The sequence below is a fragment of the Aquitalea magnusonii genome, assembly GCF_002217795.2.
Classification (GTDB): domain Bacteria; phylum Pseudomonadota; class Gammaproteobacteria; order Burkholderiales; family Chromobacteriaceae; genus Aquitalea; species Aquitalea magnusonii_B.
The window spans coordinates 2981656-3038832 of record NZ_AP018823.1 but is presented as its reverse complement, the minus strand read 5'-3'; the positions used below and the strand labels follow the sequence as shown (position 1 = coordinate 3038832).

Genomic DNA, 57177 nt, shown 5'->3' with positions numbered 1-57177 from the left:
GCCAGCAGCGGCGCAAGCAGGGCGGTGACATCGGCTGGCTTGGTGTGTTCGTTGAGCGTGCTCATCGCCAGCTCGCGAATGGGCGTGCTGACGCCCAGCGCCTTGAGGTGCTTGCGCGCGGTTTTTTCCGCTTCCACCACAAAGTGGCGGATATGCAGCACCTTGGCCGCTTCGCTGGCAGGCAGCCAGGCAATGCTTTCGTCGCCCAGCGGGGCGGGAATCAGAAACAGGGTGCCGGCCATTACAGAATCTCCACGCCTTCGGCATTCAACATGCTGATAAGTTGGAACAGCGGCACGCCGATCAGGGCGTTCGGGTCGTCCGACTCCACCTTTTCCAGCAGGGCGCCGCCCAGGCCTTCACTCTTGGCGCTGCCCGCGCAGTGCAGGGCGTCCGGCTCGCGCGTCAGGTAATTGCGAATCTGCTGCTCGGTGAGCTGACGCAAGGTCACGCGGGTGATGCCCACGGTTTCCTGCAAACGCCCGCTGGCAGTGTTATACAGCGCCAACGCCGAGTGGAACACCACGGTGCGGCCGCTCATCCACTGCAACATGGCCACGCCGTTTTCAAACGAGCCGGGTTTGCCGATTTGCTGGCCATCGAGCAGGGCAACCTGATCTGAGCCGATGATCAGGGCATTCGGGTAGTCAGCCGCCAGCGACTGGGCCTTGCTGCGCGCCAGGCGCACGGCAGTGTCCAGCGCGCTTTCGCCGGGCAGCGGGGTTTCGTCGCAGACGGGCGGCACGGCGGTGAAGGGCAGCCCGAGGCGGGCGATGATTTCCTGCCGGTAGCGGGAGGTGGAAGCCAGGATGATCTGCATGGTGGTATTGCTTGATTATTTTGACAAATCAGGGAGGCGGATTATATCATGCTGGGTTTATGTCTAACCCGATTTTGATCGACCCGCTCAAGTTCGCCCGTGAGGGCCGCGTTCTGACCGGCAAACTGCCCGTCAGCACCCTGGACGAGCGTGTGCATAGCGACCTGTCCGATACCTCCGGCTTGGTGGAATACACCCTGGAAGGTTTTCGTGATGGCTCGTCCCGCCTTTCCCTGCGCCTGCAGGTGAAAGCCAGTGTTGCGGTAAGCTGCCAGCGTTGTCTGGAAGTGATGCCGTTCGAGGTGAATACCGATTCGGTGGTCACCTTGTTCACCCGGCAGGAAAAGCTGGATGAAGCCTGCGAGCTGGACGAAACGCTGGATGCCATTCTCGCGCCGGAAGAGCTTGATGTGGTGGCAATGATCGAAGACGAAATCATCATGGGCTTGCCGCTTTCGCCGAAACACGACGAATGCGGTTCGGAAGCTCTGACACGTGCCAAGGCTGACAAGCCCAATCCGTTTGCGGTGCTGGCCACGTTGAAGATCTCCAAGTCTTGAGTTATCAATACACGCGATTTTCCTAGGAGTCGAACATGGCTGTTCAACAGAACAAAAAGTCCCCGTCCAAGCGCGGCATGCATCGTGCCCACGATTTTCTGACCGCTCCGTCGCTGGCCAAAGAGCCGACGACCGGTGAAACCCACCTGCGTCACCACATCAGCCCGAACGGCTTCTACCGTGGTCGCAAGGTTGTTGCTACCAAAGGCGAATAATTCGTCCTTTTTCACCCAATACTTACCTTTTGTATAAAAACAGGTAGGTTTCACTACCGTACACGTTGATGACTATCACCGTCGCGGTTGATGCAATGGGCGGTGACGTTGGCCTCAAGGTCACCGTCCCAGCATCGATCCAATTCCTGCAAGACCATCCCAACACCAATCTGATTCTTGTCGGAGACCAGGCAGCCATCGAGGCTGAATTGTCCCGTCATCCGGGTGTTGCGCGTTCGCGCGTCCGTATCCAGCATGCCACGCAAGTGGTGGGCATGGACGAGTCGCCGCAGCTCGCCCTGAAGAACAAGAAAGATTCGTCCATGCGGGTGGCAATCAATCTGGTGAAGGAAGGCGAGGCGCAAGCCGCCGTGTCCGCCGGCAATACCGGCGCACTGATGGCTACCGCACGCTTTGTCCTCAAAACCATTCCGGGCATCGAACGACCGGCCATCGCCAAGATGATGCCGTCCGTCAAGGGCAGCACCTGCATGCTGGACCTGGGCGCCAATGTCGATTGCACGCCAGAACAACTCATGCAGTTCGGCATCATGGGTTCGGAGCTGGTTTCCAGCATTACCGGCAATGCCAATCCGCGCGTCGGGCTGCTCAATATCGGTTCGGAAGACATCAAGGGTAACGACAGCGTCAAGCGCGCCGGCGAATACCTGCGTCAGTCCGAGCTGAACTTCATCGGCAATGTCGAAGGCAACGACGTCTACAAAGGCACGGTAGATGTGGTAGTCTGCGACGGTTTTACCGGCAATGTGGCGCTCAAGTCGGCTGAGGGGCTGGCGCACATGATTGCCTCTTTCCTGCGGCAGGAATTCACCCGCAACTGGTGGACCCGCCTGTGCGCGCTGGCAGCCATGCCGGTGCTCAATCAGTTCCGCAAACGTGTCGACCCCCGTCGCTACAACGGTGCCAGCTTGCTGGGCCTGCGTGGCATCGTGGTGAAAAGTCATGGTGGAACCGATGCCGTAGGATTCCGTTTCGCGCTGGAACAGGCTTGCGAGGAAGCCGGCTCCGACGTGATTGGTCATATTACCGACCGGGTTGCCCACCAATTAAACAATCTCAAGCAAGCCGAGCCGGAAGCGAACTGATTAATACATGGCCCATTCCCGCATTCTAGGCACTGGCAGCTATCTGCCATCCAATGTGCTCACGAATGCGATGCTGGCCGAGCGCGTGGAAACCAGTGACGAGTGGATTGTCTCGCGCACTGGCATCCATGCCCGCCACATCGTGTCCGATGAAGAAACTACCAGCGATCTGGCGCTGAAGGCAGCAGAAGCCGCCATCCAGAGCGCTGGCATCGACAAGGCCGAGATCGATCTGATCATCGTTGCCACCACCACGCCCGACATGATTTTCCCCAGCACTGCCTGCCTGTTGCAGGAAAAGCTGGGCATCCACGGCTGCGCGGCATTTGACGTGCAGGCGGTATGTGCCGGCTTCATGTTTGCCCTCACCACGGCGCACAACTACATCAAGGGCGGCATGGCCAGCAAAGTGCTGGTTGTCGGTGCCGAGGTGATGTCGCGGGTGATGGACTGGGAAGACCGTCGCACCTGCGTGCTGTTTGGCGATGGTGCCGGCGCGGTGATACTGGGTGCCTCGGACGAGCCGGGCATCCTGCATGCCAAGCTGGCCTCCGATGGCCGCTACAAAGACATTCTGAATACCCCGGCGCAGATTTCCGGTGGCAAGATCCAGGGCATTCCCTTCTTGCACATGGACGGCCCGGCGGTGTTCAAGTTTGCCGTCAAGGCACTGTCCGACATCGCCAGCAGCACGCTGGCCGAAGCGGGCGTCGACAAGTCGCAAGTCGACTGGCTGGTGCCGCATCAGGCCAATTTGCGCATCATCGAATCCACGGCCAAGCACCTGGGCATGTCGATGGAGCGGGTGATCGTGACATTGCCGCAACAGGGCAATACTTCGGCGGCATCCATTCCGCTGGCGCTGGACCATGCCGTGCGTGATGGCCGCATCCAGCGCGGTCAGACCATCCTGCTGGAAGGCATTGGCGGTGGTTTTGCCTGGGGTGCCGTGCTGTTGCAGTACTGATTGTTTGCGACGGAGGACTGGCCGGTTTCATGCCGTGCCAAGCAAGTAGATAACGCCCATTTGCATGGGCGTTTGATCTGGGTGCTTGGCAGCAAGGTCTGATTGCCTCATCCTTCCGTCGATTATTATTCCGTCGAAATTGCGGAGACTGTCTATGGCGTTTGCCTTTCTTTTTCCCGGTCAGGGCTCGCAAAGCCTGAAAATGATGGACGGCTTTGCCGATCTGCCGGTCGTCAAGCACACCTTCGAAGAAGCCTCCAGCGCGCTGGGCGTGGATCTGTGGGCCATGTTGCAGGCGGATAGCGCCGAGGCCATCAATGCCACGGTCAATACCCAGCCCATCATGCTGGCTGCCGGTGTAGCTACTTATCTGGCCTGGCAGGATGTCAGTGGTCAGCAGCCGGCGGTGGTTGCCGGTCACAGCCTGGGTGAATACACCGCGCTGGTCGCTGCCGGTGCGCTGCCGTTTGCCGAAGCGGTCAAGCTGGTGCGCCTGCGTGCCGAAGCCATGCAGAACGCCGTACCGGCCGGGCAGGGGGCCATGGCGGCCATCCTGAACCTGTCGGACGATGAAGTGCGCGCTGCCTGCGCCGAAGCGGCCAATGGCGAAGTGGTGGAAGCGGTCAATTTCAACTCGCCCGGTCAGGTGGTGATTGCCGGTAGCAAGGCCGCCGTCGAGCGCGCCATGGAAGCCTGCAAGGCCCGTGGCGCCAAGCGTGCGCTGCCGCTGCCGGTATCGGTGCCTTCGCACTGCGCGCTGATGAAGCCGGCGGGCATGCAACTGGCCGAGGCCCTGTTGCAAGTACATATCAATACCCCGGCCATTCCGGTGCTGCACAATGCCGACGTGGCCAGCTACAGTGACGCTGCCGACATCCGTGATGCACTGGTGCGCCAGCTATACAGCCCGGTGCGCTGGACCGAAACCATCCAGAAGCTGGCTGCCGACGGCATCGTCAGCATGGCCGAGTGCGGCCCTGGCAAGGTGCTGGCGGGTCTGGCCAAGCGCATCGACGGCAACGTCAAGTGCCTGGCACTGACCGACGCTGCCGCACTGCAGGCGGCCAAGGCCGAGCTGCAATGATATTCATCCGTCAGCGCTGCTTGGCCGGTGCTGGCGGATGGTGAAGTACACAACAAGGAGACATCCTCAATGAGTCTGCAAGGCAAAGTAGCCCTGGTTACCGGCGCTTCGCGTGGCATTGGCGCAGCCATTGCTGATGCGCTGCAAGCCGAGGGCGCCATTGTCATCGGTACCGCGACTTCCGAGTCCGGTGCAGCTGCCATTAACCAACGCCTGGCCGCCAATGGTGGTGCTGGTCGCGTGCTCAACGTGACCGAAGACGGTGCCATCGAGGCCCTGGTGGATGCCATCGACAAGGAATTCGGTGCGGTGGCCATTCTGGTCAACAATGCCGGGATTACCCGTGATGGCCTGTTGATGCGCATGAAGGACGACGACTGGGATGCCATCATGGATACCAACCTGAAGTCGGTATTCAAGGCATCCAAGGCCGTACTGCGCGGCATGATGAAGGCCCGCTGGGGGCGCATCATCAACATCGCTTCGGTGGTGGGCGCTACCGGCAATCCCGGTCAAACCAACTACGCCGCGGCCAAAGCCGGTATCATGGGCTTCACCAAGTCCATGGCGCGTGAGGTTGGCAGCCGCAATATCACGGTAAACTGTGTGGCACCGGGCTTTATCGATACCGACATGACCCGTGCCCTGCCGGAAGAACAGCGTACCGCGCTGGTGGGCCAGATTTCCCTGGGCCGCCTGGGCGATGCCAAGGATATTGCTGATGCAACCGCCTTCCTGGCATCGGACCGTGCGGCCTATATCACTGGCCAAACGCTGCATGTTAATGGCGGCATGTTCATGCCTTAACCGGTCCTGTCGAACAAAAGACAAGATTTAGGTGGGCTGCTCTAATTTTTTTTTGTAGAATACACGGGTTTTGTGATCCCGAATCAGAAAGGTCAAGGGTTTAGACAAATGGAAAACATCGAAGCGCGCGTTAAAAAGATCGTTGCCGAACAACTGGGCGTAAACGAAGCTGAAGTCAAGATCGAATCGTCCTTCGTTGATGATCTGGGCGCTGACTCCCTCGACACCGTTGAGCTGGTAATGGCTCTGGAAGAAGAGTTCGAGTGCGAAATCCCGGACGAAGAAGCTGAAAAGATCACCACTGTTCAGCAAGCCGTTGATTACGTTACCGCCCACCTGAACAAGTAATACTTTCAGGCCTGTACAGGACCTCTGCGCGGTGTGGCCTTGGCTCGCCTGCAGAGGTTCTTTTGTTATAGAGGGTTCCAAACGTCCGTTTGACTGTCATCAGCTTCACACGGAAGTTGTGGGATCATCGGGAGACTGCCTCCCCTCTACTCACGGAGATTCTTCGTGTCCAAACGCAGAGTTGTAGTAACCGGTCTGGGACATATTTCCCCGGTCGGCAATGATGTTGCCACTGGCTGGGCCAATCTGTTGGCCGGCAAGAGCGGCATTGGCAAAGTGACCCGTTTTGATGCCAGCGATCTGAATTGCCAGATCGCGGGCGAGGTCAAGGACTTCGACATCAGCGCGTATATTTCCCCCAAGGAAGCGCGTCGTTCCGACCTGTTCATCCACTACGGCATTGCAGCAGCGCTGCAGGCCGTGGCTGATGCCGGCCTGGACGATGTGGCTGATCTGGACAAGACCCGCGTTGGCGTCAACATCGGTTCCGGTATCGGCGGTCTGCCGCTGATCGAGGAAACCGGCGTGGCCGTACAGGAAAACGGCATCCGCAAGATCGGTCCTTTCTTCATCCCCGGTTCGCTGATCAACCTGATCGCCGGTCACGTGTCCATCCTGAAGGGCTATCAGGGCCCGTCGTATGGCATCGTGTCTGCCTGCACCACCGGTGCGCACTGCATCGGCGATGCAGCCCGGATGATTCAGTATGGCGACGCCGACGTGATGGTGGCCGGTGGTGCCGAAGGTGCCATTTCCAAGCTGGGCATGGGCGGTTTTGCCGCCATGAAGGCGCTGTCCACCCGCAATGACGATCCGGAAACCGCGTCCCGTCCGTGGGACAAGGGCCGTGACGGCTTTGTGATGGGCGAAGGTGCCGGTGTGCTGGTGCTGGAAGAATACGAGCACGCGGTCAAGCGCGGCGCGCGTATCTATGCCGAGCTGATCGGTTTTGGCATGAGTTCCGATGCCCACCACATTACCGCTCCGAATGCGGATGGCCCGGCCCGCGGCGTGCAGAACGCACTGCGCGATGCCCGGATCAACCCGGATCAGGTGCAGTATGTGAATGCGCACGGTACCTCCACCCCGCTGGGTGATGCCAACGAAACCAGCGCGCTGAAGATTGCCTTTGGCGATCACGCCAAGAAGCTGGTGGTGAACTCCACCAAGTCGATGACCGGCCACTTGCTGGGCGGTGCTGGCGGCGTGGAAGCCATCTACTCCATCCTGGCGCTGTACAACCAGGTATCGCCGCCTACCATCAACCTGCACGAGCAGGATGTGGAAGCCGGTTGCGATCTGGACTACGTGGCCAATACCGCCCGCGACATGAAGATCGACATCGCCATTTCCAACTCGTTTGGTTTTGGTGGTACCAACGGTACCCTGGTGTTCAAGCGCATGTAATGGCCGACGCGTGTTGCGGTGCTGCTGCGCCGCAACGCGAAAACGCATTGACAGCCCGAACCGCTGCGATACACTCGCGGCGGTTTTCTTTTTTTGCGGCGTGCCCCATGCCGCTGTGTGGAACAGGCATGTTTACCGAACGACTCGACTTCCTTCCCGACCTGCTGGCCCTGCATGCCGCCCATCGTGCGGAATTCCCCTTTCTGCTGATGTCTTCTGGCGATCAGGGCTGGGACATGCTGTTTGCCGCAGAAAGCACCACCCTGTATCACGGCGGGGAAGGGGAGGCTTTTGTCGAGGCCTTGCGCGGTTTCCAGCCGCAGGCGGTGGATAACCCGCATGGCCTGCCCTTTGTTGGCGGCTATTTCCTCTATCTGGGCTACGACTTGCTGTCGCAGTTTGAAGCCAAGGTGGACGAGGCACTGCCGGACAGCTTTCCGCTGGCGGCCATGGCGCGGGTTCCGGCGGCACTCTTGATCAACCGGCGCGAGCAAAGCGCCTGGCTGGTGGCAGAAACCGCCGCGCAGCTACAGCACCTGCAACAACTGGTACACGGCATTGCGCCATTCAACCCTCATCCGGTCAGCTTGCAATCGCTGCAGGAAGACCCGCCGCAGTGGTATACCGATGCCGTGCTAAGGCTGAAGCAGTACATCTATGAAGGGGATGTGTTCCAGGTGAACATTTCACGCGGCTGGCGCGCCGAACTGGGGCCGGAAGTGGCCGCCCCCGACCTGTTTGCCGCCCTGCGCCGTGCCAACCCGGCGCCGTTTTCCGCGCTGGCCGATTTTGGCAGCGCGCAGATTGTCAGCTCCTCGCCCGAGCGCCTGGTGCGGGTGCGCGATGGCTGGGCCGACACCCGGCCGATTGCCGGCACCCACCCGCGCTCGCCCGACCCGACCGAAGATGCCGCACTCAAGCAGCGGCTGATTTCCAGTATCAAGGAGCGGGCCGAGCACGTGATGCTGATCGACCTGGAACGCAACGATCTGGGGCGTATCAGCCAGCCCGGCACGGTGGAAGTGAACGAGCTGATGGCGGTGGAAAGCTATGCCTACGTCCACCACATCGAATCCAATATCCGTGGTCGCTTGCGCGCGGAAATCACCCCCGCCGACACCATCCGCGCGCTGTTCCCCGGCGGCACCATCACCGGCTGCCCCAAGGTGCGCACCATGCAGATCATCCGCGAGCTGGAAAACAGCGCGCGCCGTGCCTATACCGGCAGCCTGGGCTATCTCAACCGTGATGGCAGCATGGACCTGAATATCCTGATCCGCACTTTCATGCAGGAAGGGCAGCAACTGCGCTTCCGTGCCGGTGGCGGTATCGTGGCGGATTCGGACCCGGAACGCGAATTGCAGGAAACCCGCCACAAGGCTCGCGGCCTGCTGCGTGCGCTGGGGGTGGAGCAAGCCTGATGGCCATGCTGATCAACGGCCAGCCGGGCGAGCAGATTTCCGCACTGGATCGCGGCCTCGCCTATGGCGACGGCATCTACCGCACCATGGAAATCCGTGCTGGCCAGCCCCGCTTGTGGGCCTGGCAATACCGGCGGCTGGTGGCGGATGCCCGCCGCTTGAGGCTGCCGCTGCCGGATGAGGCCCTGCTGCTGGATGAGATCGGCCAACTGGCCGACGGCCTCGAGCAGGGCGTGGCCAAGATTGTGCTCACCCGCGGTGTGGGTGCGCGTGGCTATGCGATGCCTGCCGATTGCAAGGCCACCCGCATGGTGTCTGTCACTGCCTGGGCCGGCTATCCGCCCGAGCGTGCCCGTGACGGGGTGCATGTACGCTGGTGTGACACCCGGCTGGCCTGTCAGCCTCTGCTGGCCGGCATCAAGCACCTGAACCGGCTGGAGAATGTGCTGGCCCGCTCGGAATGGTCTGACCCGGACATTCACGAAGGCCTGATGCTGGACACGCGCGGCCTGCTGGTGGAGGCCACCATGAGCAATGTCTACCTGGTGAGCGGGCAGCAGATCATCACCCCGAAACTGGATCAGAACGGCGTGCAAGGCATGCTGCGCGACTGGTTGTTTGTCCATGCGCGGCAACTGGGCTATCAGCTTGAAGAGGCGGAGATTATCCCGGCCCGGTTATTGCAAGCCGAGCAGGTATTCCTATCCAATAGTCTGATCGGCCTGTGGCCGGTGGCCAGTATTGATGGCCAAGCACTGCCGCAGCAGCATGCCTGCTGCGCCCGGTTGCAAGCGCTGCTGGCACTGCAGCGCTAAAGCCCATCACACATCAACGGCTGCTCGTGCTGCCTACTGACCCTGCGCTTTGGTGCGGTCTGTGTCGGCAGGTCTTGTTGCCGCGACGCTATAGCGCTGGCTTGGCTGCACCAGGCAGGCCCCGTGTTTTGGCTTGCCTGGCCGGGCTTGTTACTGTCGCGGTTGGCTTTTATCCGTTTTGCTTAGATGGAATTTGCATAAGGTTTGCTGATTAAATTATTTCTGGCGCTAAATCCGGCTGGTTATAGTGGCAGCCACGATGAGGGGAGCGGTTTCCCTTCCGTGTTCCGGCCTGCATCCGCGATGCGCCAAGGAGAATCAGCATGGTGGCAGCCAGCCTGCTGGAACAGCTTGCCTGTCAACAGCCCGCCGCACTGGCACCTATCGAACGCGACCTGGCTTTCATCAACCAGCTACTGAACGCACACCAGTTTGAGCAGCATCCGCTCAGCCTGCAGGCCGGTCGCGTGCGGGGTCGCCATGAAGAATGGCGTTTCCGTTCGGTGTTCCAGCCCATTTATGCGCTGGAGAACGGTAGCACCCGGCTGTGGTCGGTGGAGGCGCTGGCACGGGTGACCGACAGTTTTGGCGGTCAGTTAATCCCCACCGTGCTGTTTGCCGCCGAAACCTCACCACGGCGCTCGGTGTTTCTCGACCGCCAACTGCGCTGTCTGCACCTGCTCAATTTCCTGCTGCAACATCCGGCACCGGATCTGGTGTTATCGCTCAATGTGAATGCCCAGCATCTGGTGAATGTCAGCGAGGCGCACGGCCAGTTTTTTGCCGAGGTGCTGCAGCATCTGAATATTCCGGCCAACCGTATCTGCCTGGAAGTGGTGGAAGACGCCGTCAGCGATCCGCTGCGCCTGCTGGAAGCAGTGCAGCGCTATCGCAGCCTGGGTTTCCGTATTGCGCTGGACGACTTTGGCCAGGGCGCATCCAATCTGGAGCGGGTATGGCTGCTGGAACCGGATTACGTCAAGCTGGACAAGGTGTTGATGCGCCACGCGCTGATGCGCCCCAGCGTGCGCGACAAGCTGGCCAAGCTGGTGGACATCCTGCACCTGCACGGGGCGCGGGTGGTGGGCGAAGGGATAGAAAGCACCATGCAGCTGGACATCGCCCGTGCCGCTGGCTGTGATTTCGTGCAGGGCTTTCATCTGGCCAGACCGGCCGAACTGCTCAGCCAGCCTGCCTGATCCCATCATTCATTCTCTGCGCCGCGACTGGCGCTCTTCTCCAGCCACAGGCACAAACCACTCCGCATGCCGCGCAGTCAAAACCTGATCCAGCCCGCAGTCGCACAGCGCCTGTTGTAGCTGGCGGGTAAACATCCGGGCATCACTCACCTGTCGATACACTTCCATCCAGGTATGCAGGCCATCCTGCTGTGCTTCATCCTGTCTGCACAGCAGGCTGGCTTGCACGCCATGCGCGCTCAGCCCGGCTTGCATCTGGCGCAAGCGCGGCAATAGCAGGGGGGCCTGTTCCGGGCATATCTTGTAATACACATACAGCTCGCAGGACATGGGCTGGCTCTCTTCTATAGTTTGCAGGCTTTGCAGCAGCGCAAAATCGCTTATCATAGACCACTTCGCCCGCCGCTGCGGGCGATCGAAACACAGGGCAACGGTGCAGGAAAGGGGAGTGGTGTGCAGCAGGGGATTACCACCTTGGTGGTGGTTGGCGTCGGTCTGATCGGTGGCTCGTTTGCCTTGTCGCTCAAACGCGCAGGCAAGGTGCAGCACGTGATCGGCGTTGGTCGCACACTGGAAAACCTCACCCGCGCGCTGGAACTGGGCGTGGTGGATGAAATCAGCCAGGACCTGGCCGCGGTGGCCGGCCGGGCCGATATGGTATTGCTGGCCTGCCCGGTGGGGCAGATGGGCAGGATGATGCAGGCCATGGCAGCGCATTTGCAGCCGCATGCCATCGTGACCGATGCCGGCAGCACCAAGGGTGATGTGGCACAGTTGTTTGCCCAATACCTGCCGCAGCAGTTGGCCTGCTGCGTACCGGCTCACCCCATTGCCGGCTCTGATTTGTCCGGTGCCGCCGCGGCGCAATACGGCCTGTATGAAAAGCGCAAGGTGGTGCTCACCCCCTTGCCGCAAACCACCATCGCAGCCTGCGACAAGGTGGCCGAGCTGTGGCAGGCCTGTGGTGCCGTCATTCACCGCATGCGGCCCGAAGAACACGACAGCGTGTTTGCCACCGTCAGCCATCTGCCTCATTTGCTGGCCTTTGCCTATGTCGGCATGGTGGCCGGCAAGGAAGATGCCAGCCGCTGCTTTGATTTTGCCGCCACCGGCTTTCGCGACTTCACCCGCATTGCCGGCAGCCATCCGGAAATGTGGAAGGACATCACCCTGGCCAATCGCAGCGCTTTGCTGGACGAATTGGAGCGATACCGCCTGGCGCTGGCGGCGCTGACCGAGCAGGTCAAGGCTGCCGACGAGGCTGGTCTTGCCGCCACCTTTGAAACCGCCCGCGCCGCCCGCGTGGGCTGGTATCAGCGCTTTTTGCGTGAAGGGCAGACCTGAGTGGCCCGCACCCTGCTGATTACCGGTGCCTCCCGCGGCATTGGCGCGGCTACTGCCGTGCAGGCCGCTGCGGCTGGCTGGCAGGTGGCGCTGAACTACCGGCAGGATGAGGCCGGTGCCAGGCAGGTGGTGGCCCGCATCCGTGCGGCGGGTGGGGTGGCACAGGCATTTCAGGCCGATGTGGCTGAAGAAGCGCACATCATGCGGCTATTTGCCGATGTGACCGCACAGTTTGGCCCGCTGTATGGTTTGGTCAACAATGCCGGCAGTACCGCGCCCATGGGCCGCTTGCAGGACTTCAGCGCCGCGCGCATCCAGCACATGCTGCAACTGAATGTGGCCGGCCCCATGCTGTGCTGTCGCGAGGCGGTACGCCGCATGTCTACCGTGACAGGCGGGCAGGGCGGAGTCATCGTCAATGTTTCTTCCGCCGCCTCCCGGCTGGGAAGTGCCGGTGAGTATGTCGATTACGCCGCCTGCAAGGGGGCCATCGACACCCTTACCCTGGGTTTGGCCCGCGAAGTGGCCACCGCGGGCATTCGCGTCAACGCGGTCCGTCCCGGACTGATAGCAACCGGCATCCATGCCATCAGCGGCGAACCAGGCCGGGTGGCCCGGCTGGCACCGGGGGTGCCCATGCAGCGTGGCGGTTTGCCCGAGGAAGTAGCCGCCGCCATTGTGTGGCTGCTGTCCGATGCCGCCAGCTTTTGCACTGGCAGCATCCTGGATGTCTCAGGCGGGCGTTAGTTAGCCGCCTTGGCCGGTGACTGGGCCTGGGTGCCTGGTAACACAAACACCCGCTCCGGCAGGCTGAACTGGCGCAGCTTGAGCAAGGCCAGCGGGCCATCTGCTGCGCTGGTGCGCAGGATGTAGCGCGCAGTCAGCCCATCGGGCAGGGCAAAGTCCAGTTGGTAGCGCGCCTTGTCCAGTTGCTCCACCTTGGCCTGCTCCAGCAGACGGATAAACGCCCAGCGTCCGTTAAATGCCAGCGTTTGGCGGCTCCCGGCCTGCAGTGATTCCCACACCAGTTGGCTGCCCGGCTGCTGCGCATGACCTGGCCAGCGTAGTGCGTTCCAACTTGCTTGCTGGTTGAAATAGCTGACGGTTTGCCCATCCACCGTCAATTCAGTGCGTACCAAGCCAGGCATTGCCACCGGCTGCAGTTCAAAGCTGTAGCCAGCATCGCCTTCGGCAAACCAGCGGCTGGCCAGCCGGCTGAGGCTGTTGACGGCATTGAGGAAGGCGGCATCAAACGGCGCGGCATTGGCCAGGTTGGGGCTGGGCAGCCATTGGTCGCCTTCCTGTACCAGCGCGCCACCCAGGGTTTGCTGCAAGAAACGGGCAATTTCACCCTGCAGCGGGGCCAGATAACGGCCAAGGGCGGGGATGGCGGCATCATTATCGGTGCTGTTGAAGGGATAGCGCCCGCTCATCTCGCTGCCCCAAGGCAGTACGATGCTGCGCCGCCACAGCGCATTGATGTCTGCCGCCGCAGGTAACAGCACCACGGCACCGGCCTCATCCAGCGGGCTGACAAAGGCTTGCTGGGCAAACCCCGCCCATTCCTGTCCCAGGCTGGCGGCCAGCAGGGCGGCGTATTTCTGCCCGTCGCTGATTTCATTCTGCCGTCCTTGAAACAGGGCCTGCGCCAGTTGGCGGGCTGCCGCATCCGGATTGGGGCTGGCGGCCAGTTGTTGCAGTTTCAGCCGTACTGCGGTGAGGGTTTCCAGATAGCGGGTCAGGCTGACACTGCTGGCCGGGGTGGTATTGCCAGCGTTATTGCCATCTGGCGGTACGCTAAGCGCCAGCAAGGGGCCAAAGGCGGCGGTCAGTGGGTCGGTGGCGGTCTGTTGCGCGCTTGTTGTGGTTTTGCCCACCAACTGGCGGGTTTTGTCCAGCAGATTGCCCGCCAGTGATTTCTCTGCCGCACCGGCGCGGCCCTGATATTGCAACATGGCCATCAAGGCTTGCAGCGGCGAGCGTTGCGGATCGGCATAGGCATTCAACTGCTCGCTGGCGGCGGCCAGCGATGTGGTGTTTTGCCAGTGCAGCCGGTTAAGAAAGGCCTGCCAGGCGGCGGCATAATCGGCAAAGTAGCGCTGACGTAGCCGCTGTGGCAGCACCGGCCCCTCGCTTTTGCTGCTGGTAACGCCCAACACCCAGCCAGCCTCGCTACCCTGTTTGGGGTCGGCCTGCTCGAAAGCCTCCTTCAGATAGCCTTCCCATGCTTCGCGGGTATACACCCCTGACAGGACGCCCGGCAGGTTAAACAAGCCGCGGCTGTCCACGCCCGGCAGCAGGCTGGCGGCACTGCGTGGCGGATACTTGGCGGCTGCCTGCGTCAAGATGGTTTGGTACAGCGTGGCATCATCATGTTCGATGCCATTGAGCGATAACAAGGTTTGGCGCGCCGCTGCCACCAGTGCCGGATCAGCCGGCAAACGCCAGCCCGCTTGCGTGGGGAGTTGCTGGCTGTAGAAGCCCAGCAGGGCGGCACGCCGCCCCTGCGCCAGGCCATCCGCTTGTTGTAGTTGTGCGGTCAAAAAGGCCGGCTGCGCCCGTGCCGGCTGGTCCAGCATCAGGTAAGCCTTCAGGCTGGCATAGCCCTGCTGCTGTGCCCGTTGCAGCATGGCATTGTCGCTGCTGGTCAAGGGCAGCTCATTCAAGGCCAGTAACACCTGACGCAGATTTTGCCGAACCGGTTCCACCAGCCAGCGCCGTGCCGCCTGGCCATAGCCATCCAGCAAGGCCTGCTGAACAGCAGGGAGCTGGTTCAAGCCCAAACGCCACCACCACGGCAAACCCTGGCGCTGTGTCTGCTGCAATTGACTGATCTGCTGTTGCACCGTAGCCAGCGCGGGCAGGGCCACGCTCAGCGATGTGGCCTGTTGCAGCGCCTGCCGTTGTTGTTTTGCCTGCTGGATCAGCTGGAAATTGTGCTGAAAGGACAGCGCCACCCCTAATAACAGCAAGCCTGCCATGGCCGTGACCGCCCAGCCCGCCTTGTCGCTGTGCGACAGCCGGTGCCGACGTGGTGAATACTGCTGCCAGGAGCGTGCCTCGGCAGTGGGGAGTACCGCCGCCCCCTCCGCCACCCAGCCTAGCTGTACCAGCGGCTGCCCCGGCGGTAATTGTTGGCTGATGGCGTGCAATTGCTGTGTCAATTGTTCGATGATGCCAGGCTGGTCCAGTGCCGCCGACAGCGCCAGGCGCTGATTATCCGACGACTGCTGTAGCACATCAGCCTGTCCCTGCACCGCCAACTGCCAGGCCAGTTGCTGCAAATCGCGGGTGATGGCCTCCGTATTACTGGCATCCCTTATCTGACACACCACCCCGTCAGCCGGTACGGTCCAGCCGCTCAAGGCCAGGCACAGCGGCAGCCGCCAGCCACTGCGCTGGTTGAAATCCAGCAACTGTTGCAGCGCCGGGCTGCCCACGTCAGGTAGCGTGGGTGCCACCAGCATCACGCCGTCCAGCGGCGGACGCCAGCGGCCACGCAGGCCTTGCAGCGCCCGGTCTTTCATACCGTAATCAGGTTTGACATAAAACACGCTTTCCGTGTCCTGCCAGGCTGCGTGGATACTGGCATCGCTTGTCCGCGGGTCCGATACGTCGGTTTGTGCGGTATGTAACACGCCCACCCAAGGTTTGATGGCTCGCCATTTGCCGGGATAGCGTTGCTGCATGTATTGACGAGGACTCAGCCAGGCTTTGACGTCAGGGGGTGCAAATGCATCTGCTGCTGTTCTGCCGCTTAAGTGCTCGGATGGGATGGCCTGACGTTCTGCCTGTTTGATCCACAGATAAACCACCACACTTGGCAGACTCAGTAGCGCAATACACAGGCCGATGCTCCAGACTAGACGCTCTGGTTGCTTGGTATAAAAACCACCCAGGTACAGATTGGCAATCAGTAACAAGGCCATGCATAACAGCATCAGCGACAGTGCCAGCACAACGGCCCAGATACGCAATTTTCCTGTCGGTTGCAGCAGGGAAGAGTTCATTGAGATAGTCCTTTAGACGCCTGATTGGCTACTGCTTGGTCGTGATCAACCATGGGCATTGGCATGTCCAACCACAACAAGACGAGGCTTGGGTTGGCAGCGGCAGTTGCACTCATCATCCTGCAGAGCAATACGTTTGCCATGGCTCAACAGGCGGTGGCGCTCACCTACACAAATAATCTGACCGGTGCTGCCACATGCAGGGCAGCTGACCGGGTCATTTTCATAAGCCATTTTTTTGCCATGAATCAGGCCGGGGCCGGAAGCATGCACCGTGCCGCCTGCCGTGGTTTTGTCACCGTCTACTGCAATTAAGCGTTTCATGGTTGTCCTTTCGTCAGCGGAACCGCTGGCGTGATAATGCCCAGCCAGTCTTGCTGGCTGTCCTTGGCCAGCCAGCCGGTGGCGCGTTCATTGATAGTTGCCTGATCCATCGCACACAGCAGGGTGATCCACCCTTGCAGTGGACCCAGCTCTCCCCAATAGGTCTGCTGTGCTTGTTCCTGCAATGGCCAGCCCGCCTGTTCCAGCAAGGCATTTGCCTGGTCACTGGCCGACAGATAAGCTGCCGGGGCTTCATCCAGTGCTGCATTGTCTTGCGTGCGCAGTACATGTTGTCTGTCAGACAAAGGGACCGGGCGATGTAGCCGAAATGCCCCGCCATCGCGGCCCAGCATGATGGCGAATGCCACTTCAGCTGCCGGTACGCTGCGGCTGGCATCGCTAGCCGGACAGTGCAGGCCCAGACAGATGATTGTTTCCACGGGGTGGGTTTCATCGTGCAGTTGGTCGATGATGTATTCCAGCATCGCCACACCGCCTTCCAGTTGTGGATGTGGCGGCAGATGCAGGCCGTGTCGCTGCATTTGCACACGCAAGCCAGACCATGCCGCTGCACTCCCGCACCAGGCAAAGCCACAGGCTTGCATGCGGCTGCCAGGCAGCCATGTGGCTAATGTTGTGGCCAGGGTGGCCAAGATGGCTTCCTGCCGCTGTTGCCAGGATGCATCAGACAGTGTCAGCACATCAGCCATCCTGAGCACCCCCTCCTTGGCCTGAGGCGGGGCAGCGTGCAGGCCGCGTGCCAGCTTGTCCCGGCTACGGGTATCGCTACATGCCGGCCCCCATAACATGGAATCCCACACGCTGGCACTCTCCTGACGACACCTCAGCCACCAGGCATGGTGGTTGGCCTGAGTGTGCTGCTGGACAGCGGCATACAGTTGCCACAAGGCATACCAAGCCAGTCGCAGCGATACCGCTATCCCGGCCAGCAAGCACCCGGGCAGCAGGGCATACCACCAAAACAGCTCTCGTTGCGCTGCGCTCGGTGTACCCTGGCTGAACCACCACAAGGTGAGCAGGGCATCACCGGCTACCAGCAGTACACTTAGCAACAGGTAGGGCCAGATACGGGGCGGTGCCGCCAGCGGGACTGCAGCATAAGCAGGTGTACTGGCATGCCGCTGTGCTGCTTCCATGGTGCAGTGCATTAACCACCCCCTTGCTGCCCGGCCAATTCCGCCGGCTGTGCCTGAGCCCTGGCTGGCGGTTCGCAGCTTGCCGCCGCTTTTTGCAAGGCGTTCAGATAGCGCTTGTTGGTGATGTCGTCGTACAGAATGGTCCGCAGCCGGAAGTAGCTGCCGTCTGTCTCGCGGTTGCCGGTGGCTGCCACCATGAACCAGGCGCGCGAGTCGTGTATGTGCTCGTCAAACAAGGCCAGCAGATCGCGGTTGGCCGCGGCGGTCAGCCCCTGGCCATTGCCCACGTCACGCCAGCGTTGCTCGCCTTCGCGCAGCAAATAAACCCCTTCGTATTCGTGGTCCGGGTTGATCGGGCGGGAGAACAGCGTGCTCAGCCACAGGCCAATCAGGGTCCAGGTCAAATGCCAGGGGCGTTTCCAGTCCGGGTCGCTGTCAATCAGGCTGGCCTGGCCCGGCTCGGCCAGCGGGGTGGGCAGGCACTTGCCCTTTTCATTGAACAGGTGGTTGACCCGCCGCCAGTGCAGGTAGTCTTCGCGAAACTCCAGCGCCGCTTCGCGCAACTGTGAGTGGTCCATGCTGGGGTCGAAGTCCTTGGCGGGGGATGGCACGCTCAGCCCCGGCACCACCTGGCCGCTGCGCGGGTCCACCACGCCGGGCGGGGCCGGGTTGGCCGCCACTTTGTCCTGCGCTTTTTGTACATCGCGCATGGTGCTGCCGGGGCGGTTGATCACGGCGGCCAGTTCGTCCTGTGCCTGTTCATGCGCTTGCGCTTGCCGCCAGGCGGTTTTGGCCCAGTCGTTATGCATGGCATCGTCCGGCGGAATACGGCGGAAGGCGGCGGTTTGTTCCTGCTGCACCCCGCCGCTGCCACCCAGGCCACCGGCAAAGCGTTCGATGCGCCAGGCGGTGATCAGCGCGGTTTGCTTGACCACGATTTTTTCCAGCGTGTCTTCGGCGCAGTCGCGCAGTTGTGCCCAGGCGTTGAAGCGGGTAATGAGCTCAGGTGATACAAAAAAAACATTATCTCGCACTTCTCTAGGCATCCAGCGCCAGCTTTCGATACTGGCCAGCTTGCCTTCGCTGGTGTCGTAGAATTCTTTCGGCACCGTCATTGGCGCAGCGGCACGGAAAGCCAGCAGGTACATGCGGCGCAGGGCAATCTGCGACAGCTGCATGCCCACCTCGCCACCACAGCGGCCCTGCTCGCGCAGGCCGTAGCCACCGCCGACATCAGAATGCACGCCGGGGTAGACAAATTCGCCCAGATTACCTGCCGGGTAGCGGCCGGACGGCAGGCGGGTGGAATCCAGCGGAAAGCAGATGCGCTGCTCGTGCGCCGCCACCAGGTGCACATGCTGGCCGATAAAGCCGGGGGCCTGCGGCAGCGGCATGGTATGGTCCGCCCAGTCCATATGGCCCAGCGCCGGCGGGCGGATGGCGGCCAGCCCCACCGAGGCCACGGTATCGAACAGGCCGACAAACGGCACCTTGACCGGCACGCCAAACAGCCGGTACTTGCCATCCTCGCCGTACTCGCACAGTTCCAGCAGCCAGTGCAAGAAGGCGCGCGCCTCGGCTGCACCACGGGAGAAGCCATACACATGCACCCGCAAACCAGCCAGTTTGGGTGCTTGCTGCAGCTCCAGATGCTGGATGATGGAAGCCATGCCATTGCGCATGGCCTGGTGGCGGCGCTTGCTGGGCGGCACCGGCCCCTGCCGCTTGGTATCCCAGTGATTCAACTCGCCATTCACCATGTCGCAGGCAATGCGATAGGCCTCATCATCCGGCAAGTCTTCCGGGCGATCCGGGTCCGGGCTTTTCGATTTGCGCAGCGCATCAATCAGCCGAGTCAGCCCCCACAAAATGCGCATCTGTCCGCCCGCGGCGTATTTCAGCCCGGCAGCGGAGAAGCTCATTTCATGGATTTCCTTGAACTGGGTGCCCACCCCTTGCAGATAGTAGGAAAAATAGCCATCACGTGCCGCGCGCTTTCCCTGAATGGAGGCCTGAAACAGGCGGGCGATATTGGAATGGCTATTATTTGGCAGGTCGGTTTCCATATGGTTGTTGGTGCCATCGAAGAACAGCGACACATTGGTCACCAGCCCGCAAGGGGGCGGGCGGCGCTGGGCGCGCGCGGCCAGGCAGGCCTCCTGCATTTCCTGTTGCTGCACATAGCGCGTGTTGCGTAATTCCTGGGCATCACTGGGGAAGGCATCCAGCTGCTCATCCCAGGGAGCGGCCAGTTGGGCGTGTTCCAGGTTTATTGTGCTTTCGGACATGACTGACCCTCCATCTGTTTGGCTTCGGCTTCCCATTGATTAATCAGTGGATATTTCTGTTGGCAATCCAGTACCAGCCGTACCTGATGGCAGGGCAGGAACACCAGATTCAGGCCGCAGGTACTGCCATATCGTGGAATCTCCACCTGCGCGCTGTAGTGCTGGTAGCTGGCCCGAATCTTTTTCATGTATTGGTGAAATGCTTCATCGTCCTTCGGGCCGCACCCCAAGCAAGGATTGGGGTCCTCCACCCAGCGCACGGTGGCCATCAGGCCGGGACGCCAGGTGCGTGGCAGCGTGGCGCAGCACACCTCGCCGGCAAAAACCGCGGACTTACCCAGAAACTCAAACTCGGCACTGATGACGGTGTAGATATGCGGGTTGAAGTCATACAGATGGGTAGGCACGCCAATCAGCCCGCCACCCGGCCCGGCCAGGCTGGCGCACGCTGCCAGCCAGGGCAGCAGCAGGCAGAGCAGCGCGCGTTTAAGCCAGCGGATGCCGTGCCGCCAGAGCTGTTGCTGCAAATAGCGCGTGTTGCGTAATTCCTGGGCATCACTGGGGAAGGCATCCAACTGCTCATCCCAGGGGGCGGCCAGTTGGGCGTGCTCCAGGTTTATTGTGCTTTCGGACATGACTGACCCTCCAGTTGTTTGGCTTCGGCTCTCCACTTGGCCAATGTGGGAAAAACCTGTTTGCTATCAATCACCAGCCTGACCTGATGGCAGGGCAAGAAAGCCAGATTGATGCCATAGGTATCCTGGTACGGCGGAATCTCCACCTGCGCGCTGTAGTGCTGGTAGCTGGCTTCTTTCTTTTTCACATATTCAAGAAATTTGCTTCTTTCTTTATCCATATTGGGTGCGCACCCCAGGCAAGGATTGGGATCCTCCACCCAGCGCACGGTGGCCATCAGGCCGGGACGCCAGGTGCGTGGCAGCGTGGCGCAGCACTCCTCGCCGCCGGACACCCCGGCTACACCCAGAAACTCAAACGTGACGGATTTGACGGTGTAGATATGCGGGTTGAAGTCATACAAATGGGTAGGCACGCCAATTAGCCCGCCACCCGGCCCGGCCAGGCTGGAGCAAGCCGCCAGCCAGGGCAGCAGCAGGCAGAGCAGCGCGCGTTTAAGCCAGCGGATGCCGTGCCACCAGAGCTGTCGCCGCCAATGGCGCATATCGCGCAGTTGCTGGGCAGCACCGGGGAAGGCATCCAACTGATCATCCCAGTTGGGCGTGTTCCAGGTTTATTGTGCTTTCGGACATGACTGTTTCTGCACTTGTAAGGCTCCAGTTGTTTGCCTGTTTATTTTTAAGATGGAAGCCCAGCTAAAAAATGTGGCTGCGTTGCACCGTTTTGCCGGGTACAACGCCATTCTTTTACCGTTTAAAATAGTGAGCCCTGCTTACTTGAAAAGTGGTGCAAGGTTTTTATTTAAAATTTTCAAGTAGTTGTTTGATAGCTTCTTAAATTCTTCTGTTTCTCTTTTCTCCTTGTCTTTGAAATTTTCGGTTGATGAGTTGTTTTTATTGATTGCTCGGATGTAAGTAATGGAGATGTTGTTATTTTCTTTCGAGTAAAGTTGGATAGAGGCAAGTATGGGGGTGTCAAAGGCATATTTCGTCTCGAACGTATTGCAGTCGAGACTGGGTATTGCTTTGTTGTTGTTTGTAATTTCTTCCTCTGATTTTCCTGTGTAATTTTTTTCGCATATCTTTGGCAGGTAGGTAAAGGGTATGCTTTGACTCATCGTAATGCTTAGCATGTAGTCTGGCATTTGTTCTAAATTGTTTGATGAGGTGTATAGTTCAATGCCAATCTGATTTTTACTGACGATAAAAGATCCAGTATCCAGTCCGCCAGGCAGTGGCTTCCATTCTCCCGGTGGGAGTGGAATATTGAAATTGCCTATTTTTATTTCCTTGCTGATTGGTTTGTTACTGTTTATCCAGTCTTTTAGTTTATCAATGCTTTCATTTGAAAAATATATTTTTTCCGATTTTAATGTGTCGGCATGACTTGTTGCCGAAGTGCAGAGAATGCTGCTTAGCATTACAATGGCGATTGCGCTGTGACGGAGTGTGGTTGACATGGTGTGCTTCCTGTGTGGTTTAGCGGAGGTTTATTTGGTAATGGCTGGGGTTAATTACCCTTGAGGTGGTTGTTTGTTTTTCCTGTGTTTTGCAGTTTTTCATCAATAAAGGCATTGCGCTCTGGTTCGGAAAGCAGATTTTCCTCATCGGCCAGTAGTTGCATTTGATAGAGGAGTTGCATCATGGCTTCTTTATTATCCAGGCCAAATTTATCAGGGGTGGCTTCATGGGTTTGTTGCCATTTTTCGGCCTGCTGCCAGGCGCTCAATGCTTGTACGCTACCATCGCTCAGGTGTAGTACCTGATGAGGCCAGTCCGGCAAAGAGGAGAACTCAGTTGGGCGGTTTATCCGACTGGAAATGCCATCCCGGTCTTGCCAGTGAATGGCGTGAATGGGTTCAAAGAGAAATTTGAATTCGGCAGGGGATAAATTGCTGAGTGCTATATGTAAACAGCGTGGATCGTAAAAACGAAATATCATGGGTAGCAGGCCATCCTCCAGTTCCACTTGTGTGGCTTGTGTTAAACGTTGAGTAAGTTGATCCAGATTGATATGTGCTTGTGCGATGAGGAAAATGAGACGTGGTTCATTTTCTATAATTTGCATTAATTCCAGTAATAGTTTTACTTGTGGTTGTTGCTCCGTGTTGATGGCAATTAATACCGGCCCGGATTCGGCTACAGACTGGTGAGCCGTATTGTCCAGCAACAGACGATGGGCTGGTTCTGTGGAATGGTATCGAATGGTTTGCAGAATAAAATTCTTATCATCTGCCAGATCAATCATGGCAAATAGCTGGTTTTGCTTTTCTTGCCGTACTTGGGTGAGCAATTCATCTAGCCATTCTGCTGTTGTATGCGATTTGGTTTTTTGTACATGCAACATTAGCTATGTCCTCCAGTAAGTACTTGTCCTTCTTTGAAAGCGCGCTCCAGGCAAGACTTGCAATTCACCTTGGTAAAGGACGGAAGCGGAATGGATTTGGCCTGCGGACTGGTGATGCTGAAGTCGCCAAAGTGGGTGATTGGTCCTGCTCCGCTACCCAGTTTTAGTCCTTCACTGCCAATGCTGATCCAACTGCCGCCAGCAGCCAGCATGATTTCTTTGGCATTGATGACGACCTTGCCATTGGAGCTGCTGATATTGAGTTCCCCCATGGATGCCAGTTGTAATGCATCGGACTGCGCCTGAATTTGTACGGGACCCTTATTGGCGAATAATTTGATGCCTGCTTTCAGGGCAAACAGGCTGATGATTTCACTGACATTGACTGTCAGTTTTTTCATGACCGTTATTGCCGTATTTCCACTACTACTGATCGCCAGGCTTTTCCCTGTATTCAGATGCATGGGGCCGGATGTAGATAGCGCCATCCCGGCAGGGGAGGTGGCCACCAGTACCGCGTCTTGCAATTGTTTGATTTGCTGCTGTAACAACTGGTGTTGTGCTTGCCAGTCCAACTCTTCTGCATTGGCTGTTTTGGCTGCAAGACTCATGGCACGGACGTTCTGGTTGGCGTCGTCCAGTGTCTGGTAGGTTTCATTCAGGTCGGTTTGCAGGCCACTGGCTTTGCGCTGTGAATAGGCGGACAGCAACAGCCCCTTACCCGCGCGGATGGCCCCCCACTGGTCGCTGCGCAACTCAAACCCTGCGCCGCGCGGCTGGCGTTGGGCATCCACCAGGTGGCCGAGGTTGAGCTGGGTCTTGCCGTATTCGGTGGCCAGCTTGATATGCTCCTTGCCCTGCAAATCCTCCATGCGCAGCTTGTTGTGGGAACGGGTGAGGATGACGTTGCGGGTGTGCCAGCCGCTGTCGATGTGATCCGGCTTGCTGCTGTCGTGCAGCACCGAGGCAATATAGGGGTGGTCCGGGTCGCCATCATCAAAACCCAGATTGACGCGGGTACCGGCATGCAAGGGCAGGTGAAAGCCAAAGCCGCCGCCGGCAAACGGCTTGGCCAGCCGCACCGGGCGCGAGTCACCGCCGGGGCTCCAGCGGTCCAGATCAAACAGAAAACGTACCCGGTAGCGGCCCAGCTCATCCAGAAAGGGATAGCGATAGCTGTTATCGCCCGGACTCACCACCATGGCGGGCAAGGTGCCGTAGATGCGCGGCTTGGGCAGCAATGCCGGTCGCCAGATGCGGTCGGCCGGAATGGCCTGGAAGCGGTTGTGATAGGCCTGATCGCGCGCGCCCTGATGCCGGGCGGCAATGATCAGCCAGCCATGCTCGGCCTCGGCAAAGGCGTGGTCCAGCCGCAACACCTCGCCCGGACGGATGTGCAGCACAGTACCGCTGCCACTGGCCACGCACTGGCGTGCCTGCGAGGCCTGATGGCGCAACAGGGCGATGCGGGCGGTTTCCGCCGCATCACGTCCGCCCTCGCCCCAGGCATAATCCAGCCCATAGGCCGCCGGCTGCGGGCCGCCCAGGCCGTGCTCGGCATCCAGCACGGTATCGGCAGTCAGATAGTTGAAATCGGTGCGGCGCACGCTGTGCAACATGCTGCGCTGGTGAATCTGCCACTGCTGGATGGCCGGGCGGTCATCCTGGCGCAGCCCGCCCGGCGCCCGCAGCGGAATATCCAGCAGCCGCCCGCGGCCATAGTGCTCCAGATTATCGCCAAACAGCAGTACCTCCTTGCCGGCCTCCTCCACCACAAACTGATAAAACAGGCCCGCCTCGGCGGCCAGGCGGGAGATGAACTGCAAATCGGACTCGCGCCACTGGGTGAGATGGGCATGGGTGGGCAGCGGGGTGGTGAGCTGAAAGCGCATATCGCTGGCGGCAAAACCATGCTGCTGCAGCACGGCGGCAATCACCTGCGGCACGCTGCTGTTCTGAAACAAGCGGCAGGTCGCGCCCTCGGCCAGCAGGCGCAAACGCGGACCGATGGCAAAGCGGTAGCGGGTTTCCTGCACATTGCTGTCCTCGCGCCAGGCCTCGCACACCACGCCATGCCACACGCGCTGGGCTGCCGGATTGGCCGGGAAGGCAGGGAGGCCGCTGATGACGGGCAACGACTGGGCCGGCGGGGGAGAGATGGTGAAGCTGACCGGCTGGTGGATGAGGCTGGCGAGCGCCAGGGCGGGGTCGGGGCTGGTGACGGTGACGTTGAGCAGATAGGGGGTGTCGAGTGCTTCGTCGAGGGTGAAGTGGTGTACGGAGAGGTCCAGGCCCAGGTGGGAGGAGAAGCGCAGCTGGTAGGGGTTGGGCATGAGATCGTCCTTGATTGGCGTCGCCATGGCCCATGCAACAGGCGGTGATGCCTGCTGCATGGGCCGAGGGGGGTTAGCGGTTTTCTATCCAGCTATCGGCGTGGATGATGTTGCCGTCCTTGTAGGCCCAGGTGATTTTTTCGTAACGCACTTCTACCTGTTCAAGGTGGTTGTAACGTTCCTTGGCCACGTCCTTGATGTTGTGCATCTTGGGTTTGACGGCCACCACCTTGACGTTCTCCAGCTGCATGTTGAAGTACTCTTTTTCCTCCCCGGCATCGTCGATGCGGTACCACTTGAGTTCCATGCCCTTGAGGTTCTGGCCGCTGGTGACGGCCTTGTACAGGTAGGGCGAGGCGGCATCGAATTCCTTGACGAAAATCAGCGGGGTATGCACGCGGGTGCCGGTGAGCTTGCCGGTATTGCCATCGGTGGGAATGTAGACACTGTGGTCAAATTCCAGCACTTCGACGGAGCCTTCTCGACCTTGTACGGTGACGGAGCCTTTGATATCGGCACCGCCGTCGTCCTTGATCCACAAATAGGCGGGTATGGCCATGCTGTTTCTCCTTGCTGCGGGGCTCTGCCCCGGTGGTGGGTCCACCCGGCACGCGGGTGCTGCGGGTGGTGGTGTTGACACCCGGATGTCATCGCCCGGCGGGCGGTTCGATCAGAGTGATTTCCACGCGCCGGTTTTTGCTGCGGCCGGACGCATCGTCATTGCCATACAGCGGCTGGGTGTCGGCCAGCCCCTGTACCGCAAAATGGGTGATGGGAAAGGTGGAGGCAGTCACCAGCCACTGGCGTACCGCCTCTGCCCGCATCAGTGACAGGCGCAGGTTGGCTGCGCGGCTGCCGGTGTTATCGGTGTGGCCATCAATCAAGACCCGCTTGCCGGGGTTGGCCTGCACCCATACCAAGACCGCTTGCAAGGCCAGCTTGGCTTCTGGTTTGAGCACGCTCTGGCCGCTGTCGAACAGCGCGGTGCTATCCAGCCGGACCACTTCTGGCTTGGGTTGGGGCGGGTGGTAGGACTGAACGGCACGCAGGCTGAGGTCGGCCAGTGCTTGCCCTTGATACAAGGCAAAGCCCAGTTTCAGCGGTATGCCGTCGGCAGCCAGTGTGCTTAGTTGGCGCTGCCAGGCTTGCAGTTGCTGGGCCGCCACGCCTCGGGCCGGTTCCTGCGTGGCCGCCAGTGCCTGGAAGGCGTGCAGGCGCACCGCGGTTTGCGTAATCAGTTGTTGATTGTTCCAGGCGGAGCAACTGATAAACGCCATCAGGAATAAAGCGCTGCTGCTGATCAGGGTGGCCAGTTGCCGCCAGCCGGGTGGGCAGGCGCGGATGGGGGGGAAGCAGTCCGTCAACATGGTCAGCACCGTACTGTCGGTGGGAAGGCCGCATGGTGTAGTGGCCGGGGCTTGCAAGCCGCTGTGGCGGTTGGCCGCGTCTTGCCATGGCACTTCCTTGGGGCCGGGTTCTCCTGCTGGCTGCGACAGACAGGCGAGGGCATGTAAGGCGGGTGCCTGCTTGCCTGCCTGTTCTGGCAGCAGGGCCGGTAATAACTGCTGGCTGACATGCTGTTGCAGGGTGTTGAGCACCACGGCGTGTTGTAGTGCAGCCAGGCTCTTGTCCGGTGCTGCTTGCAGCGCGGCAGCCAGCACGGCTTGTATCTGCTGTGCAATGGCGTGTTGTGCCGCTGGATAATTACGAGTGGGCGCAATGGCCACCGGCAGCGGGAGCGCTTGTTCCAGCGCCGGATGGGTGGCCAGTATCAGCAGTGCGCCCGGCAACGGATGTCCGTGTTGTTGCTGCGCCAGTTGCCAGGCGTGATACCAGTCGGCCAGTTGTGAGACAGCGGCTGGTGTCGGGTTGAAGACATCGGCGTTGATGACCAGCAGCAGTCCCCGCGCCCGGATACCACTGCTGTGCCAGGCGGCCAATTGTTGTGGCTGATCCAGCCAGTGCCAGGCTGGTTGCAGTGTGCTGCGCCAGCCCTGTGCCTGTTGCAGTGCATGGGCGGCCGGGCCACCCAGCAGGATGACTTCTGTGGCGCTGTGGCTGGCCTGCTGCCGTAAACGGCGCCACAGTGCCAGCATGCCGATCAGCCAGGGCAGGCTTAGCAGCATGGCCACGGCGGTGGAAACGGGCAATGCACGCCAGATCAGCAGCAGGCCCAGGCTTAGCATTATCAAGGGGTACAGCCAGTACCAAAGCAGCGGTGGCATGGCGTGTCCTTAACCGCCCAACTGGCGCAGCGCATGGTGCAGCCAGCCTTGCAGCAGTAAATAGAGCAATGACAGCAGCAGGCAGGACAGCGCTGCCCACAGCCACGGGGAAAAGCTGCGCCAGTGCCAGACAGGGCGGCGTGGTGCGGTGGCTGTCTGGGCCGGCGGCAGCGCGTTAATCACCTTGTCCAGTTGCTGCCGCCATTGCTGGCGTTGCGCGGCATCGCCCTGGCTGTACTTCCCTTCAAAGCCAAGCGCCAGCACCAACTGCCAGCAGGCCAGCAACCAGTACGATGGTTGCGGGCGGGCCAGTTCGCTGCGAATTTGCTCATAGATTTGTTCGCCACCTTGTAGCGAAGCAAAGCGGCGTACTTGCAAGGGATTGGCCTGCCATTGGGCGCGGGCCGCGTCGGGCAAATGGCGCAGCGCGGTTTCATCCAGCAGGCAGCAGCAGGCGTAAATCATTTGTTCGCGTTCGCGTGATGGTGTACCTGCCTGTTCCAGCGCCTGTTCCAGTTGATCAAGCAGTTGATCGCAATGATGGTTCAGGTCGCTGCCGGCTACCGGCGCGGCCTGTTGCTGGAGCCGGGTGACAATCAGCGAGACGTCGCGCATGTGGCCGCGTACGGTATGAAGAATGGTAAGGGGGCTCATGTTCTGGGTACCGCGTACAAGGCCAGTTGCAGCTCTGGCAGGGAAGAGGGGAAGTAAAAGGCGCAGGACTGGGCGGCCAGCATGGTGGCAAAGGCCGGATGCTGGCTATCCAGGGCGAAATACAAGCTATCCACCCGGCTGGGCAGGGCGGTGGGCAGGCGCTGCATGGGTTTGAGCGGAATACCATTGATGGCCGAGGACAGGATGCGCGCCACTTCGTCCGGAGCACCTGCCTTGGCCACCTTGGGTAATTGTTCTTGCAACAGGTGCAGCGGCATGGCGGCGTGGACAGATAGATAAAAATCCGTGCCTTCGCGCAAGCGCGCATCATCCAGATGGGCCAGCCACAGATTGCTGCCATCGCGTTGCAGCGGCAGCACCACCACCGGCGTGGGGATTACCGTATCCAGCAGCGTGCGGATCAGTTGTTCCAACTGCAGGAATACCCTGCCCAGTTGTTGGTGGTCGTAGGCCGGGATGTCGCTTAGCTGTTGTTCCAGGGCAAAGATGCTGAGCATGCCCGCCAGCCGTGACAGGCAGAGGTAGGCGGCATAGGGCTGGATATTGCCCAGTGTTGGCAGCATGCGAAGTTCCGGCCAGCTTTGGGCCAGGCTATGCATCAGCCACAGCAGGCTGAGGTCCGACAGCAGATAGTCGGCGGCTTGGCGGGTGCGTTCACGGCGCTGTTGTTGCAGGCTGTGTTGCCTGGCCAGCAGTAGTTCTGCCAGTTGTTGCAGGCGCTGCTGCAATAAGGGCGATGCACTACAGCACAGCAAGGGTGGGATAAAGCCGGGGTCCTGTTCGAAACGGCCCTGGGCATTGCGTTGCAGCCGTGCCAGCGGCAGCTTGCTCATGCCGTCCAGCGCTTCACCGTCAAATTTCAGCAGCAGATTGAGCTGTTCCACGGCCAGTTCGTCTTCCTGCTCGCCCATGTGATCTGGCACTTGGGCAAACTGCTGTCGGTAGCGGCGTGGTGTTTCTTCCGGCCTCACCTCGCCCTGATGCAGGTTATTGCCCAGGGGGTTGAGCAGCGGCAGTGCCAGCCATAGCGTGATGCTGTCGCTGGCATTGTCGAGCGCATCCAGGTGTCGCGCAGGCGGTAGCTGCGCGCTGATGCGGGTGTCGAAGGCAGTACCGTCAGGAAAGCGGCCGGCTAACTGTTCGAGCCGGACTTGTCCCTGGCTGAGTGCCAATGGGTCGAGCGCCAGCGCGCTTACGCCCCAGGGGAAGGGGCTGGCCAGCGCCGCCAGTTGGTGGTGTTGCCAGGCTTGCTCTGCCTCTTGCTGCTGGAATAACTGTGGCAAGAGCAGGATGCCTTCATGCCAGAGTGGTTTGTGAATGCGCAAACTGGATATCCTTCAAGGTGAGCGGGGAATACTGCGGGCTGCAAGCGATGTCGCCTGCGTTTGCCGCGAGTGATGATCTGCTGCCCCCAGTAATTGCAGGCGTACCGCATGATCGGGGGTGAAATAGCTGCCAAAGCGCACCAGGCCGCTTTGCTTGAGATGACAGACCAACTCATAGCCCAGTACATCGTGCTGGGCATTGGCCAGTAGCTGGATGTCGATGTGGGCCAGCCGCGGTTCATAGCGCAGCAAGGTGCTGGCAATGTGTTGGCGCAGCAGGTGTGCGCTGGCCGGCAAATGGCGGTAGATCAGTGCCAGATCCGGTAGTCCGTAATCCGGCAGATGCTTGATGGCGCCTTGCCGGCTGTTGAGAATCACCCGGATGTTGTCCATCACGCTGAACAGGTGCTGGCTGTTTTCATCCCAGGCGTGCAGGCTGCTGCCATCCTGGAAGTTGCCCAGCAGTTTTTCGTAGAGTGATGCTCCGGTATGGCCTTGCCCTGGTTTCATGTGCCACTCCTGACGGCCGGCGCCGGGACACTGGTTGCTGCTGCGGACGCTTTGGGCTGTGACGCGGGCACGGTGGCCGGTGTTTGTGGCTGTGGCGCAGCCGGTGGGTCCGGTGGGTGTGGCAGTTGGGTGATCCGGATCTGGTTATCCAGTAGTTCCAGGCGGGCTGCTTTCTGGTTATCCAGCGTTTCTACCGGCATGCTGACGCGCCAGATCGCCGGTGGCGCGGGCTGGCGGAATAAGGCGACGATGGCAATTTGACTGGTATTGGGTTCTACCGGCGAATTCAGACTGATGCTGGTTCCCGGCCGCAGTACCAGATCATGGCGTGCCAGCATTTCCTCGCCCAGTGTGTCCCTATCCTGGCTTAAGAGCTGTGCATAGCTGGCCTGGGCAAAGGCTTTGCCATCACGTAGCTGATAGACCCGGACCACTACCGCAAGGGCATGGCCGCGTTCATCCGGATTCAAGGCATCGCGGGCGGTCAGGTCCAGCTTCAGCGTGGTCAGCTTGGGATAAAACACAGCGGAAACCAGTTGCTGGCTACCGTTTTTCAGTGCTTGCCAGGCACCGCAGCCGCTGAGGCCAAGGCTCAGTAGCACGCATAGCATGGGGGTGAAGCGCAGACGCATGCGGAGGGTCTCCGGCAGTAGGGTGGATGGGTCAGGCATGCAGCATCCCCAATGGAATTTCGACGTGCTGCTTGTTGTGCTGTGCTGCCGGGCGCAGATGGGCGGCGCGTCCCAGCCGGTCGCCATGGCGGCTCAGCCGCGAGGCCGGTCTGGCGCTGGCGGGCAGGCGGGCAAACAAGGCCAGATCCCAGCGCAAGCCCAGATAGCCGCGCAGCACCTGGCTGAGATCGTCATGTGTTTGCTGCCCTGTCTGCAGCGCGGCCAGTTCGCTGCTGTGCTGCAGTTGCAGGGTGAGTTTGACCGTGCGTTGCACATCCCGCAGGCGGGCGCCCAATAACACCGTGCCGTTGTGCAGCCGGCTTGTCCGGCCAAGCCGGCCCGGCCCCAGCAGCACCTTGCGTGGGTAATAGGGGCTGACACTGCCCGGTGTGTTGGGCAGCACATGCTGCAGGGCAGCCAGCAGGCCATCTGCGGTGCGGGTGCGCTGGCTGAGCGGGCCCAACAAGGCCAGCCAACGCGCAGGGCTCAGCCCGGTTTGCTGAGCGGGCAAGGCGCGGCCAGCCAGGCCCAGCAAGGCTTGTGACAGACGATCCTGCCCGCCGGGACGGAAACCCGCCGGGTAGTGATATTTGCGCCAGATGGCGTAATAGCGGGTGATGATGCGGTGATGGAACAGGTCGAGAAAGTCGCTCAGTGCCTCGTGGCCTTCGCGGCGGGTGACCTGATCGTTGCCAATATGTTGCGGCAACACGCCATCCACTCCGGTCAGTCCCAGAAAGCGCGTGTATACCGTAGGGACTGACGATGCTGGCTCGTGGTGGTATTGCGGCTGGTAGTGCAGCTCTGCACTTGGGAAACCATAGGCCGGGTGCGCGCGGAACCTGACCGGCTCTGCCGCGGCACTGTCTGTACTTGCCAGCGTGCATGGCGGTGTGCTGGCCAGCTCCAGTAATTCGCAGAAGCGATAGAAATTGAACTGGTCAGCCTGTGGCAGCATGGCTTGAATCAAAGGGGCGGGCGCTGGCATGTGCGATCCTCCCACTGCAAGGTACGGCCGCTTGGCTGTATCAGCACGCGTAAACGGGTGAACAGATTCAGATCGGCATAGCTCGCCAGAAAATGATCCAGCAAGGTGGCAAACAGATACAGATCGCCTTCGCCGGTAAAGCCGCCCTGATCCAGGGTGATGTCAATGGCCACGCCGTGCTTGACGCAGCCTTGTTCCACCTTGCGTACCAGTTGATGGGATACATCGACGATGGCCTGCAGGCGGCGGCGGTTCAGCGCGTCGTCGGTCCAGTCGTATAGCGCCAGGGTGCCGCGCAGGGTTTCGGCATTCAGCAAGGACAGGTAATTGCTGGCCAGATGCGACAGCACGCGCCATTGGAATCTGTCCTCACGCGGCGGATGGCAAGGCAAGCTGTATGGCAACAGATGATGCACGGCGGTCACTGCACTGCGATGCTGCCGCAGGGTTATCTGTTGGGGCTGACGCAGGGCCTGGCGCGGCAGCATGCCATTGGTGCCGGTCAGTTTCAGCGACAGGGTTTCCGGCTCCAGTTCCTTCTGCGCCTGCCAGTGATGGCCGCCCAGCATCAGCCAGCTATCTTCATGGCCATTGGCACTCTGCCGTGTATGGGTGTGGTAGTAGCGTTCCGGGGCTTCGTGACGCAGCATGCCGCCGCGGTGGCGAAAGCTGCGAAACGGCAGGTAGTCATGGCGTTGGCCGCTGTGGTGATCGAAGGCTTGGACGGCATCGACCGAGAAGGTTTCGATCTGGTTGCCATCGTGCAAGACCGGGATGACACGGTAGGCATGCTGGCGATGATCAACATGAATGGGTTCGGCTTCGACCTCGAACAGGTTGACCGCCGGTACGCAATGCAATTGGAAGGCGTGCTGGTCAAACGGTTGCCCAGCCGGAAAGTAGCTGGCCAAGTGAATTTCGATGTCAAAACGGCCATGGGCTGGCAGTTGTGTGGCATTCAGGCCGCACAATTCGACAAACAGGAATTTTTCCCGGAAGGCAAAATACTCCATCAGCAGTGGATAGCCGCCGTGTGCGCTGGGCGGTCTGGGCCACAGCCGGTCATCAGCAGCAAAGCCGCTTTGCCTGAGCGTCAGCGCGGTGCTGATCACGGCGTCTTCGCCACTGGTTTTCAAGGCTAGCCGGACCGTTGGCTGGGTTAAAGCATGCAACAGGGCAAAAGCCACCGGCGGGTCGGCGTTGAGAAACAGCGGCAGGATGGATAAGTCCAGGCTGTCGCGGTTGGCCTGGGCTTCCAGTTGCAGCCCCAGTCGAATCAGTTGGCTGCCATCGTCGCTTTCTTCCAGTCGGGCCAGCTGCAGTTGCAGCGGCAGCAGTTGCAGGTCGCGGGTGGTGCGGTATTGGCAGACCTGGCCGACATTGCCAAGCGGGCTGCTGAGCAGGCCGGTTCCCGCCGGGATGTGCTCGGCTTGTTGCAGCACGCCCTTGGCGGTGCGAAACGCCATCACGGTCAGGGCTGGAATCATGCGCAAGTAATGCGGCCACAGCAGTCCGACCAGGTTTTCGGTCAGTTCGGGTACGTCGTCATCCAGCTTTTGCTGCAACTTGCCCATCAGAAAGGCAAAGCCTTCCAGCAGACGTTCCACCATGGGGTCAGGATGGCCGACATTGTCCAGGTTTAGCAGGGCAGCCTGATCGGGATGGGCCTGGGCAAAGGCTTTGCCGGCTTCACGCAGGTAGCGCATTTCTGCCGCGTAGTAATGCAGGGTCTGGTCGTTCATGATTGGCAGGCCCGCTTCATCGGCTGGAGAACAATGCGGTACGCAAGGGGTTGAGCAGGCTCATGTCCTGCTGCAGGCGTTGCATCTGTCCGTGCAGGGTTTGCTTGTCGGCATCTTTGCGGCGTCCGCGTTGGCGCAGCAGTTGCAGATGACTGGCCTTGATGTCGAAAACCAGTTCCGGATCCCACTGGCAGATTTCCTGGCTGCATAGCTGTTGTTCCAGCCCGCTGACAATGCCCAGCGCAATATCTGCCCGGTCACAGGACTCCGCCAGTTGTGCCGTCAATAACAGTTGCTGTGCCTGTTGGCGCAGGCCATGTGGTCGGGGCAGGCTTTGCAGCCAGCCCAAGGCGGCTTCCAGCCCTTGCTGTTCGGCCAGCAACTGGGCCTGTTGCCCGATATCTTTAAGGTCGGTGCCGGTGACGGAGATCAGGGGTGGGGCCAACTGGTTGTCGCCACCGCTAAGGTCGTGTACCACGGCCTGGCTGGCCAGCCATTCCAGCGTATTGTCGTCGGCAAACGGGCTGCCATCGGCAAAGCATAATTGTTCGATACCACACAGGCGGTGGCGCATCAGCGCAATGTCGCTCAGGGCGATGTCGCGCCAGTGCTGATGTGATTCTCCCAACTGGCCCAGCGCCTGCCAGGCCAGGTATTGCAGGTCCAGCCAGAAGTGATTGGCGGCTTCCAGAAAGGCCGAGTCGGCTTTTTCCAGCAGGGCATGCCATTGTTTTTGCAGCAGCAGGCGGGTGAGCGTCTGGCGCAGCTCTGGCCTGGGGGCGGGCAGGCGGGTGCGCTGCTGGCCATCATGTGGCGGAGGCTGGGCAATGCTGTCCCAGCGCACTACCCGTGCCAGCCGGAAGGCGGCAAATGCCCCTTGTGGCTGCTGGCGCAGATAGCCGCACATGGCGCGCAATTGTTCCAGCAACATCTGGCTGGATTCAATCACATTCGCACTGGGTGGATGACTGGTTTGGCTGCTTGCTGCTGAAGCGCTGTGGGGTAGGCTGCCGTCGCTGGTGGCCAGTGTGCTGCGCAGCTGGGCCCAGGCCGTGTCGAGTTCGATGGCATGGCTTGCCCATTGCTCGGCCAGATTGTCCAGTTGCTGCTGCAGCGCCTGGCGCAGGGGTGGGGATGGCGCATCCAGGCTTAGCAGCCAGTCCAGAACCTTGCTGCTGCCAAGCCAGCCCAGAATGGCATGGCGTGCTGCCTGCCGTTGCGGATGCAGGGCGGTGCCATAGTGCAGGCTCAGTGCCTCCAGTAATTCCAGCCCCTGGTACAGGCCGTTCCAGCCATGTTGGCGCGTCCAGGCATAGGCCAGATACACTGCGGGCCGCAGGTCCTTGCCCTGCTGTTGCAGCAGCAAGCGACAGTCCTGCTCCAGCGCAAGACAATCCAGCCCACTTAGCCGGGACAGATTGTCTTTGAGCTGCAGAAATACCTCATGCTCAGCGACGTCTTCACCGCAGGGCTTGTCTGCCTGACACGGCTGCAACAGCAGGGCAATGTCTGCTGGTGCATCGGTTTGGGCAATGCTGGTGTTGTCCTGGCGGATCAGGCGATTGAGCCAGTCTGGTTTCATGAATGCTCCGGTCCATGGCTGGGGGAAATGTTGCCGTGGTATGGGCTTGCCCGCCGTCAGGCAGGGCAAGCCGCTGCCTGCTTAGCTGTTTTTGGCCTTGGGCATTTGCGACACCAGTGACAGGCTGATATCCATGCCTTCGACCTGGAAGTGCGGCACGATGAACAGCTTGATCTTGAAGAAGCCCGGGTTATCGTCGATGTCTTCCACCACCACCCTTGCCTCGCGCAGCGGGTGGGATGCCTGCAGTTCGTCGGCCGGGTCGGTCATCTCGGTCACCAGATTCTTGATCCAGCTATTGAGCTCCAGCTCCAGCACTCGGCGGTCCTTGGTGGTACCGATGTTTTCGCGCTGGATCAGCTTCAGATAATGGGCAATGCGCGACAGCAGGAAGATGTAGGGCAGGCGGGCATTGATGCGACTGTTGGCGGTGGCTTCCCGGGTTTCGTACAGTGCCGGCTTCTGTACCGAGTTGGCGGAGAAGAAGCAGGCGTAATCACGGTTCTTGTAGAAGGACAGCGGGGTGAAACCAAGGTTGGCGAACTCGAACTCACGGGTTTCCGGAATCAGCACTTCGGTGGGAATCTTGATTTGATTACCGGTGCCCAGGTCGTACAGGTGGATGGGCAGGTCTTCCACCAGGCCGCCCGCTTGAGGGCCGCGGATTTGCACGCACCAGCCATTGTGAATGAAGCTGCGCACCATATTGGCGGCAAAGGCAAAGGAGGCGTTGGCCCACAGATAGCGCTGGTGGTCCGGGCCTTTTACCTGTTCACAGTAGTTGAAGCTGCGTACCGGTACGGTGTCCGGCCCATAGGGCAGGCGGGCCAGGAAGCGCGGCAGGGTGAGGCCGACATAGCGGGCATCGTCGGTATCGCGGAAGCTTTTCCACTTGATGTATTCGGCGCGGTCAAAGTAGTTGGCCACATCCTGGATGGCGGCCACTTCTTCCATGCTGTCCTTGCCGAAGAAGGCGGCGCCCACCGAGGCGATGAACGGCATGTGGGCGGCGGCGGATACCTTGGAGACATTGCGCAGCAGGGCAATGTCCTGCGGGCCGCGGTCGAATTCGTAGTCGGAGATGATGGCACCGATGGGCTCGCCACCCGGTGTGTCGTATTCCTGAATATAAGTGTGGCGGTACAGCCCGCTTTGTATCACTTCCGGGCTGTCCTCGAAGTCCTGGCGCAGGGCTTCCTTGGAGACATCCAGCAATTCGATTTTGATGTTCTTGCGAAAATCGGTGCGGTCCACCAGAAACTTCAGGCCACGCCAGGCCGATTCGGTGCGCTGGAAATCCGGGTGATGCAGCACGGCATCCAACTGGCGGCTGATCTGGGCATCAATGCGGTCGATATGGTAGTCGAGCAGGCCTTTGTCCAGCCGGTCTACCTTGAGTGCGGATTCCTGCACCAGCTTGAGGAAGACATTAACCGCCACGGTGATGCGTTCATTGAGGGTGGCTTCGGACAGGGCATCCTGATTGCGGAAGACTTCCACCGCAGGCGCATGGCTGACCGGGGTCAGATTGATGCGGTTGCACAGTGCGTTATATACGCCGCTGTCTGTGGTGGTGTCGGCATCCAGGACGGCGCTATTGCTGGGCTGGCTGGTATTTTCCATGTGGTTTTCCTTGGTGATCCGGGGTGATCAGGCTTGCGGGGCGTCCAGTGGGGCAATGTGTTCCAGCTCGGCACGCAGGTTGCGGGACAGTTGCTCGTCCTTCATGATCTTTTCCAGCTCGCGCCGGAAGGCTGCGTTGTCCAGCAGATTGGATTTCAGATCGCGCAGCAGATTGCGCATGGCCAGCAAGGCGGCCAGTTCGGGAATCTGGCGCACCACCTGTTCGGGGTGAAAGTCACGCATACTGCTGAAGTCCAGCGTGACCGGCAGCTCCGAGCCATCGCCCGCCAGGGTGTTTTCCACGCCCAGGCGCAGGCTTGGGTGGTAGTCGGCCAGCACGGAATCGAAGTTGTTTTTGTCGATGCGGTGCCTTGGTTTTTCGGCCAGCGGTGTGCCATCGTCGCGTTGGCTGAAGTCGCCCAGCACTAGCAGCTTGAGCGGCAGTTCCAGCTTTTTACGGGCACCGCCGGTGTGCAGGTCCAGCGTGATATTGACGCGGGCAGGGGGGACTTCTTTCTGAAAACTGTCAGCCATGGTTGCTTACTCCGTAAGTGGGGTGCTGCAGGCGGGTCAGCCATTGCACATGCTGTACTTTCTGCAAGCTTTTGATGTTTAATGGTTTTTGCTGGTTGGAAAACCATATTGCATGTCATTTTTATATTCAATGCTCATTTGTCGTATTCTGAAAATGCTGATTGGGTTGAGGCAAAAAAACGCTTGATGACAGAAGAATGAGATGGGTGAGTCAGAGAATGGCTGGTGATTTGCCTGGTGCCGGTGGTGATTTGCGCTGCGTTTGGGGGCAGGCCATCTGCTGATGGGGGGCGCTGGGCTGCGTCAGGGGGGTGATTGTCAAGCTGCGTGCTACTGCGGATGCGGCACGGTTTGGCAGGTTATTGCGCTAGGCAAGCGTATATCGTGCTGTTGCTTGACGCCGTGAGCCGGCATTGTGGATGTACACATCCGGTGTGCTGAACACTGCTGGCAGTCCTCAGGCGCAGGTGGCAACTAGCTTGCGCCTGACTGAACAAAGCCCCGGATTAGCCTGTGCTGGCAAGCCAGGGCTGGGACGTGCCAGGGTTGCGCTAAGCGGTATTGCGCATGCCGCCGCTGATCTGCAGTGTGTTGATGCTGCCCTGCATTTCCAGCGGCGGGATGTGCTCGCCGTGGGTGATCAGGCCACCCGCAATATCCACTTTTTGTGCGGAACCGCCCGCTTTCACGCTCAGGGCGATGGCGGACAGGGTGGTCACCACGCCCTTGACCAGCGACTGGCCGGTGCCTCCATGGGTTTCAATGCCACGCCTTACCGTGATGGTGCCGACCGGCTTGCTGATCTGGATGCCTACCGCGCCATCCGCATGCGTGGTGATGCGGTCGAACTCGGCCAGTTGCACGGTGCCGGTATAGACATTGAAGCCGCGTGCGCCCTGGCCAAAGGTTTCAATCGGCGCATTGATCTGCAAATGTCTTACCGTGCCGAAATTGACAAAGCCAATGCCGCTGGGGCCATAAGACGTAATCTTGTCTTCTGCCAGCCAATGATCCACCCAACCCCAGTTGTCCAGCACCATGTCGTTGGGGCCGTAAGTAACGATGGGGCCATGGTTGACCACACGGTCGACAAAAGCACCGTAAACGGTAAATACGCCACCGCTAATGCGGTCCGGCGTCCCTGCCGCGATGCCGCCGTCGCTGTACACCGCCTTGGTTTCCAGCCGCTGGACAACCAGTCTGCCACCGGTATCGCCGGCACCGCTGACAAAAATTCCACTGCCTTTGACTGGAGCGCCTACCCGCCCGGCAGACAAGCCGGTCAGGTCTGCGCTGATGGTGACGGCACTGTCGCTTTGCTGATTCCACAAGGTAAAGGCACCGGGAATCACTTCCACGCCATAGCCTTTGGGTCGTGCCTCGTAGCTGCGCGCATCTGCCATCACGATGTCGATGTTATGGGCTTCCACATGGCCACTGCGTATGTTATCCCGTGCCAGAATCTGCACTACTCCGTTGATTTGCAGATTCTGCAAAATCAAGCGACCCAGGCTTGCCACGCGGTAATCATTGAAAACGGCACGGCGGTTGGTCTCTGTCACCAGTTGCAAGCCATCGAGCTGATTGTCAGTCGACAAACAAATGCCATCCTGCCCTTTGCCGAAATGCAAGGCAGCCTGGGGGGAGATGGCTCTTAGCGACTGGCCTGCCGCCAGGTAAAGCGTGGGGACATCGTGCAGGCTGGCACCCAGCAGAATCGGGCCCGGCCTGGCAGTGGCAAGCGCGGCCAGCAGTTCTTCGGTGGAATGGACATGGAGTTGTGGCGCAGACATGGGCATTTCCTCAAATCAGGATTGTGCGGATTGCACAGTCAGCCTAGCGGTGGCTGATACCTGTCCAAAAGGGAAGTTTTCTGGTGCTTATTGTCTGTTTTCTGATCGGAAATCCGCTGGCGATTGCCTGGCGTGCTGTCGGTTGTCGTTTTCCGGTTTGTCGGTACGGAGGCCAGCGCTGGCCTCCATGTGCCGGCTTCGCCTGAGGGGTCAGTAACTGAGGCCGGGGATGGCGTAGTCGCGCAGGCGGTAATACAGCATGCCGGCAGCCTGCAAGGGTACGCGCAGCAGCGGCCCGCCGGGAAAGGCCGGGTTGGACAGGCGCATGAAGTGTTGCAGCAGATGCTCGTCGCCCAGAATGGCATTGGCCAGTACCTGTCCGGCTGCGCAGGTGGGCACCACGCCGTGGCCGGAGAAGCCTTGTGCCCAGTACACATTGTCACGGCGGCCGAAGTCCGGGGTGCGTGGCACGGTGATGTCGATATGGCCGCCCCAGGTGTGGGTGATGCGGTAAGGGGCCAGTTGCGGAAACACCCGCAGCAGGTCGGCACGCATGCTGGCGGTAAGATTGGCCGGCGTGCGGCCGGAATAGGTGCACTTGCCGCCGAACAGCAGGCTGCGATCCGCGGTCAGGCGGAAGTAATCCAGAATGAACTGGTTGTCCGATACCGCCATATTGCTGGGCAGCAGTTGCCGGGCGACTTCTTCCGGCAAGGGTTCGGTGGCAATCATATAGGTGCCGACTGGCATCACTTTGGCGGCCAGCGCCGGGTCCAGCCGGTCGATATAGGCATTGGTGGCCAGCACCAGCTTGCGGCAGCGGATACGCCCCTGTGCGGTATGCACCACGCAGCCATCGCCCTGGCTGGTGTAGGACAGCGCGCGGGTCTGCTCGAATAGGCGCACCCCCTTTTCCTCGGCGGCACGGGCCAGTCCCAGAATGTATTTGAGCGGATGAAAGTGGCCGCCTTCGTGGTCGATCAGCCCGGCGACATAGCGTTCCGAGCCCACGTGCTGTGGCAGGTCCTTGCGTGGCACGAACTGCAGCGCTTCATAGCCATAATGCCGTGCCGCATGTTCCTGCCATTCCGACAGCAGCTTGATGCGCTGCCACAGCACCGAGGTCCACAGATGGCCCTCTGCCAGTTCGCAGTCGATGTGGTGATGGCGGATCTTGTGACGGATGTCGGCGGCAGCACTGCGCAGCAGTTGCCAGATTTCCTGTGCCGCCTCCAGCCCCAGCGCAGCTTCAATCGGGGGCATGTCACAGGAAAAGCCCAGGATGATCTGCCCGCCATTACGCCCGCTTGCCGCCCAGCCCACCCGGCTAGCCTCGATCACGGCTACGTTGACACCGGCATCGGCCAGATTGTGTGCGGTATACAGACCGGTAAAGCCAGCGCCCACCACCAGCACATCCACATCCATATCCTGGGTCAGCGCCGGGCGCTCGATTTGCTGCGCCGTGCTGGTGGCGGCATACCAACTGGGCGGATAGTGGCGGGCGGATTCAAACATGGATTCTCCTTGGATTCATTGACGGCGGCGCTTCAGGCGCTGACGGTATATGCCCATACCACCTGGGCTTCTTCATGACCGGGGTTGCAGTAACGGTGTGGCCGACTGCTGTTGAAGCTGAAACTGTCGCCAGCGGCCAGCAGATGGCATTGTTCGTCCACCCACAGCTCCAGTTGACCACACAGCACCATGCCGCCCTGATCGCCGCCGTGGCTGAGGGTTTGCGGCCCGGAACTTGCTCCTGGGGCAAAGCGGGTGAGCATCAGTTGCAAACCACCGGCAAAGCCGGGCGAGAGCAGGGCGTCGCTGACGCCTTCGGCGTAGTGCAACACCGGGCGGTGTGCCTGGCGTACCACCAGCCCGCGCTCATGCGCCGGGGCCTGGCTGAAGAACACGCCATAGGGCACGGCCAGGGCGGTGGCCAGCTTGTTGAGGTCGGATACGCTGGGCTGGCTTTTGCCGCGCTCCAGCTGGGAGAGAAAGCCAATCGAGCGGCCGGTGGCGCTGCTCAATTGTTGCAAGGACAGTTTGCGCAGCTTGCGCAACTGGCGGATTTGTTCACCCAGCCAGGCCGGGTCGGGCTGGCTGCTGTCCTTGATTGGAGTGTCTGCAGTTGCTGTCATGTCTGGCAGCATACGCAGGCAGACTATGTTTTGGTGAAAAAATTACCAATAATTTTCACGAAATGAAAATTAATGTTGTATTTTTTCATAACGCCCGGCAGTGTAGTCATGGTGTCGTGGCCTGCTACACACAGCCTGCCAGACGTATGGTATTCAGCCGCCCGCGCGTTTCACCGTGAAACCTAGCTTTTGCAAGCTGCTGATGACGGTGGCGACATGATCCCCCTGGATTTCGATGCAGCCGTCCTTCACCGTCCCGCCGCTGCCGCAGGCTGCTTTTAGCTGCTTGGCCAGGGCGGTCAGGCCGGCCGCATCGCGCAGCACGCCTTTCACCACGGTGACGGTCTTGCCGCCACGGCCCTTGTTTTCACGGCTGACGCGCACAATGCCATCGCCGCTGGGCATGGTGGTTTGCTGGCAGATGCAGGCGTCAAGCGGCTGGCGGCAGTCCGGGCACATGCGGCCATGCTCGGTGGAATAAACCAGGCCGCCGGAAGAGGATTTCGATTTCATGGGTCAATGCAGGCTAACAGGGCAGCCGGCAGTCTAGCGCCAAACCGGCGGCAAGACGATGGCTGTGAACAGGACAGATCAGCAAGCAGGAGCAGCAGGATGGACAAAGTGCAGCGCGTGATACTGGTAACCGGTGGCACCTCCGGCATTGGCAAGGCAACGGTGCAGCTACTGGCCCAGGATGGGGTGCAGGTGTTGTTTACCGGACGCCGGCAGGCGGAGGGCCTGGCCTTGCAGCAGGCGCTGCAAGCTGCGGGTGGGCAGGCCGAATACTGGCCGCTGGATCAGCTGGATGCTAACGCCACCACGCAGGCGGTGGCCGCCATGCTGGCCCGTCACGGCCGCATTGACGGCCTGTTCAACAATGCCGGCGTGGTGCTGGGCGGGACTGCGGAGTCCACCAGCGAGCAGGATTGGGCCACGGTGCTGGCCCTGAACGTGACCGCGGTGTGGCGCATGTGCAAGGCGGTGATTCCCGCCATGCGGGCGCAGGGTGGCGGCGCGATTGTCAACAATGCGTCGGACTGGGGGCTGGTGGCGGGCGAGGCGGCCGTGGCCTACTGCGCCAGCAAGGGCGCGGTGGTGCAAATGACACGGGCGATGGCGCTGGACCATGCCCGCGATCGCATCCGCATCAACGCCGTGTGTCCTGGCGATACCGAAGTGGAACGCTGGGCTGCCGAACGTGCTGCCGCCGGGCCGGATACCCCCTCGCTCACCGTTGCCGGTGGCGTGCCGCTGGGGCGCTATGCGCGGCCGGATGAAATAGCCCGTGCAGTGCGCTTTTTGCTGTCGGACGATGCCAGTTTTGTCACCGGTACCACGCTGGCGGTGGATGGTGGCAATACCGCGCGCTGATCAGGCGTAGGTATTGATGCTGCCATCCTGCGGGACTGGCTGGACAGGGGTGCTTGGCGCTGGTGCCGGTGTGCTGCCCGACGGGCTGCCTGCGGCAGATGAAGGGGTCAAGGGCGGATAGCGTAGCGGCTGTGGCGTCGTGGAGGTAATCATGCGGCGAGGGGCGGGCAGTGGAAAGCAGATCACGATGCAGATGACAGCGGGCGCAGGCAAGTCCTTGGCGCTGGCTTTTGCTTTTATTTACCTGTCTTGGCTTGGTCGGTGCTGGCTGTGCCACCGCCAGGGGGCTGCAAGCTGTGCTGCCAAAAAAATGCCAACCCGGTGAAGGGTTGGCCCGAGAGTAAGGCTGAGACAAAACGACGGAACAAGAGACAATCCAGCGCAAGTTGCTGGCACGGGACCGATTGTCACCTTGTGATGTGACAGCGGCTTGACGTTGCGATGAAAAATACGCGATGTCGGTGGTCCGGTTTCAGTGCGGCATGTGTTTGAACCGGTCCAGGACCGCCTGCAGTTCAGCGCGGCTGATCTCCAGTTCCAGCATGGCGGTAAGGGTGATGAACAGGCCGACAAACATTTCGGCGGAAGCCATGTCCAGCAGCTTTTGTCTGGCCTGACTGCTGTTGAGGGCGCATTTGCTGGCGATCAACTCTGCGACAGCCTGTAGCAGCGGGGGGTGATTTGCCAGCAATAGCAGGGATGAATCGGCCTGGATGGCGGGAAGGCGTGGCTCTGCCCTTAGCCATATACTGCTCCGCTGCAGGATATGGCGGCTGGAGGCCGCGATACGGATCTCATGCGGGCCGCTGTCCACCACCCAACTGCCATGGGCCGGATCGTAATAGGCAAAATCTTCGCGTTGCAGGGTGAAGTGGGCGTGGCGGCTGCTTCCGGCCGGGATGTCCAGTTTGACGAAGCCGCGCAGGGCTTGTGGCGGGCGTGCCAAGGGCGAGGGCGGTGGTGCGATGTATAGCTGCACGATCTCCTTGCCATCGCGCGCACCGCTGTTGTTGATCTCGATGCTCACCGTGAGGGTGTCGTGTTCCGTCATGTCCTGGCTGGAGAGCTGCAGTTCGCGGTAGTCGAAACGGGTATAGCTCAGACCAAAACCAAAGGGAAACAGCGGCTGCAATTGGCGCTTGTCGTAATAGCGATAACCGACATACAGCCCCTCGCTGTAATGGTGACGGTCATTTTCACCGGGATAGTGCAGATAGGCCGGGGTTTCCTCCAGGGTGTTGGGCAGGGTGGTGGTGAGCTTGCCGCTGGGGTTGTTGGCACCAAACAGCGTGGCGGCCACCGCATGGCCCATGCCCTGACCGGCAAAGAAACACTCCAGCACGGCAGGCACCTGCGATAGCCAGGGCATCAGCACGGCATCGCCATTGCACAGCACCACCACCAGTTTGGGCTGCACCGCGGCCAGCCGGCTGATCAGGCGGTCGTGGCTGGGGAGCAGGCCCAGATGCTGGCGGTCGCCATTTTCACCGTCCATGCCGATGGGGGTACTGACAAACACTACGGCCACCTCGGCGGCGGCGGCAATGGCGCAGGCGTGTTGCAGTGCCGCCGCGTCGTCGTGTTGGTCGTCCGGCGCACCGACGGCATAGTCGATCTGCACGCCGCTTCCCGCCTGCAAGCGGATTTCATCCAGCGGGCAGTCCTGCTGCCAGGGCTGGGTGGTGGCGCAGCCCGAGCCCTGTATCACCGGCTGTTGTGCCGGTTTGCCAATCACCGCCAGCCGGTGCAGGCGCTGGCCATGCAATGGCAGCAAGTCTTGGTCGTTCTTCAGTAATACCAGTGATTCAGCGGCAATGCGTCGCGCAAGCTGATGATGGCTGGCAAAGTCAGCCACGGTGCCGGGCTGGCGGCCAGCCTGCACCTTGGCTATCAGTTGCAGCATGTGCAGACAGGCTTGGTCCAGCACCGCAGCGGGAATACGGCCTTGTTCGATGGCAGCCAGCAGTTCGGCATTGTCCAGCGCGTTTTCCGGCATGGCCAGTTCATTACCGGCCAACAGCGAGGCCGGGCGGTCCTTGATGCCGTACCAGTCGGACATCACCAGCCCCTGGTAGCCCCATTCCTCGCGCAGTACCTGGGTGAGCAGCCAGTGGTGCTGCGAGGTCTGTTCGCCGTTGAGCCGGTTATAGGAGGACATCACCGTCCACGGCTGTGCCTTGGCAATGGCGCGTTGGAAACCGTACAGGTAGATTTCGCGTAGCGCGCGTTCCTCGACGATGGAATCCATCCTGGTGCGCATGTATTCCGAGTTGTTGCAGGCAAAGTGCTTGAGGCTGGCTCCCACGCCTTGCTGTTGCAGGCCGTTGATCAGCGCGGCGGCCAGATCGCCGGCAAGCAGCGGATCTTCCGAGTAATACTCATAACCGCGTCCGGCCAGCGGGGTGCGACGGATATTGATGCCCGGCCCCAGCAGCAGGCCCACACCCATGGACTGGCATTCAATCGCCAGCGCACGGCCCATTTGTTCCACCAGCGCCACATCCCAACTGCAGGCCAGGCTGGAGCCGTTGGGAAAGCAGGTGGCCGGGAGCGAGTGGCCAAACAGCGCTTCCGAGCCGCCCTTGTCGCTGTCTGTCGCCTGCTGGCCCGCGTCTTGCTGCACCACTGACAGGAAGTCGCTGATATTCCAGCTTTCCTGCTGGTCGATCTGCGCGCTGCTATAGCGCACGCCATAGGTGCCGTCGGTCATGACAAAGTCGCCAATGCCGAATTCGGGCAGGCTGGCCGTGCGCCACAGGCCCTGGCCGCTAAGCAGCTTGACCTTGTCTTGCGGGCGCATGCGGGCGATCAGTTCTGTGTGGGAGATCGTCATGTCAGGGCTCCTGTGGCTGAGTGGCGGCGGCGTGTTTGCGCGCTGCAATCTGGCCCACCATGCGCAGATAGCTGTCTTCATCCAACTGGTAGCGCAGCACGAACAGCAGCGCGAGGACAAACATGGCGGCGGGAATCAGCGTCATCATCAGGGCGATCCAGTCTTGTGCGCGTGGCGTGATATGGGCGGCATCGTAACCGGCATATTGCAGGATCAGCCCGGCCAGACCACCGGCAATGGCCATGGCCACTTTGGTAATGAAGTTGAAATAGCCATAGATGGCACCCTCGGTACGCACATGCTGCTGCCACTCGGCGTATTCCACCGTGTCGGCCAGCATGGCGTACATGCAGACAAAGATGCTGCCCATGGCGGCGCTGTACAGGCAGACGCAAGCCATGATGGCCAGCCGGCTGTCGCCCGCCAGCCAGTATTGATAGGCCAGTGCCAAGGCGCCGGCACTCAGGGTGAGCAGGGTCAGTCTCTTTTTGCCGAAGCGGGCAATCAACGGTTCCGAGGCAATGGTGCCGACCAGATTGGCCACGGTCTGGATGGCGAAGAAGCTGGCGGTGTAGGCTTGATCGCGCAATACGTAGTTGATGTAGTAAATGGCGGCGGCCATCCACACGCTGTAGGCGATGTAGGCAAACACGGTGAACATGGAGAGGTGGAACAAGGGCGGATTGCCGGTAATGGCCTGCACCATCTGGTGCAGCTTGGGTGCTTGGCCCTTGTCCTGGTGGATGCGCTCCTTGGTCATGGCAAAGCAGGCGTAGAACAGCAGGGTGGCCAGCCCGGCAAACAGCGCGATGGTGAGCTGGTAGCCGCTGCGCGGGTTGGCAAAGCGGCGAATCAATTGGTCGGCATACACCGACACCACGAAGTAGCCCAGCGTGGCAAACAACATGCGGTACACCGACAGCGAGGCGCGCGACATGGCGTGCTGGGTCAGCATATTGTTCATGGCTGAATAGGGTGTGTTCACCGTGGTATAGGCCAGGCAGTACACGGTGTAGCTCACCAGGGCGTAAGCGAACTTGTAGCTGGTGTCCGGTGTGCTGAAGCACAGCACGGTCAGCACCCCCAGCGGCAGTGCGCCATACAGCAGATAGGGCCGCAGCTTGCCATGGCGGCTGTGGGTCTGGTCAATGGCGTAGCCCAGCAGAATATTGAACAGCGCATCAATGATGCGGGCGATCAGGAAGATCAGGCTGGCTTCGCCGGCGCTCAGGCCAAAGATATTGGTATAGAAAAACAGCAGGAACAGCGACACGGCACCAAACGACAGATTGGACGCCATGTCTCCTAATCCATAGCCTACTTTTTCACGCAGGTCCAGTTTGACATCTGCGGCGGACAGGGCAGGGGCAGGCATGGTGCGGTTCTCCAGAGCCAGTGACTGGGCCTTACCATAGCAGTGCAGCCTGGCGTGGCTATGGTCATTGCACTCTGGAAACGTCGGGTTTTATGGCGGGATTTTCAAAACGCAGGACAAAAAAATGCCAACCCGCAAAGGAGTTGGCCCGAGAGAGAGAAATCGTTCAGCGGCCGGCAGATCTGTGCTGCCGGTCCGCGCATGGCTTATTGCGCCAGCGGTTTTTTCAGCACACGCAGCATCACGGCGGTCAGCACCGTCCCCACCACCAGTGCCACCAGGTAGGCACCCAGATTGGTCACTGCATTGGGGATGGGCAGCACGAACACGCCACCGTGCGGTACTTTCAGTTCCACGCCCATGGCCATGGAGATGGCACCGGTCACGGCTGAACCCACCATCAGCGACGGAATCACGCGCAGCGGGTCGCGGGCGGCAAACGGAATGGCACCTTCACTGATGAAGGAAATACCCAGCACGCCAGCAGCCTTGCCGGCTTCGCGCTCGTCGGCGGTAAAGCGGTCGGCAAACAGCTTGGTGGCCAGGGCAATGCCCAGCGGCGGGGTCATGCCGGCGGCCATCACGGCGGCCATCGGGGTGTACACCTGGCTGGCAATCAGGCCGGTGGCGAAGGCATAGGCTGCCTTGTTCACCGGGCCGCCCATGTCAAAGGCCATCATCGCGCCCAGAATGGCACCCAACAGCAAGGCGCTGCTGCCCTGCATGCTCTTGAGCGCATCGGTCAGCATGGCCAGCAAGGCGGCTACCGGCGTGCCGATGACGTAGATCATCAACAGGCCCACCAGCAGGGAACCCAGTACCGGCAAGATCAGCACCGGTTTCAGGCCATCCAGGTTGCGGCCCAGTTGGATTTTCTTGTTGAGGAAATCCGTGCCGTAACCGGCAATGAAACCAGCGGCAATGCCACCCAGAAAGCCGGAACCCAGACTGGCGGCCAGCATGCCACCCACCATGCCGGGGGCAATACCCGGACGGTTGGCGATGGAGTAGGAAATATAACCGGCCAGAATCGGCACCATCAGCGCAAAGGCGGACTTGGCGCCAATCTGGAACAAGGCCCAGGCCAGCGTGCCCTTGTGCGCGTCGTCAAAGGCGTAAATGCCGCCCAGCGCAAAGGCCAGCGCAATCATGATGCCGCCCGCAGTGACAAAGGGCAGCATGAAGGACACACCGGTCATCAGGTGTTTGTAAGCGCCGCTGCGCTGTTCGCTCTGGGCGCTGCTTGCGGAAGCGGTGCTGGCGGCAGTCTGGCTGCTGGCAGCCTGGCTGGCACCATGCGGCTGGGCTTCGGCAATGGCGCGGCGCACCAGGTTTTCACCGTCGTTGATGGCCGGTTTGGTGCCGCTGGAGAACAGACGCTTGCCGACAAAGCGCGACAGGTCCACCTGGGTGTCGGCGGCAATGATCACCACATCGGCCAGGCGGATTTCATCCGCCGTCAGCGTGTCCTGCGCACCCACCGAACCCTGGGTTTCCACGCGGATGCTGTGGCCCAGTTTCTGTGCGGCCTGGCTCAGGCCTTCGGCGGCCATGAAGGTGTGGGCAATGCCGGTGGGGCAAGAGGTGATGCCGACAATGCGCAGTGCGCTGCTGGCGGTCTGGGCGCTCAGGCTGGCCTTGAGCTGGCCTTCGGCATCGGCCAGCACGGCTTCCAGCGAGCTGAGCAGGGTGTGGCTGTTGGCAAAGCGCACATCCTGTGCCGCGGCTTCGCCAATCAGCAGCACGGCGTCGGCGTCGGCAATGGCGCTGGCGCTCAGCGGCTGTTGCACGCCTTGTGCGGTGTGGATTTCTACATCGATCTTGTGTTTCAGCCGGGTAGCCGCCTGGCGCAGCGCTTCGCCAGCCAGCATGGACTGGGTGCTGCGATCGGGAGCTGCAATCACTGCCAGCAGGTTTGCCATTGTCTTTCTCCTAGTTTTATCTGCCTGTTGTTGTTGCTTTGCTGATGATCTGCCGCGTGGCGGGGGTGGGTGAGCGTTGCCCGCCCGCAGCATGATGGTTTAGGACAAGTGCTGCACTTCCACTTGCCGTGCCAGTTGTTCCACCTGGCTGCGTGCCGGCAGGTGGGGGCCGATGCGGGCCAGCTTGGCGGTGGCAAAGGCCACGGCCAGCCGGGCGCGGTCTTCACCGGCCAGGCGCTGGTGGCGCGCGGCGCTGAGGCCGGCCACCAGTGCATCACCGGCACCCACGGTGCTCAGTGGGTTCTGCACCGGCAGGCGGGCCAGCAGGGCCGGGCCGTCGTCCAGCACAAACAGCGCGCCTTCTTCGCCCAGCGACACCACCACTTCGGCCACACCGGCCTGTTGCAACTGGCGGGCGCAGGCCAGCACATCTTGCAGGGTGGGCAGGGGGCGTCCGGCCCACTGTTCCAGTTCGTGTCGATTGGGCTTGATGCAGTCGGGCAGGCTGGCGCGTGGCGCGGCCAGTGCGGTAGCCAGCGCGGCACCGCTGCTGTCCAGCAGCACATGGGCACCCCATTGGCGCAGCTTGCCGATCAGCACCGGCAGCCGTTCCGGCTCCAGTCCTTGCGGCAGGCTGCCGGCCAGCACAATCTGGCTGCCCGGATTGACGTCTGCCGCCAGCAGGGTCAGCAGGCGTTCCCATTGCACCTCGCCTACGGTCAGGCCCGGCAGGTTGATGTCGGTGGTGCTGGCATTGGCCTGATCGGACAGCTTGATGTTGACGCGGGTGTCACCCGGCACGCGGATGAAGCGGTCGGCAATGCCCTTGTCCTTGAACAGTGCTTCAAATGCATCGCTGTTATTGCGTCCCAACAGGCCGGTGGCCAGCACCGGCAAGCCCCAGTCGGCCAGGCAACTGGCCACGTTCACACCCTTGCCACCGGCATTGCTGGTGCTGGACAGCGCCAGATTGACGCTGCCGGGCTGAAAATCCTGCACGCACACCGTCTGGTCGATGGCCGGGTTCAGGGTGATGGTGATCAGCGGGCCGTTCATGACAGCAGGCTCTGCAGGGCGCGTACTTCTTCGGCGCTGTCGCAATCCAGCGCTTGCTGCGCCAGCTCGGCCAGTTTGGCAAAGTCGCTGCCACGCAGGCGGGCCTTGACGCTGGCGATGTCACGCGGGCTCATCGACAGTTCGTTCACGCCCAGGCCGGTGAGCAGGGCAGCACCGAACGGGTCGCCGGCAATGCCACCGCACACGCCTACCCAGCGGCCATGCTGGGCAGCACCCTGCACGGTCTGGTGGATCAGGCGCAGCACTGCCGGGTGCAGGCTGTCGGCCTCGGCGGCCAGTTCCGGGTGCTGACGGTCGATGGCCAGCGCGTACTGGGTGAGATCGTTGGTGCCGATGGAGAAGAAGTCCACATGTTCGGCCAGCTTGTCGGCCAGGGTGGCGGCGGCGGGTACTTCCACCATGATGCCGATCGGCACCACCGGGGCGTTCAGCTCGCGGCGAATGCCTTCGCACAGGCCCTTCAGGCGGGTGATTTCCTTCAGCGAGGTAATCATCGGGAACATGATGGACAGCGGCTGGCCACCACGGGCGGCGCGGTACAGCGCACGCAACTGCGGTTCCAGCAGGTCGCGGCGGCGCAGCAGCAGACGGGCACCACGCATGCCGAGGAAGGGGTTTTCCTCGTGCGGCAGGTTGAGGTAGGGCACTTGCTTGTCGCCGCCGATATCCAGCGTGCGCACGATCAGCGGGCGGCCTTCCAGTGCCTGCAGCATGGCCTGGTAGGTGGCGAACTGTTCTTCTTCGTCCGGACTGTCGTCACGTTCCAGGAACAGGAATTCGGTACGCATCAGGCCCACGCCTTCGGCACCGGCGGCAATGGCGGCGGCCACCTGGTCCGGGCGGTTGACGTTGGCAGCCACTTCCACGCTGTGGCCGTCACGGGTCTGGGCCGGCAGGCTCCGTTCGGCTTCCTCGCGCTCCTTGCGCAGTTGCTGTTGCGCCATCCAGTCGCGGGCGGATTTCAGGTCGGCTTCGCCTGGGTTCAGGTAGAGGCGGCCAGCCTGGCCATCCAGAATCGCCGCCGTGCCATTGGCCACACCAAGCAGGCCGGGGCCGCCGGCTACCAGTGCCGGCAGGCCGAGGGTGCGCGCCAGAATGGCGGTATGGGAAGTCGGGCCACCCTGGGCGGTGGCCAGGCCAATCACCTTGTTGGTATCCAGCCCCGCGGTGTCAGACGGCGACAAATCGCTGGCCAGCAGAATGCAGTTGTCCGGCAGGTCGGACAGGGTGGTGGCTTGCAGGCTGGGGTCGATCTTGCCCAGCACGCGGCGGCCCACGTCGCGCAGGTCGGCGGCACGGGCGGCCAGCAGCTGGTTGCCCAGCGCGGCCAGACGGTCGGCCAGGCGCTCCACGGCCTGATGCCAGGACCAGGCCACGCCGTGGCCTTCCACCATCAGCTGGCAGGACAGGGTGATCAGGTCGGTATCGCTCAGCAGTTCGGCCTGGGCCTTGAAAATGGCGGCTTCGGCATTGCCCAGGCGCTGGGCGGTGTCTTCGGCCAGTTTGGCCAGTTCGGCGCGGGTATCTGCCAGCGCGGCATGCAGTTTGTCACCGGCTTCGGCCAGGGCCAGCGGGTGGTCGGGAATGGCGGGCAGGCCGTGGGTCAGCACATGCACCTGACCGATGGCCAGGCCGGGGCTGGCGCTGATGCCGGCCACTTCCAGCGGGTGGCCCGGCGGCTGCCAGTTGTTTTCGCTACGCTGGGCCTGGGCTTTTTGCGCGGCCAGTGCGGCGTCGGTCTGTTCCTGCGCGGTCAGGCGGGTCATCACCCCTTGCAGGGCTTGCAGCAGGGCGGCGGCATCGCTGCCTTCGGCGGACACCACCAGGCGGTCGCCGCGTTGCAGGCCCAGTTGCAGCAGGGAAATCATGTTTTTGCCATCGGCCACATGGTGGCCGTGACGCACTTGTACTTGCGCCGCGTATTGGCGCGCGGTTTCCACCCAGGCGGTGGCCGGGCGGGCATGCAGGCCATTGGGGTAGTCCACCATCCATTCAAATTTTTCTGCCAGATCACCCGCCGGTTCCGCAGGCGCTGCCTGGGTGGCTGCGCTGTCGGACAGGGCGGCAATCAGGTCTTGCGGATTGCTGGTGGCAAACAATTGCTGCAGGCGGGGCTCGTCTTGCAGCAAGCGGGTGAGCCGACGCAGCAACTGGATGTGTTCGTCCGACTGGGCGGCAATGGCAAACAGCAAATGGGTGGTCTGGCCAGGATTCCATTCCAGACCCTGCGGAATCTGCAGGATGGCAATGCCGGTGCGCTTGATCAGGTGGCGGTCTTCCACCATGCCGTGCGGAATGGAGACGCCATGGCCCAGAAAGGTATTGGCCACGGCTTCGCGTGCCAGCAGGCTGTCGATATAGGCGGCATCAATGCAGCCGGCATTGGCCAGCAACTGGCCGGCCTGGCGGATGGCTTCTTCCTTGCTGGCCGGGGCGGTGGCAAGGCAAATCAGTTCCGGATGGATCAGATCGTGCGACATCGGGAGTGGTCTCCTGGTACTGTTATTTTGCTGCATTGCACCCAAAAAGGGGCGGTGCTGGCTATTGTCGGCGTTGCGTTGCTGGCATTGAAATCGATTACACAACACCTGTCAATATTGATCGTATCTCATCTTGATCAAACTCAGTTTGAATCAGCAATCATCCTTGTAATTAAAGGCTTGCAAAGCTTTTTTACTTGATGCAGGATCACGACAACCTGACTGAAAACGATTGCAATATGACGGTACGCATCAAGGATGTTGCCCGGGCTGCCGGTGTATCGGTAGCCACGGTGTCGCGGGCGCTGGGCGATGGCCCGGTCAGCGACGAGCTGCGCAAGAAAGTAGAGGCCGCCGTGGCCGCCACCGGCTATCTGCCCAATCTGTCGGCGCGCCGGCTACGCTCCCAGCATAGTCATACCATCGGCCTGATCGTGTCCGATATTCGCAATCCCTTCTTTACCGCGGTCAGCCGTGCGGTGGAGGATGCCGCCTACGCGGTGGGCATGCGCGTCATCCTGTGCAATACCGACGAAAATCCACAAAAAGAAGCCATGTACCTGCGGCTGATGCAGGAGGAACGTGTCACCGGGGTGATCTTTGCCCCCACCCGTGCCACCGCGCAGAAGCTGGACCCGCAGCAACTGGGTTTCCCGGTGGTGCTGATTGATCGCGCCGCGCCGCCGGGCCAGGCCGATGCCGTGGTGCTGGATAATGCCGAGGCGGCCAGTCAGTTGGTGGAACATTTGCTGCAACAGGGCTATCGCCGCATTGGCGGGTTGTTTGGCAACACCAGTACTACCGGGGCCGAACGCCATGCCGGCGTGGTGGCTGCCATGCAGAAACAGGGACTGCAGGCCGAGGCGCGCTTTATTGCACCGACTCCCGAGGCGGCAGAGCAGGCGATGCGTGACTGGCTGCGCGAAGCTTCGCCGCCGCAGGCACTGATTGCCAGTAATGGCCTGGTGCTGCTGGGCATGTTGCGCGGCGCGCGTGCGGCAGGGGTGGCTATTCCGGATCAGCTGGCACTGGCGGGGTTTGACAATGACAACTGGACCGAGCTGGCCGGCCCCGGCCTGACGGTGATCGAACAGCCGGTGTACGACATTGGCCGCACCGCCATGAAGATGTTGCTGGAGCGACTGGAAGACCCGGCGCGCAGCGCGCGCAAGGTGGTGCTCAGTGGCCGTCTCATCGCGCGCGGTTCTACTGCGGGCACGCTGGCGGCCTGACGGCTGCGGCGCTGGCCGCGGTGTGATGGATGTGTTCAGGACGCCGTGGGCGTCCTTTTTACTGTCCGTGTCAGCGGGCTGGGGTGTGGTGCGACAAACTGAAATGGCCTGGCACTGTGGCTAAAAGCCGTGCCGACGCCGACTATCCAGTGCGCTGGCCGGGCGGCGCAGTGCCACGGCAGGCCTGTGTCAGCCGTGCTCAGCGCTGCTCCAGCGTGGCAAAGCGCTGTTCCAGTCCCTCCAGCAGCAGTCTGGTCTTGGTGGGCAGCAGGCTGCGGTTGGGGATCAGTGCATAGGTTTTCAGGGGAGGGAGTGTCCACGCCGGCAGTAGCTGTACCAGTTGACCGTTAGCCACGGCGGCTGCGGCAAAATTGCCGGACACCAGGCAGGCCCCGCGTCCGGCAATGGCCGCCTGTAAGCGCAGGCCTGCATTGGCGGTTTGCAGCAGCAGCGGCTGTTGCAACTGGAAGTGCTGGCCATCGGTGTGCTGGAACACCCAGGGCAGTGCGCTGGCTGCGCCAAGCAGCGGCCAGTCTGCCAGTGCTGACGGATGTTGTGGCTGGCCATGCCGTGCCAGCAGCGCAGGTGCGGCAAACAGTCCTTGCTGCAAGGTATACAGGCGCTTGCCAAGCTGGCTGGAGTCCGGCAGTGCTTGGCTGGTCATGACGAAGCTAAGGTCGTAGCCGCTGCTGAGCGGGTCGATCAGGCTGCTGACTACATCCACTTCGATATGCAGTGCCGGGTGGGCCTGCATGATGTCGCATAGCACCGGGCTCAGGTGCAGGCTGGCAAATTCATAGGGAGATGCAATGCGCAATGTGCCGCTTAGCGGTGCTTCGGCATGTCCTTGCAGATGGTCGGCAACGTCTTCCAGCCGGGCAAACAGCGGACCAACATCGGCCAGCAGTTGAAAGCCGGCTTCGGTCAGCCGCAGGCGGCGCGTGCTGCGCTCCAGCAGCCGCAGCCCCAGTTTTTGTTCCAGCCGGGCGAGCGCGGTGCTAACTGTCGATTTAGGCAGTTGCAGCCGTTCTGCCGTACGACTGAAACTGCCCAGCTGCGCCACGCAGCTAAACAGATACCAGTCATTCCAGTCATTTGTGCGTGACATTGAATAATCATTTCAATATTGACGGTTTATTCAAAATAGCATGATCACTATAGTGGCTGCGACCCATCACATATCCCTGGATTCTCCGTTTCATGCCTGATTACCCTGTCTTGCTGCAGTCTCACCCCGAATGCCGTCCATGGCAGGTACGTCTGTTCGGTCTGACGCTGGGCCTGGTGACCGGGGCTGACTTTGTCGCCGTCAATATGATGGGGGTGGCCGGTGCAGCCATTCAGGGGGGAGTGGCTGCCGCGCCGCAGGAGTATTTGTGGGCGCTGACCAGCTTTGCCGTGGGCGCGGTACTGGTAAATCTGCTGCTGGGGCGCTTTGCCACCCTGATCAGTTATCGGCGCTACACCGAGTGGTCCTTATTGTTGTTCATGATTGGCAGCGTGGCCGCCGCCCTGTCGGATGGTATTGTCAGCCTGGCGCTGGCGCGTTTGTTGCAAGGCCTGGGCGGCGGCGGTTTGTTTACCGCCTCGCGCATCCTGCTGCAGTTGGTGGCGCAGCCAAAAGAGCGCAAGCCCTTGATGTATGGCTTTTTGCTGGGCCTGTTTTCCCTGTCCGGCATCTCGCCGTGGTTGTCAGCCCTGCTTGTGGAAGACTGGGGCTGGCAGGCCATCTTCTGGCTGCAAGCAGCCTTTGTGCCGATTTTGCTGTTGCTGGTGCAACTGAGTTATCCGCGCCATGCCGGCGTGCCTACACGGCAGCAGGTTGGCCAACTGGATTGGCTGGCCGTGGTGGCATTGGGGCTGGGGGCCTTGCTGGTGTTGCATACGCTGGAGGATCTGCGCTTTCTGCGTTTTTCCGCCCGCCCCGGCATGTGGTTGTTGTTGTCGGCTGGGCTAATCATGCTGCTGCTGGCCGGGTGGCGGCTGCATGTCCACCCCGATCCCTGGCTGCGGCTGCATGCGGTATTGCGTCGTCGCTACCTGATGGGGCTGGCTTTTTATGCACTGTATTATCTGTGCAATGGCATCTGGTCCTATCTGCTGTCGGCCCTGTTGCAGCGCGGACTGGGCTTTGATTTTGTCACCACCGGCAGCGTCATCACATTAGGCAGCATGGTGACGGTGGTGATGGCGCTGGTTTATCTGTATGCCAGCCGCTGGCTGACCCGTCGGCACCATATGCTGGCCATCGGCTTTGCCATGTTGACGCTGTGTTGTCTGTGGCTTGCGCATGCGTCCATGCCGGGTGCTGCGCTGGCCAGTGTGTTGCCCGCCATCCTGCTGCACGGGCTGGTGCCGGTATTGTCGGTATTACAGATTGCCGCCATGACTTATGCCGAGGTGCAGGTGGAGGATTTCGCCCATGCCTATCAGCTGAAAAACATTCTGCGTGAACTGGCGGCGGCGCTGGGAACCGGGCTGGCTACCTTGCAGTTGCAGGCAGGGGAGGCTGAGGCACGACTGGCGCTGTTGGGTAGGCTGGATGGGGTGACGCTGCGTCAGAACGGGATCTTGCCTGATATGGCCAACCTGGCGGCCTGGTCGGCACGGGTATCGCAGCAGGCGGTATTGATCGCCTGTGATCATGCTTTTCTGGCCTTGGGTCTGCTTTCTGGCCTGGCCATGCTGTTTGCCCTGCTGCAGCGCGATCTGCGCTGAGGGGGATGACCATGAAAAAACCCGGCCAGGCCGGGTTTTGCCGTATGGAGCAGTGCTCAGGGACGCAAGGGGCCAGTCAGGCGGGTGAGGGTGTCGTCCTTGACAAAGCGGTGGTGCCAGACGGCTGCCGCGGCATGGAAGATGGCCAGCCATAGCAAGAGATTACCCAGCGCTTCGTGAATTTCTTTCAGGTTGTGCGCGGTCTCCTTGCCCAGCGAGAAGAATACCGGCAGCGTGCTGCCCAGAAACACCACGTCTTTGCCATTGCCCTGCACGATGGCGATGCCCAGTAGCGGCAGGGCCAGCATCAGCGCGTACAACAGCCAGTGTGCGGCATGGGCCAGCAGCATGGCTGTCGGTTTGGGGGCTGGCGTGATGTCCGGCACCCGGTTGGCCAGCCGCCACAGCAGGCGCGGTAAAAACAGCAGCAGCACAATGATGCCGGCCTGGAAGTGGCCGGATTTCAGCAAGTCACGCAAGGGGCTGCCCTTGGGGGCAATATCCTTGAATTCGATGAAGGCCAGCGCGGCAATCACTGCCAGTGCGCTCAGCCAGTGAAAGGCACGGGCCAGTTGTCCGTAACTGTGTTGCGAGTTTTTCAGCATGCTTGTCCCCTTGCTCTCGGGTGTGTCTGTATTCATGAAGCAGGATGTTAGCCTGCTTTTATTAAAGCAGACTTAATCAGGCTGACTATTGTGCAGGCGCAACAAAGTGCTGCGACGGATCACGCCCAGCTTGTCGGCAGGCTGCCAGCCCTCTGGTTTCAGGATCTTGCCATCGGCGCGGCGCACCACCTTGCCATCAATCTGCTTGCGCAGATTGGCCTGATGAATGGCCTCGGTCATGGCTTCCAGTGGCATGCCTTGCGATAGTAACAGCCCGGTCAGGACGTTCAGCACGTCTACCCCTTCTGCGGTCAGCTCGGCCATGCGGCGCTGCTGTTCATCCGCACTGCAGCCATCCAGTTGTCTGAACTCCTGCAGCGCGTGCAGGAACTCGGCCATCTCTTCATGCAGCATGTTTTCCCACATCGGCAGGGTGTCCGGGTAGAGCCCCGGATGGGTGGGGGTGGGCAGGTCAAAGCGCTGCATGAAATCACGCCGCAAATGGTAGAGGTTTGTCATTATCTGGTGGTTGTTTGTTATTTTGTCACATTATATTGTGATTTTTCTG

General features: G+C 60.9%; 52 protein-coding genes (1 of these 52 only partly in view). 17 read left to right on the top strand and 35 right to left on the bottom strand.

Translation table 11 applies throughout. The features are described 5' to 3' along the window. Positions 1–242: the 5' end (the start) of an SAM-dependent methyltransferase gene (locus DLM_RS14475; protein ID WP_089084637.1), read on the bottom strand. It extends 463 nt beyond the left edge of the window; only the first 242 of its 705 coding nucleotides appear in the window; the start codon lies at positions 240–242; its stop codon lies beyond the left edge, outside the window. Further along, positions 242–820: a Maf family protein gene (locus DLM_RS14470; protein WP_089084638.1), complete on the bottom strand. Its 579-nt coding sequence runs from the start codon at positions 818–820 to the stop codon at positions 242–244. Before DLM_RS14470 ends, DLM_RS14475 begins: the two co-directional genes overlap by 1 nt. A 59-nt stretch (positions 821–879) precedes the next feature. On the opposite strand from DLM_RS14470, the gene DLM_RS14465 reads away from it, so the two are divergent. The 11 genes from DLM_RS14465 (at position 880) to DLM_RS14415 (ending at position 10749) form a co-directional block, all read left to right on the top strand. Beyond that, positions 880–1380 (top strand): YceD family protein, encoded by a 501-nt coding sequence (locus tag DLM_RS14465; RefSeq protein WP_089084639.1) that lies wholly within the window; start codon positions 880–882, stop codon positions 1378–1380. Between the two features lie 35 nt (positions 1381–1415). Then, positions 1416–1595 carry a 50S ribosomal protein L32 gene (rpmF, locus tag DLM_RS14460; protein WP_045846169.1) on the top strand — a complete coding sequence of 60 codons (180 nt, stop codon included), beginning with the start codon at positions 1416–1418 and terminating at the stop codon, positions 1593–1595. Between the two features lie 68 nt (positions 1596–1663). Further along, the gene (gene plsX / locus DLM_RS14455) at positions 1664–2701 is read left to right on the top strand and encodes a phosphate acyltransferase PlsX (RefSeq protein WP_089084640.1); all 1038 of its coding nucleotides are present in this window, start codon (positions 1664–1666) and stop codon (positions 2699–2701) included. A 7-nt stretch (positions 2702–2708) separates the two neighbouring features. Further along, a complete protein-coding gene (locus DLM_RS14450; RefSeq protein ID WP_089084641.1) occupies positions 2709–3668 on the top strand; it encodes a beta-ketoacyl-ACP synthase III in 960 nt (319 codons plus the stop codon). Positions 3669–3822: 154 nt separating this feature from the next. Then, positions 3823–4752, top strand: coding sequence for an ACP S-malonyltransferase (gene fabD, locus DLM_RS14445; RefSeq protein WP_089084642.1), 930 nt, complete (start codon positions 3823–3825; stop codon positions 4750–4752). A 69-nt stretch (positions 4753–4821) separates the two neighbouring features. Then, positions 4822–5559 carry a 3-oxoacyl-ACP reductase FabG gene (gene fabG, locus DLM_RS14440; protein WP_089084643.1) on the top strand — a complete coding sequence of 246 codons (738 nt, stop codon included), beginning with the start codon at positions 4822–4824 and terminating at the stop codon, positions 5557–5559. Positions 5560–5667: 108 nt separating this feature from the next. Beyond that, on the top strand, positions 5668–5907 hold the full coding sequence (acpP, locus tag DLM_RS14435; RefSeq protein ID WP_019103041.1) for an acyl carrier protein: 240 nt from the start codon (positions 5668–5670) through the stop codon (positions 5905–5907). Between the two features lie 165 nt (positions 5908–6072). After that, a complete protein-coding gene (fabF, locus tag DLM_RS14430; protein WP_045846174.1) occupies positions 6073–7314 on the top strand; it encodes a beta-ketoacyl-ACP synthase II in 1242 nt (413 codons plus the stop codon). A gap of 128 nt (positions 7315–7442) precedes the next feature. Then, positions 7443–8735 (top strand): aminodeoxychorismate synthase component I, encoded by a 1293-nt coding sequence (locus tag DLM_RS14425; RefSeq protein WP_089084644.1) that lies wholly within the window; start codon positions 7443–7445, stop codon positions 8733–8735. Beyond that, entirely contained in the window at positions 8735–9550 is an 816-nt protein-coding gene (gene pabC / locus DLM_RS14420) for an aminodeoxychorismate lyase (protein ID WP_089084645.1), read from the top strand. The genes DLM_RS14425 and pabC overlap by 1 nt, the downstream gene beginning before the upstream one ends. Positions 9551–9873: 323 nt before the next feature. Beyond that, positions 9874–10749 carry an EAL domain-containing protein gene (locus tag DLM_RS14415; protein ID WP_089084646.1) on the top strand — a complete coding sequence of 292 codons (876 nt, stop codon included), beginning with the start codon at positions 9874–9876 and terminating at the stop codon, positions 10747–10749. Between the two features lie 9 nt (positions 10750–10758). Here DLM_RS14415 and DLM_RS14410 read toward each other — a convergent pair whose 3' ends face one another. Next, the gene (locus DLM_RS14410) at positions 10759–11136 is read right to left on the bottom strand and encodes a DUF4936 family protein (RefSeq protein WP_089084647.1); all 378 of its coding nucleotides are present in this window, start codon (positions 11134–11136) and stop codon (positions 10759–10761) included. Positions 11137–11202: 66 nt separating this feature from the next. Between DLM_RS14410 and DLM_RS14405 the strand changes: the two genes are divergently transcribed. Together DLM_RS14405 and DLM_RS14400 are read left to right on the top strand one after the other, a co-directional pair. Beyond that, positions 11203–12093, top strand: coding sequence for a prephenate dehydrogenase (locus tag DLM_RS14405; RefSeq protein WP_089084648.1), 891 nt, complete (start codon positions 11203–11205; stop codon positions 12091–12093). Further along, a complete protein-coding gene (locus tag DLM_RS14400) occupies positions 12094–12840 on the top strand; it encodes an SDR family oxidoreductase (RefSeq protein ID WP_089084649.1) in 747 nt (248 codons plus the stop codon). Here DLM_RS14400 and DLM_RS14395 read toward each other — a convergent pair. The 24 genes from DLM_RS14395 to DLM_RS14280 form a co-directional block, all read right to left on the bottom strand. Continuing rightward, positions 12837–16103, bottom strand: coding sequence for an ImcF-related family protein (locus DLM_RS14395; protein ID WP_089084650.1), 3267 nt, complete (start codon positions 16101–16103; stop codon positions 12837–12839). The two genes, DLM_RS14400 and DLM_RS14395, sit on opposite strands and share 4 nt — an antisense overlap. Positions 16104–16148: 45 nt before the next feature. Continuing rightward, positions 16149–16427, bottom strand: a complete 279-nt coding sequence (locus DLM_RS24055) for a PAAR domain-containing protein (protein WP_089084651.1) — start codon at positions 16425–16427, stop codon at positions 16149–16151. After that, positions 16424–17584: a hypothetical protein gene (locus DLM_RS14385; RefSeq protein WP_145985864.1), complete on the bottom strand. Its 1161-nt coding sequence runs from the start codon at positions 17582–17584 to the stop codon at positions 16424–16426. Before DLM_RS14385 ends, DLM_RS24055 begins: the two co-directional genes overlap by 4 nt. A gap of 11 nt (positions 17585–17595) precedes the next feature. Next, on the bottom strand, positions 17596–19872 hold the full coding sequence (locus DLM_RS14380; RefSeq protein WP_167467122.1) for a T6SS phospholipase effector Tle1-like catalytic domain-containing protein: 2277 nt from the start codon (positions 19870–19872) through the stop codon (positions 17596–17598). Then, positions 19854–20507: a DUF3304 domain-containing protein gene (locus DLM_RS14375; RefSeq protein ID WP_089084654.1), complete on the bottom strand. Its 654-nt coding sequence runs from the start codon at positions 20505–20507 to the stop codon at positions 19854–19856. Before DLM_RS14375 ends, DLM_RS14380 begins: the two co-directional genes overlap by 19 nt. Continuing rightward, positions 20489–21091 (bottom strand): DUF3304 domain-containing protein, encoded by a 603-nt coding sequence (locus DLM_RS14370; RefSeq protein ID WP_089084655.1) that lies wholly within the window; start codon positions 21089–21091, stop codon positions 20489–20491. Before DLM_RS14370 ends, DLM_RS14375 begins: the two co-directional genes overlap by 19 nt. Before the next feature lie 189 nt (positions 21092–21280). Further along, on the bottom strand, positions 21281–21967 hold the full coding sequence (locus DLM_RS14365; protein ID WP_089084656.1) for a hypothetical protein: 687 nt from the start codon (positions 21965–21967) through the stop codon (positions 21281–21283). A 50-nt stretch (positions 21968–22017) separates the two neighbouring features. Beyond that, a complete protein-coding gene (locus tag DLM_RS14360) occupies positions 22018–22854 on the bottom strand; it encodes a DUF4123 domain-containing protein (protein ID WP_089084657.1) in 837 nt (278 codons plus the stop codon). Beyond that, a complete protein-coding gene (locus DLM_RS14355) occupies positions 22854–25187 on the bottom strand; it encodes a type VI secretion system Vgr family protein (RefSeq protein ID WP_167467121.1) in 2334 nt (777 codons plus the stop codon). Before DLM_RS14355 ends, DLM_RS14360 begins: the two co-directional genes overlap by 1 nt. A 73-nt stretch (positions 25188–25260) precedes the next feature. After that, positions 25261–25746 (bottom strand): Hcp family type VI secretion system effector, encoded by a 486-nt coding sequence (locus tag DLM_RS14350; RefSeq protein ID WP_089084659.1) that lies wholly within the window; start codon positions 25744–25746, stop codon positions 25261–25263. Between the two features lie 88 nt (positions 25747–25834). After that, positions 25835–27412: an OmpA family protein gene (locus DLM_RS14345; protein WP_089084660.1), complete on the bottom strand. Its 1578-nt coding sequence runs from the start codon at positions 27410–27412 to the stop codon at positions 25835–25837. Between the two features lie 9 nt (positions 27413–27421). Then, positions 27422–28066 (bottom strand): DotU family type IV/VI secretion system protein, encoded by a 645-nt coding sequence (locus DLM_RS14340; RefSeq protein WP_089084661.1) that lies wholly within the window; start codon positions 28064–28066, stop codon positions 27422–27424. Next, on the bottom strand, positions 28063–29412 hold the full coding sequence (gene tssK / locus DLM_RS14335) for a type VI secretion system baseplate subunit TssK (RefSeq protein ID WP_167467120.1): 1350 nt from the start codon (positions 29410–29412) through the stop codon (positions 28063–28065). The genes DLM_RS14340 and tssK overlap by 4 nt, the downstream gene beginning before the upstream one ends. Before the next feature lie 12 nt (positions 29413–29424). Beyond that, positions 29425–29922 (bottom strand): type VI secretion system baseplate subunit TssE, encoded by a 498-nt coding sequence (gene tssE / locus DLM_RS14330; protein WP_089084663.1) that lies wholly within the window; start codon positions 29920–29922, stop codon positions 29425–29427. Next, the gene (gene tssJ, locus DLM_RS14325) at positions 29919–30554 is read right to left on the bottom strand and encodes a type VI secretion system lipoprotein TssJ (RefSeq protein ID WP_167467119.1); all 636 of its coding nucleotides are present in this window, start codon (positions 30552–30554) and stop codon (positions 29919–29921) included. Before tssJ ends, tssE begins: the two co-directional genes overlap by 4 nt. A 31-nt stretch (positions 30555–30585) precedes the next feature. Beyond that, a complete protein-coding gene (gene tssG / locus DLM_RS14320; protein ID WP_089084665.1) occupies positions 30586–31581 on the bottom strand; it encodes a type VI secretion system baseplate subunit TssG in 996 nt (331 codons plus the stop codon). Further along, the gene (gene tssF / locus DLM_RS14315) at positions 31560–33323 is read right to left on the bottom strand and encodes a type VI secretion system baseplate subunit TssF (RefSeq protein WP_089084666.1); all 1764 of its coding nucleotides are present in this window, start codon (positions 33321–33323) and stop codon (positions 31560–31562) included. The genes tssG and tssF overlap by 22 nt, the downstream gene beginning before the upstream one ends. A gap of 16 nt (positions 33324–33339) precedes the next feature. Then, on the bottom strand, positions 33340–34905 hold the full coding sequence (tssA, locus tag DLM_RS14310) for a type VI secretion system protein TssA (protein WP_089084667.1): 1566 nt from the start codon (positions 34903–34905) through the stop codon (positions 33340–33342). 81 nt (positions 34906–34986) lie between these two features. After that, positions 34987–36528 (bottom strand): type VI secretion system contractile sheath large subunit, encoded by a 1542-nt coding sequence (gene tssC, locus DLM_RS14305; RefSeq protein ID WP_089084668.1) that lies wholly within the window; start codon positions 36526–36528, stop codon positions 34987–34989. A 27-nt stretch (positions 36529–36555) separates the two neighbouring features. Further along, the gene (tssB, locus tag DLM_RS14300; protein ID WP_089084669.1) at positions 36556–37062 is read right to left on the bottom strand and encodes a type VI secretion system contractile sheath small subunit; all 507 of its coding nucleotides are present in this window, start codon (positions 37060–37062) and stop codon (positions 36556–36558) included. A 551-nt stretch (positions 37063–37613) separates the two neighbouring features. Beyond that, positions 37614–38855: a hypothetical protein gene (locus DLM_RS14295; RefSeq protein WP_089084670.1), complete on the bottom strand. Its 1242-nt coding sequence runs from the start codon at positions 38853–38855 to the stop codon at positions 37614–37616. Between the two features lie 210 nt (positions 38856–39065). Then, on the bottom strand, positions 39066–40373 hold the full coding sequence (locus tag DLM_RS14290; protein ID WP_089084671.1) for an NAD(P)/FAD-dependent oxidoreductase: 1308 nt from the start codon (positions 40371–40373) through the stop codon (positions 39066–39068). A 32-nt stretch (positions 40374–40405) separates the two neighbouring features. Next, a complete protein-coding gene (locus DLM_RS14285; protein ID WP_197715420.1) occupies positions 40406–40996 on the bottom strand; it encodes a helix-turn-helix domain-containing protein in 591 nt (196 codons plus the stop codon). A 153-nt stretch (positions 40997–41149) separates the two neighbouring features. Beyond that, positions 41150–41509 (bottom strand): translation initiation factor Sui1, encoded by a 360-nt coding sequence (locus DLM_RS14280; protein WP_089084689.1) that lies wholly within the window; start codon positions 41507–41509, stop codon positions 41150–41152. Between the two features lie 99 nt (positions 41510–41608). On the opposite strand from DLM_RS14280, the gene DLM_RS14275 reads away from it, so the two are divergent. Beyond that, positions 41609–42367: an SDR family NAD(P)-dependent oxidoreductase gene (locus DLM_RS14275; RefSeq protein ID WP_167467118.1), complete on the top strand. Its 759-nt coding sequence runs from the start codon at positions 41609–41611 to the stop codon at positions 42365–42367. 472 nt (positions 42368–42839) lie between these two features. Here DLM_RS14275 and DLM_RS14270 read toward each other — a convergent pair whose 3' ends face one another. The 5 genes from DLM_RS14270 to ptsP form a co-directional block, all read right to left on the bottom strand. Beyond that, the gene (locus DLM_RS14270) at positions 42840–45200 is read right to left on the bottom strand and encodes a beta-glucosidase family protein (protein ID WP_089084674.1); all 2361 of its coding nucleotides are present in this window, start codon (positions 45198–45200) and stop codon (positions 42840–42842) included. Between the two features lies 1 nt (position 45201). Next, positions 45202–46575 carry an MFS transporter gene (locus DLM_RS14265; protein ID WP_089084675.1) on the bottom strand — a complete coding sequence of 458 codons (1374 nt, stop codon included), beginning with the start codon at positions 46573–46575 and terminating at the stop codon, positions 45202–45204. A gap of 206 nt (positions 46576–46781) precedes the next feature. Next, positions 46782–48497, bottom strand: coding sequence for a fructose-specific PTS transporter subunit EIIC (locus tag DLM_RS14260; protein ID WP_089084676.1), 1716 nt, complete (start codon positions 48495–48497; stop codon positions 46782–46784). Between the two features lie 99 nt (positions 48498–48596). Then, on the bottom strand, positions 48597–49553 hold the full coding sequence (gene pfkB / locus DLM_RS14255) for a 1-phosphofructokinase (RefSeq protein ID WP_089084677.1): 957 nt from the start codon (positions 49551–49553) through the stop codon (positions 48597–48599). Then, positions 49550–52054: a phosphoenolpyruvate--protein phosphotransferase gene (gene ptsP, locus DLM_RS14250; RefSeq protein WP_089084678.1), complete on the bottom strand. Its 2505-nt coding sequence runs from the start codon at positions 52052–52054 to the stop codon at positions 49550–49552. Before ptsP ends, pfkB begins: the two co-directional genes overlap by 4 nt. Here ptsP and DLM_RS23120 point away from each other — a divergent pair. Both DLM_RS23120 and DLM_RS14245 read left to right on the top strand, forming a co-directional pair. Further along, a complete protein-coding gene (locus DLM_RS23120) occupies positions 52034–52255 on the top strand; it encodes a hypothetical protein (protein ID WP_145985862.1) in 222 nt (73 codons plus the stop codon). The genes ptsP and DLM_RS23120 overlap by 21 nt on opposite strands. Beyond that, entirely contained in the window at positions 52255–53286 is a 1032-nt protein-coding gene (locus DLM_RS14245; RefSeq protein ID WP_231959858.1) for a LacI family DNA-binding transcriptional regulator, read from the top strand. The genes DLM_RS23120 and DLM_RS14245 overlap by 1 nt, the downstream gene beginning before the upstream one ends. 199 nt (positions 53287–53485) lie before the next feature. Here DLM_RS14245 and DLM_RS14240 read toward each other — a convergent pair whose 3' ends face one another. Then, on the bottom strand, positions 53486–54394 hold the full coding sequence (locus DLM_RS14240; RefSeq protein ID WP_089084679.1) for a LysR family transcriptional regulator: 909 nt from the start codon (positions 54392–54394) through the stop codon (positions 53486–53488). Between the two features lie 92 nt (positions 54395–54486). On the opposite strand from DLM_RS14240, the gene DLM_RS14235 reads away from it, so the two are divergent. Next, on the top strand, positions 54487–56004 hold the full coding sequence (locus tag DLM_RS14235; protein ID WP_089084680.1) for an MFS transporter: 1518 nt from the start codon (positions 54487–54489) through the stop codon (positions 56002–56004). A gap of 56 nt (positions 56005–56060) precedes the next feature. On the opposite strand, the gene DLM_RS14230 is transcribed toward DLM_RS14235, so the two are convergent. Together DLM_RS14230 and DLM_RS14225 are read right to left on the bottom strand one after the other, a co-directional pair. Beyond that, positions 56061–56609 carry a cytochrome b gene (locus tag DLM_RS14230; protein WP_089084681.1) on the bottom strand — a complete coding sequence of 183 codons (549 nt, stop codon included), beginning with the start codon at positions 56607–56609 and terminating at the stop codon, positions 56061–56063. A gap of 72 nt (positions 56610–56681) precedes the next feature. Next, on the bottom strand, positions 56682–57128 hold the full coding sequence (locus DLM_RS14225; protein WP_089084682.1) for a nucleoside triphosphate pyrophosphohydrolase family protein: 447 nt from the start codon (positions 57126–57128) through the stop codon (positions 56682–56684). Positions 57129–57177 lie beyond the last annotated feature (49 nt).

Coding starts and splice junctions, on each gene's coding strand:
- DLM_RS14380 (WP_167467122.1), bottom strand. CDS start 19,872: ATGTCCGAAAGCACAATAAACCTGGAACACGCCCAACTGGCCGCTCCC.
- DLM_RS14285 (WP_197715420.1), bottom strand. CDS start 40,996: ATGACAGCAACTGCAGACACTCCAATCAAGGACAGCAGCCAGCCCGAC.
- DLM_RS14245 (WP_231959858.1), top strand. CDS start 52,255: ATGCAGGATCACGACAACCTGACTGAAAACGATTGCAATATGACGGTA.
- tssE (WP_089084663.1), bottom strand. CDS start 29,922: ATGAAACCAGGGCAAGGCCATACCGGAGCATCACTCTACGAAAAACTG.
- DLM_RS14280 (WP_089084689.1), bottom strand. CDS start 41,509: ATGAAATCGAAATCCTCTTCCGGCGGCCTGGTTTATTCCACCGAGCAT.
- DLM_RS14425 (WP_089084644.1), top strand. CDS start 7,443: ATGTTTACCGAACGACTCGACTTCCTTCCCGACCTGCTGGCCCTGCAT.
- tssG (WP_089084665.1), bottom strand. CDS start 31,581: ATGCCAGCGCCCGCCCCTTTGATTCAAGCCATGCTGCCACAGGCTGAC.
- tssF (WP_089084666.1), bottom strand. CDS start 33,323: ATGAACGACCAGACCCTGCATTACTACGCGGCAGAAATGCGCTACCTG.
- DLM_RS14350 (WP_089084659.1), bottom strand. CDS start 25,746: ATGGCCATACCCGCCTATTTGTGGATCAAGGACGACGGCGGTGCCGAT.
- DLM_RS14470 (WP_089084638.1), bottom strand. CDS start 820: ATGCAGATCATCCTGGCTTCCACCTCCCGCTACCGGCAGGAAATCATC.
- DLM_RS14415 (WP_089084646.1), top strand. CDS start 9,874: ATGGTGGCAGCCAGCCTGCTGGAACAGCTTGCCTGTCAACAGCCCGCC.
- fabG (WP_089084643.1), top strand. CDS start 4,822: ATGAGTCTGCAAGGCAAAGTAGCCCTGGTTACCGGCGCTTCGCGTGGC.
- DLM_RS24055 (WP_089084651.1), bottom strand. CDS start 16,427: ATGAAACGCTTAATTGCAGTAGACGGTGACAAAACCACGGCAGGCGGC.
- tssB (WP_089084669.1), bottom strand. CDS start 37,062: ATGGCTGACAGTTTTCAGAAAGAAGTCCCCCCTGCCCGCGTCAATATC.
- pabC (WP_089084645.1), top strand. CDS start 8,735: ATGGCCATGCTGATCAACGGCCAGCCGGGCGAGCAGATTTCCGCACTG.
- DLM_RS14235 (WP_089084680.1), top strand. CDS start 54,487: ATGCCTGATTACCCTGTCTTGCTGCAGTCTCACCCCGAATGCCGTCCA.
- DLM_RS14375 (WP_089084654.1), bottom strand. CDS start 20,507: ATGTCCGAAAGCACAATAAACCTGGAGCACGCCCAACTGGCCGCCCCC.
- DLM_RS14340 (WP_089084661.1), bottom strand. CDS start 28,066: ATGAGCCCCCTTACCATTCTTCATACCGTACGCGGCCACATGCGCGAC.
- DLM_RS14450 (WP_089084641.1), top strand. CDS start 2,709: ATGGCCCATTCCCGCATTCTAGGCACTGGCAGCTATCTGCCATCCAAT.
- DLM_RS14270 (WP_089084674.1), bottom strand. CDS start 45,200: ATGACGATCTCCCACACAGAACTGATCGCCCGCATGCGCCCGCAAGAC.
- DLM_RS14360 (WP_089084657.1), bottom strand. CDS start 22,854: ATGTTGCATGTACAAAAAACCAAATCGCATACAACAGCAGAATGGCTA.
- DLM_RS14230 (WP_089084681.1), bottom strand. CDS start 56,609: ATGCTGAAAAACTCGCAACACAGTTACGGACAACTGGCCCGTGCCTTT.
- DLM_RS14355 (WP_167467121.1), bottom strand. CDS start 25,187: ATGCCCAACCCCTACCAGCTGCGCTTCTCCTCCCACCTGGGCCTGGAC.
- tssC (WP_089084668.1), bottom strand. CDS start 36,528: ATGGAAAATACCAGCCAGCCCAGCAATAGCGCCGTCCTGGATGCCGAC.
- DLM_RS14275 (WP_167467118.1), top strand. CDS start 41,609: ATGGACAAAGTGCAGCGCGTGATACTGGTAACCGGTGGCACCTCCGGC.
- ptsP (WP_089084678.1), bottom strand. CDS start 52,054: ATGTCGCACGATCTGATCCATCCGGAACTGATTTGCCTTGCCACCGCC.
- DLM_RS14410 (WP_089084647.1), bottom strand. CDS start 11,136: ATGATAAGCGATTTTGCGCTGCTGCAAAGCCTGCAAACTATAGAAGAG.
- tssJ (WP_167467119.1), bottom strand. CDS start 30,554: ATGCGTCTGCGCTTCACCCCCATGCTATGCGTGCTACTGAGCCTTGGC.
- DLM_RS14265 (WP_089084675.1), bottom strand. CDS start 46,575: ATGCCTGCCCCTGCCCTGTCCGCCGCAGATGTCAAACTGGACCTGCGT.
- DLM_RS14225 (WP_089084682.1), bottom strand. CDS start 57,128: ATGACAAACCTCTACCATTTGCGGCGTGATTTCATGCAGCGCTTTGAC.
- rpmF (WP_045846169.1), top strand. CDS start 1,416: ATGGCTGTTCAACAGAACAAAAAGTCCCCGTCCAAGCGCGGCATGCAT.
- DLM_RS14465 (WP_089084639.1), top strand. CDS start 880: ATGTCTAACCCGATTTTGATCGACCCGCTCAAGTTCGCCCGTGAGGGC.
- tssA (WP_089084667.1), bottom strand. CDS start 34,905: ATGAAACCAGACTGGCTCAATCGCCTGATCCGCCAGGACAACACCAGC.
- DLM_RS14240 (WP_089084679.1), bottom strand. CDS start 54,394: ATGTCACGCACAAATGACTGGAATGACTGGTATCTGTTTAGCTGCGTG.
- acpP (WP_019103041.1), top strand. CDS start 5,668: ATGGAAAACATCGAAGCGCGCGTTAAAAAGATCGTTGCCGAACAACTG.
- fabD (WP_089084642.1), top strand. CDS start 3,823: ATGGCGTTTGCCTTTCTTTTTCCCGGTCAGGGCTCGCAAAGCCTGAAA.
- DLM_RS14385 (WP_145985864.1), bottom strand. CDS start 17,584: ATGGAAGCAGCACAGCGGCATGCCAGTACACCTGCTTATGCTGCAGTC.
- plsX (WP_089084640.1), top strand. CDS start 1,664: ATGACTATCACCGTCGCGGTTGATGCAATGGGCGGTGACGTTGGCCTC.
- DLM_RS14295 (WP_089084670.1), bottom strand. CDS start 38,855: ATGTCTGCGCCACAACTCCATGTCCATTCCACCGAAGAACTGCTGGCC.
- pfkB (WP_089084677.1), bottom strand. CDS start 49,553: ATGAACGGCCCGCTGATCACCATCACCCTGAACCCGGCCATCGACCAG.
- DLM_RS14345 (WP_089084660.1), bottom strand. CDS start 27,412: ATGCCACCGCTGCTTTGGTACTGGCTGTACCCCTTGATAATGCTAAGC.
- DLM_RS23120 (WP_145985862.1), top strand. CDS start 52,034: ATGGATCAGATCGTGCGACATCGGGAGTGGTCTCCTGGTACTGTTATT.
- DLM_RS14260 (WP_089084676.1), bottom strand. CDS start 48,497: ATGGCAAACCTGCTGGCAGTGATTGCAGCTCCCGATCGCAGCACCCAG.
- DLM_RS14365 (WP_089084656.1), bottom strand. CDS start 21,967: ATGTCAACCACACTCCGTCACAGCGCAATCGCCATTGTAATGCTAAGC.
- DLM_RS14395 (WP_089084650.1), bottom strand. CDS start 16,103: ATGAACTCTTCCCTGCTGCAACCGACAGGAAAATTGCGTATCTGGGCC.
- DLM_RS14290 (WP_089084671.1), bottom strand. CDS start 40,373: ATGTTTGAATCCGCCCGCCACTATCCGCCCAGTTGGTATGCCGCCACC.